Below are 53,925 nucleotides of genomic sequence, written 5' to 3'. Positions count from 1 at the left end.
TTCGGTCGTCGCGATCCAGGAAACCACCGGTTCGGGCCGGCCGCAGACTCTGCGCGTCACCGCCCGCAAGAGCGGGCCGGCCACGCGCGTCGACGCCGCTTTCGTCGTCCAGCAGGGCCAGATCGCGCCGGAAGGCTATGTCCGCGACGCGCTCTGCCGCGTCATCGCCGGCGGCCGCGGCTGAGATCGTCGCATAACCGCTGGGATTACGTTACGGTACAAGGTGGTACACCCGACAAACCGAAAGCCGACGATGGATCAGCATCTCTTCCGCGTGGCGACCCTCGCCATAACCCTGCTCGCCGCCGGCTGTGCCGGCGATCCGCGCAGCGCCACGCCTCTCGACGCCTCGGCCACCCAGCGCCTGGCCGCTGTCAAGCTCGACACGGCCGCCGCCACTCGCATCCTCAACGCCTATCGTGCCAGCCAAGGCCTCGGCCCGGTCAGGCTCGACTCGACGCTGACCGCCATGGCGCAGCGCCAGGCCAATGCGATGGCCGCGGCGAACACGCTCTCCCATGACGCTGGCGGCAGCTTCGTCTCCCGCGTCCATGGCGCCGGGCTGAAAGCGGGGCGTACGGCGGAGAATGTCGGCGGCGGCTACTATTCGACCGAAGAGGCCTTCGCGGGCTGGAAGGCGTCCTCCGGACACGACGTCAATCTGCGCATGCCCGAGGCGACGCGCTTCGGCATCGCATTGGCCAAGGCCCCCCAGACGCAATACGGGGCGTGGTGGGCGCTGGTGATCGCCGGCGACCGTTGAAAAGCGCTGAGCTCGACGTGGGGGGGCTCGCGGGCTATTTCGGGGGGAGCCCGAAGACGCCGCGCTGAGCCCCCTTTACAACCCGCTTCGCTTGGGGATTGCTCCGCCCTCAATCACCGGAGCCGCCGTCATGACCTTCGAAGCCTGGGCAGCCTTTGCCGCCGCCACCGCCGCCCTGCTGGTGATTCCCGGCCCGACGATCCTGCTGGTGATCTCCTATGCGCTCGGCCAGGGCTGGCGCACGGCCTTCCCCATGGCAGTGGGCGTCGCGCTCGGCGATTTCACAGCGATGACGCTCTCCATGCTCGGCGTCGGCGCGCTGCTGGCGGCCTCGGCCACCATCTTCACCGCTCTGAAATGGGTCGGCGCGGCCTATCTCATCTATCTCGGAATCAAGCTCTTCCGCGCTGGCGGCACGCTCGACGCCAAGCCGCGCCAGGACACCGTCTCACCCTGGAAGATGCTCGCCCATGCCTGGCTGGTGACGGCGCTGAACCCCAAGAGCATCACTTTCTTCGTCGCCTTCCTGCCGCAGTTCCTCGATGCGAAAGGCGATTTCTGGACGCAGATGCTGATCTTCGAGGCGACCTTCATCACCCTCGCCTTCGCCAACGCCTTCGGATACGCGCTGGTCGCCTCGCGCGCCCGCTCGGTGATCGGCAACCCGCGCGCAATCGGACTGTTCAACAAGGCTGGCGGCACGCTGCTGGTCGGGGCCGGCATCGCGACGGTCGCGGTGCGCTCGGGCAGCAACTGAGGCGCAACCTATGCCGAGAGACGGATTCAGATTTCAGATGGCATCACGGAGTGATCCCATCTGAAATCTGAATCCGTCTCTCACCGGGAGTTAGAGCAGGATGCGAAAAACCGGTTCCCGCTTTCTCGCATCCTGCTCTAGCAAGGACACCGCCACGCTTGATTTCTACAGGGCCGAGGCCGGGACTTATGCCGGGCGGACGCGCAAGGTCAGATATGTCCGCCTCGATGCATTCGCCGCCGCGCTCCCGCCCGGCGGCAAGGTTCTCGAACTCGGCTGTGGTGGCGGGCAGGACAGCGAGGCCCTGCTGGCGCGTGGCTTCGCGGTGACGCCCACCGATGGCTCGCCGGAACTGGTCGGCCAGGCCGCGCAGCGGCTCGGGCGACCGGTCAAGATGCTGCTGTTCGAGGATCTAAACGAGAGCAATGCCTTCGACGGCATCTGGGCCAATGCCTGCCTGCTGCATGTGCCGCGCCAGGCCCTTCCGGCGATCATTGGCAAGGTACAAGCTGCCCTGAAACCGGGCGGCGTATTCTATGCCAGCTTCAAGGCCGGCACCGCTGAGGGCCGCGATCGCTTCGGGCGCTATTACAACTACCCGTCCCCGGACTGGCTGCGCGGCGCATACGATGCCGACCGCTGGCGCAAGCTCGACATCGACGAAGACATGGGCGGAGGCTATGATGGCGAGCCGACCCGGTGGCTGCATGTGGTCGCGTTCAAGAGGCCGTGACGACGGACGATCTCCCTCTAGGCGGCGGCATCGGCATGCATCAGGATCGCCGGACTTGATCCGGCGCACTCACGCCCCACTTCTGACACCATGAATCGTCGCAAGCTCCTTTCCTTCTTCGGCCTCGCTGGTCTGCTCGGCTCAACCGGTGCCGCCTGGGCGGCGCTCTCGCGCTCGCGCAATCCCTATTACCAGGGCCCCGTCACAGCTCATTTCGATGGCATGAGCTTCAGCGACGGACGCCCCGTCACCAAGGGGCTGCTCGACATCTGGAGATGGCAGACCTCCAAGCGCGAGCGCGAGGCCTTTCCCGAGCGTTACCCGGCCCCGCCGCAGGACAAGCCACCGGCGCGCGTCGAGGGCGTTCGCATCGTCCATCTCGGCCACGCCTCGTTCCTGTACCAGGTCGCGGGGCTGAACCTGCTGATCGACCCGGTCTATGCGCAGCGCGCCAGCCCGTTCTCCTTTGCCGGCCCCAAGCGCGTGAACGAGCCCGGCGTCGCCTTCGACGATTTGCCGAAGATCGACATCGTGCTGATCACGCATAATCATTACGACCACCTCGATCTCGCGACGCTGGCCCGCATCCATGCCCGCGACATGCCGCGCATGATCATGCCGCTCGGCAACGACACCATCGTCAAGGCGCGCATTCCCGACGCGCTGACGCAGGCCCATGACTGGGGCGACCGCGTCGCTCTGTCCGATACGGTCTCGGCGACACTGGTTCCGACCTATCACTGGTCGGCGCGCGGCGCGCTCGACCGGCGCATGGCGCTGTGGTGCTCCTTCGTCATCGAGACCGGCGGACCGAAGGTCTTCCATATCGGCGACACCGGCTATCATGACGGCTCGCTCTATGAGCGGCTCGGCCAGGAGCATGGTCCGTTCGATCTCGCCGTGCTGCCGATCGGCGCCTATGAGCCGCGCTGGTTCATGTCGGACAACCACATGAACCCGGAAGAGGCCGTGAAGGTGATGACCTCGCTTAGGGCGCGCCAGGCGATCGGCCATCACTGGGGCACGTTCCAACTCACCGACGAAGGCATCGAGCGCCCGCCCGAGGCGCTGAAGGCGGCCCTGGCGCAGGCCGGCCTGCCGGAGGAGCGCTTCAGGCCGATGCGGCCGGGGCTGAGCTGGACGGCTTAGAGTCCGGAACGCTTTTCCAGGAAACGCTCCGTCATTCCAGGCGGAGCGCAGCGAAGACCCGAAATCCATCAAAGAGCGCAAAGCCCTCCGATGGATCCCGGATTTGCGTCGCTACGCGACTTGTCCGGGATGACGTGGCGCGTGTGTAAGGCCTCTCAGCGCGGCTGGACGTAGACGTTGATCTCGAGGTTCGGATCGCCCGGATCGTTCAGATCGCTGACATACTCCTCGAGGAAGGCGTCCTTCACCACGATGCTCTTGGCCTCGAGATAGGCCGTGATCGTCTCATAGGTCGAGTCGATGTCGTCATAGGGCGCGACATGGACAAAGCGCAGCGAGGGGCCGGCCGGCGACAGGCCGACCTTGACGCCGCGCGCGAATTCCGAGGTCCGCGCACCCTCCGGCGCCTGCCCGACCGGCAGCATCGCCTCGAAGCGGAAACCGTTATCGTCGGTTTCGACGAACAGCGTCAGCGGCCGGCCGGCGATCGGCAGCCCGGCCTTGGCCGCCTCCTCGCGCAGGATCTTGAAACTCTCGCTCAGGCGCTGAAAGCCCTGATCCCAGCTCGACTGGCCGGCGAGCGACAGCACCGGCTTGGAGACGAGCAGGACGGCATCGACATCGCTCGTATCGCCCCGCTTGCCGGCCAGCGTCGCGTTCGGATCAGGCACGCCCGTCTGCTGCTGCGGCACGGGCGGTACCGGCAGTGCCGGACCGGGAGCCGGCAGGGTCGGAGGCGGCTGGACCGGCTGCGGCTCGGGCGGGAGCGGCGATGCCGGCGGGGGCTGGACAGGCTGCGGCGCGGCCGGCCCTTGCAGCACCGGGGGCGGTTGAACCGGCTGCGGCTCGGCCACTGGAGGGGCGGCCTGCGCCTGCGCAGGAGCGGCCGCACCCGGCGGCGGAGCGAGCGGCGCGGAATCGACAGCCGTCGGAGGCGCGACGCGCGTCTGCGCGAAGGCCGGCATGGAGGCACCAAGCAGCGCTGCGAGCGCCAGAACACCAATCCGGGAATGCCGCATCATCATGGTCCTGACCAAAAAGAACGATTCGCGCCCTTGCAGCGCAACATAGAATGTCCACCTTCACGCAGGAACGGGCGAAGGGTGGCTTTTTCGCGTCGGTTCCCTCATAGACGCCGTAGTTTGTGGACGTGTGACCGAATGAACGCTCTGGCAACCCGCCGGTTCCTGAAAATGAACGGTCTGGGCAACCAGATCACCGTGCTCGACCTGCGCGGATCGCAACTGCGCGTCAGCGAATCCGACGCCCGCGCCATCGCGGCGCAACCCGGCGCCCGCTTCGACCAGCTCATGGTGCTGCACGACGCCGTGACGCCCGGCACCGACGCCTATGTCCGAATCTACAACACCGACGGCTCGGAAGCCGGCGCCTGCGGCAACGGCACGCGCTGCGTCGCCTGGGCGATGATGGCCGACCCCGCAATGGGCGATCCGTCCAAGACCAGGCTGACGCTCCAGACCAAGGCCGGCCTCCTGCCGGCTGTGCGCGAGAGCGAGCTCGTCTTCACCATCGACATGGGTGCACCCCGCCTCGCCTGGGACGAAATCCCGCTCGCCGAGCCGTTCCACGACACCGCCCATTTCGAACTGCAGATCGGCCCGATCGACGATCCGATCCTGCACACGCCCTGCGCGGTCAACATGGGCAACCCGCATGCGGTCTTCTTCGTCGACGATCCCTATCGCTTCAATCTGGAGCAGATCGGGCCGCTGCTGGAGAACCATCCGATCTTCCCCGACCGCGCCAATATCGAGCTCGCGGCGGTGACCGCGCCCGATCATATCGTGCTGCGCGTCTGGGAGCGCGGCGCCGGCATCACCCAGGCCTGCGGCTCGGGCGCTTGCGCGGCCCTGGTCGCAGCGGTGCGGCGTGAATTATCCGCCCGCAAGGCGGTCGTCAGCCTGCCCGGCGGCGATCTCACCATCGAATGGCGCGAGCGCGACGGCCATGTGCTGATGACCGGCCCGGTCGCCTTCGAATGGGAGGGCGTGCTCGAGCCGGACTGGTTCGAGAGGGCGGCCTGATGGCGCTGGAGGTCGTCACCTTCGGCTGCCGCCTCAACATCGTCGAGAGCGAGGCGATCCGCGAGCGCGCACAGGCCGCGGGCCTCGACGACCTCGCCATCGTCAACAGCTGCGCCGTCACCAGTGAAGCGACGCGCCAGGCCAGGCAGGCGATCCGCCGGTTGAAGCGCGAGCAGCCCGGCCGGCCGGTGGTGGTCACGGGCTGCGCCGCGCAGATCGAGCCCGCCCGCTTCGCCGCCATGCCGGAAACCGCGCGAGTTCTCGGCAATGCCGAAAAGATGAAGCCCGGAACCTGGGCTGCGCTCGCCCGCTCCAACAGCCTGCTCGGCGACGCAGAGACCACAGCCGACGACAAGATCGCCGTCTCCGACATCATGGCGCAGACGACCCTGTCCGATGCCCGGACAGGCCGCTTTGCCGCCCATACACGCGGCTTCGTCCAGGTCCAGAACGGCTGCGACCATCGCTGCACCTTCTGCGTCATCCCGTTCGGCCGGGGCAATTCGCGTTCGCTCGCGCTGAGCGAGGCGGTCGCGCAATGCCGCAGGCTGAGCGAGGCCGGCGCGCGCGAGATCGTGCTCACGGGCGTCGACCTGACGAGCTATGGCCGCGACCTGCGGGATGCGCCGACATTGGGCCGGCTGGTGCAGGCGATCCTGCGCGCCTTGCCCGAATTGCCGCGCCTGCGCCTCTCCTCGATCGATGCGGTCGAGGTCGATGACAAACTCCGCGAGGCGATCGCGACCGAACCGCGCCTGATGCCGCATCTGCATCTTTCGCTGCAGGCCGGAGACGATCTGATCCTGAAGCGAATGAAGCGTCGGCACGGCCGCGAGGATGCGATCCGCTTCTGCGCGGAGATGCGGGGCTTACGGCCCGATATCGTCTTTGGCGCCGATTTGATCGCCGGCTTCCCGACCGAGGACGAGGCGATGTTCTCGCGCTCGCTCTCCTTGGTCGAGGAATGCGGCCTGAGCTTCGTCCACGTCTTCCCCTATTCGCCGCGCCCGGGCACGCCGGCCGCGCGCATGCCGCAATTGCCCGGCGGTATCGTCTCGGAACGGGCCGGCCGCCTGCGCGAAGCCGCTCGCGACGCGCACAGGCGGCACCTCGACGCCCGTCTCGGCCGGCCGCTCTCGGTGCTGACCGAACGCGGCAACACCGGCCGCGCCGAGGATTTCACGCTGGTGCGCTTCCAGCGCGATGTCGAGCCCGGTGAGATCGTGGCCGTCCTGACGCAAGAAGCGGATGAAAAGGCGCTGCTCGCCGCCTGACGCAGATCGCGGCCCCGGCCACCATTGGGAGGGCGCGCGGCCGGAGCGGCGAGAGCCTCCGATACGAAGGCCCGCCGATTGGTCGAGACGAGAGGCGATCTGGTTCAATCGCGCTCACACGCCGCTCAGTGCCCGCGCACATCCCCCCGTGTCTCAGACGCCGAAGGCCAGACCTGAAACACGCTGCATCTGATTGTTGCAGTAGCCGCGCGGATTCCATGGCGTCTCGAAAGGCTGGACATTCCCCTCGACGTCGCGCGCCTGCGTCACGATCGAAAGCGGTCCCGCCCGCTCGATGGTGAAACCCAAGCGGAAGCGCCGCCAGGCGAACGGCCCCTCGCTATCCCTGAGCTCGGCCTCGAGCCAGCTTGCCCCGCCATCGCAGGAGGCGCGCAGGCCCGCCAGCGGGATCGCTCCGCTCCAGGCGAAGCCGTCGACGACGAGGACCGATCCCACCGCGATGTCGAACCCATGCGCCGGCGCTGTGATCAGCGATTTCACCGGCATGTCGGTGATGACCGAAAACCGGGCCGGATCGATCGCCTCGCCCGGCTTCACCGGCGTCTGGGGCATCCGATAATCCGTGCCGCGCATTTTCTCGCCGTCATGTTCGACATCGAGCAGCGAAATCCGGTCGAGCCATTTCTGCCAGGCCGAGCCGGGAAAACCGGGCGCGACGATGCGCAGCGGTCCGCCATGCAACGGCGGTAGAGGCTCGTCGTTCATCGCGAAGGCGATCAGCGTCTCCGCCGCCAGCGCCTTGGCAATCGGCAAGCCGCGCGACAAGGCCGGCCGCGATGGATCCGACAAGTTCCGGTCGGGCGCGTAATGCGCGGTATAGACGGCGCTCGCCTTCACGCCGGACGCCTCCAGCACATCCTTCAGCCTGACGCCGGTCCAGCGCGCGCAGCCGACGGCGCCCAGCCGCCAGGGCAAGCCGTCGGTCGCAGGTGAGAATTGCGAGCGGCCATTGCCGGCGCATTCGAGCACGGCGGTGACGGTGACGGTTTCGAAGCGCGCGCGCAGTTCGGCGATCGACCAGACCAGCGGCCGCTCGACCTCGCCATCGATCGTCAGCCGCCAGGCCTCGGCCGGCCCGGTCTCGGGTAGGTCGCCATTGTTGCGGATGAAGAAGGCGTCGATCGGTGTGATCGGCTCAGCCAGCAAATCGAGCGCCGGCTCCGCGTTCAGCGCCTCCTCGTCATGAACATAGAGCCCGGGCTTCAGCCGGCGCAGCAGCGGGAGTTCGAGAAGGCGACGGGGCAATCAGCAACCTTTTCGTCGGCGCGCGGATGCGTGCGGCGGATGGCGCATGCCTTCGGCCTCGGCGAGGCAAACTAGCCATCGCCCTCCGCGCGATCAAGCCGCCGGGCATCTCATTTGTGGGAGGCGACCTCCTCGCGCAGCGCACGGCGCAGCACCTTGCCGACATTGGTCTTGGGCAGGCTGTCGCGGAAGACGATCTGCTTGGGCACCTTGTAGCCGGTCAGGCTCTCCTTGCAGAAAGCGCGCAAGACCTCGGCCGTCAGCGCTTCGTCCTTCTTGACCACGAAGGCGGTGACGGCCTCGCCGGAATGCTCGTCGGGCAGGCCGATCACCGCTGCCTCCAGCACGCCGGGATGGCTGGCGAGCACGTCCTCGACCTCGTTGGGATAGACGTTGAAGCCCGAGACCAGGACCATGTCCTTCATCCGGTCGACGATCTTGAACTGGCCGTCGGGCAGCAGCACGCCGACATCACCTGAGCGGAAGAAGCCGTCGGCTGTCATCACCTTGGCGGTCTCGTCGGGCCGGTTCCAGTAGCCGGCCATCACCTGCGGGCCGCGGATGCAGATTTCGCCCGGCTCGCCCGCGGCCATGTCGTGCCCTTCGGCATCGCGGATAGCGAAGTCTGTCGAGGGCAAGGGATAGCCGATCGTACCGGAAAACTCGGTGATGTCGGGTCGGTTGATCGAGGCGACCGGCGAGGTCTCCGAGAGTCCGTAGCCCTCGACGATCGGTCGGCCGGTGACGTCCTTCCAGCGCTTGGCGACGGCGGCCTGCGTCGCCATGCCGCCGGCGACCGCGAAGCGCAGCTCGGAAAAGTCGACATCCTTCATCTCGGGATGCAAGGCGAGCGCGTTGTAGAGCGTGTTCACCCCGGAGAAGAGCGTGATCCGGCTGGATTTCAGCGTCTTGATGAAGCCGGCGATGTCGCGCGGATTGGCGATCAGCAACCCCTTGGCGCCAATGCGCAGCATGAACATGCAGCAGCAGGTCAGCGCGAAGATGTGGTAGAGCGGCAGCGCCGTGACCATGACGTGCTGGTAGTCGGACCGGCCCAGCGGCGGCTCCAGCGCCCAGCCGAGCCAGAGCACGCATTGCTCGACATTCGACGAGACATTGCGATGCGTCAGTGTCGCGCCCTTGGCGACGCCGGTCGTGCCGCCGGTATATTGCAGGAAGGCGACGTCATCGGGCGTGACCGTCACCGGCGCCATCACGCTCGGCCCCGCCAGGATGTCCTTGAGCGCGACCGAGCCCGGCAGATTGAAGGATTTGACCACCTTCTTGATCTTGCGGGCGACGAAATTGACGATCGTGCCCTTGAAGCCCATCAGGTCGCCGGCGGTGGCGATGACGATGGCCTCGAGCTTGAGATTGGGCTTCGCCTCCTCGACGACATGGGCGAAGTTCTCGATCACCACCAGCACGCGCGCGCCGGAATCGTTGAGCTGGTGTGTCAGCTCGCGCGCCGTGTAGAGCGGGTTGATGTTGACGACGGTGAAGCCGCCGATGAGCGCCCCGAAGATCGTCGCCGGATAGGCCAGGATATTGGGCATCATCAGCGCGATGCGGTCGCCCTTCTTGAAGCCCTGCGCCTGCAACCAGGCGGCGAAGGCCTGTGCGGCGCGGCCGGTCTCGGCGAAGCTGATCGTCTTGCCGAAGCTCTCGAAGGCCGGGCGGGCGGCATAGGTCGTGCATGCGGTGTGGACGAGATCGGCCAAGGTGCCGACCTTGTTCGCATCGAGCTCTGGCGGCACGGCGGCAGGATATTGCGCCAGCCAGGGACGCGGGTCAGGCTTCGCCGCGGCGGCGCTCATCGCATTCATGGTCATCCTCCCATCTCGCCGGCTTTGCGACCGCAGGAACGGCCGTGCCAGTGTTTTTTCATGACCATACAGTGCGGAACCGAATGGGCGGGCGCAAGCGCCCGCCCCCAAGAATACACAAAAAGGTTTAGATATAAACCTTTCAGATCACAGGCGCTTCATCGCGCCTGCGCCAGGGCATGCGAGGCAACGATGGCCTCGGCCGGCTTGCCGGCGAGTTCGGCGAGATGGTCGAAGCGGGCGCTGAACGAACCGACCCCTGCTGTTGCCGAGCGCAGCTCGACGATCAGCCCCGGCATCTCCGCCTCCGGGATCAGCGCATTGATCTGGTCCCAGCCGCGCCAGCCCGGCCGCGAATCATAGCCGAGGATCTGCCCGCGCCGGCTCGAGACGATGGCCGAGGCCCGCGACATCGCCTCGGAGGGGATCACCACCTCGACCGCCAGAATCGGCTCCAGCAGCACGGGTTTCGCCTGCGGCACGGCCTCGCCCATGGCGATGCGCGCTGCCTGTCTGAACGCCATGTCGGAGGAATCGACCGTGTGATAGGAGCCGTCGGTCAGCGTCACCTCGATATCGACCAGCGGAAAGCCAAGCGGCCCGTTCTGGCAGAAATCGCGCATGCCGGCCTCGACAGAGGCGATATATTGCCGGGGCACCACGCCGCCGGTGATGCGATCGACGAAGCGAATGCCCTCGCCGCGCGGCAGCGGTGCAACCTCCAGCACCACGTCGCCATATTGCCCATGCCCGCCGCTCTGCTTGCGGTGCCGCCCGCGCGCGCCGGCCTTGCTCCGGATGGTCTCGCGATGGCCGATCTGCGGCGGCCCGCTCTCGACGGACACGCCATAGCGCCCGGCGAGCCGCTCCAGCGTGACACGCAGATGCATCTCGCCCTGGCCGGACAGGCGCATCTCGCCGAACTCCGGCAGATGCGTGATCGAAAGCGCGGTATCCTCCTCTGCCAATCGCGCCAGCGCCGCCGCCAGCCTGACATCGTCTTTGCGGTCCTTCACCGAGACGGCCAGCGCATGCACGGATTCGGGCGGCGCGACCGAGCTCACCACGCTCGCGCGCAGCTTGCCGAGCGTCAGCGCATCCCCGGTCACCACGCCTTCGAGCCGCGCGAAGGCGGCGATCTCGCCCTCCTCCGCCGCCGGCTTGCGCGTCTGCTCCATGCCCTTGACCGCTAGCACGCCGGCGATCCGCGCCTCGACGCCGCCCGAGGAGGTCACGACATCGCCCTCCGCCAGCCTGCCGCGCAGCATGCGGGCAAGCGAGACCTTGCCGCCCTGGCCGGAATGCCAGGTCTTCATCACCTGCGCGAGCGGCGCGCCCTCGGCCACGACGCCGATGCGTCCGCGCGTCTCGCCAAGGCCGGGAGCCTCGTGCCGCAGCGCCTTGAGCAGGCGCGTCACGCCATTGCCGCGCTCGGCCGAGCCGATCAGCACCGGCACGACATGACGGTGCTGCAATTCCCGCGCGAGATCGTCGAAGATGCGGTCGCGCGGCGGCTCCATGTCGCCGAGCAGATCCTCCATCAATGCGTCGTCGTAATCGGCGAGCTTCTCCAGCATCGAGAAGCGTGCTTCCTTCTCGCGCCCCGTCTCCTCGGAGCCAAGCGGCACGATCTCGCTGGGCGCATGCTCGCGGTAGATGAAGGCACGCTCCAGCGCGAGGTCGATGAAGCCGACCGCGATGCCCTTCTGCCAGATCGGGATCTGGCGCAGCAGCAGCGGCGTGCGCGAGGCACGCTGCAGGATGCCGAGCGTCTCGCGCACCCGGCGCGAGGCGGTGTCGATTTTGTTCAGGAACAGGAAGCGCGGAATATCCGCTTCCTCGAGCTCGCGCAGCACGAGTTCGAGCGCCGGCGCCTTGCGGTCATCCGCCTCGCAGACCACCACCGCGGCGTCGACCACCGGCAGGACATGGCGCATCTCGTGCAGGAACTCGACGGAGCCGGGACAATCGACGAACTGGAAGCGCTCACCGAGAAATTCGACGGAGGCAACGTTGAGCTCCGTGCTCATCTGATGCGAGCGGGCCTCCGCACTCGCATCGCCGACACTGTTGCCGGTCTTGACCGAGCCCGCGCGGGAGACGCCGCCGCAGCGCTCCAGGATGCTTTCGAGCAGGGTCGTCTTGCCGCTCTGAAAGGGGCCGACGATGGCGATGCATCGCGGGCCCCCGCCTCTGACTCCGTTTGCGTTTCCTTCGTTCCGGGATGTCGCAGCCATGGCTTCCTCCTTCGGTCATTGGCCGCGAAGGGACGAGAAGCCGTTGGGCTCAGGGCTCCGACGCGGCAGGAACCGGCGAGGGAAGACAAGTGAAGCGCCCACGCCGGAAAGGCGGCGGTCGCTCAGGCCCGACAGGGGTCGGGCGGCCGTCGAAGAGGGATTTCGAAGGGCAGGTTCGCGCCGTTCGAGGCCGGACGCAAGAGCTTTGTCGGCGGGATGCGGACAGGCTTGCACGGTGCGCCTGTTCCCAGCCGTGCCCTCAACGCCTCGCCGAAACGTAGCGCTCGATGACGGCGACCTCCTCCGTCAGCCGCGCGGCCCGTTCAGCCTGGCCGAGCTCGCGCAGCTCCCGGGCTACCGCCGTCCTGTCGCTGATCTCTCGGTCGATCAGCCCGTCCAGTTCCGCATCCGACAGAAGCATTCGCGGCACCTCCACGGCATCGTCGCCGAATTGGCGAACGACATATCTCTGGTGAAGCGCGCCAAGCGGAACGGCCTGCGCATTGTCGATCGCGGCAATGAGCGAACGCAGGCAGGAGATCTCGCTGGCGCGCCGCTCGCGCATCGCGACCTTCAGGTCAGCCCTCAAGCGCAGCTGAAGGGTGCTGGCGGGATCCGTATTCACGACCACCCTCTACCGATTCCGCCGCTGCCCCCGCAGCGTCGTCAGCCCGATGCCAACAGCATCGAACCCCCCATCGACCGCGAGAACCTGGCCGGTGATGTAGCTCGACCTGTCGCTGCACAGGAAGAAGATCGCTTCGGCCAGTTCCTCCTCCAGCCCGTAGCGGTTGAGCGGGATGACGTCGTGATAGTCGGCGCGGATCTCGGGGCTGTGCACCGCCTTGGCCATGGCGGTGTCGACCGGGCCGGGCGCGACCGCGTTGACGCGGATGCCCAAGCCCGCGAGCTCCGCCGCCTGCTGCTTGGTGAGATGGGCGAGTCCGGCCTTGCTGGTGCCGTAGGCGACCCGCAGCGTCGAGGCGCGCAGGCCCGAGATCGAGGTGATGTTGACGATCGCGCCGCCGCCGGTATCGGCCATCAGCGGGGCGGCGAGCTGCGTCGTCAGGAACGGCCCGGTGAGGTTGACCGCCAGGACCCGCTGCCACTCCTCATAGCTGGTCTCCAGCAGCGGCTTGAACACAGCCGTGCCGGCATTGTTGACCAGCGCATCGAGCCGGCCAAAGCGCGTGACCAGAGCCGCGAAGGCAGCTGCGACAGCGGCAGGATCGGAGACATCGCAGGCCAGCGCCAGCGTCGCCTCCGGCTGCGCCAGTTCGGCCACCGCCTTGTCCAGGGTCTCAGTGTCGATATCGAGCAGTGCGACCCGCCAGCCCTCTGAGAGAAAGCGTCTGGCGGTGGCAAGCCCGATGCCGCGCGCGGCGCCGGTGACGAGGGCGATCTTGTGGAGGCTTTCAGGCATGTTTTCCGACCCTGGATACTGTCATTGTTGTTGCGTACCGCTATGCACCTCGGCAAGGGCCTCGCCAAGTCTCGCCAGGCCTCGCTTCGCCGGCCAAGCCGCTCTGCGAAAGGCGAGAGCTGGATGCGAAAAAGTGGGCACCGGTTTTTCGCATTGATCCTGCTCTCACTTTTAGATGAGAGACGGATTCAGATTTCAGATGGGATCACCTTGTGATTCCATCTGAAATCATCCGGCTCTAGCTCGACAAGCGCCCGACTCTGCTGTATGGCCCCGCTCACAACTGAAAACAGCGTGCCGAACGCCCGCGCAGCTCAAGCGCGACAACGGCTATTGGAGAGACCCGTGAACATCATCGAACAGCTCGACAAAGAGCAGATCGCCAAGCTCAGCGCAGGCCGCGAGATCCCGCACTTCCAGCCCGGCGACACCGTGCAGGTCAACGTCAAGGTCAAGGAAGGCGAGCGTAGCCGCGTCCAGGCCTATGAAGGCGTCTGCATCGCGCGCAATGGCGGCGGCCTGAACGAGGCCTTCACCGTCCGCAAGATTTCCTATGGCGAGGGCGTCGAGCGCGTCTTCCCGCTCTACTCGCCGAACATCGACTCCATCAAGGTCGTCCGCAAGGGCAAGGTGCGCCGCGCCAAGCTGTATTACCTGCGCGATCGCCGCGGCAAGTCGGCCCGTATCGCCGAGCGCGTCGAGCCCCGCGCGCCGAAGGCCGACAAGGCCGCCGCGAAGTAAGCTTCGGCTTCAATCGCAAGAGATTTGGAAAACGCGGTCCTTCGGGGCCGCGTTTTTTCGTTTCCCGCAGCCTTCGGCATAACGCGCGCCTTCATCCCGGACGCAGCGAAGCGGAGATCCGGGATGAAGGCGGAGGGAGGCGCGACTGCGGTATCCAGCTCCGCGAAGGCGCGCCTACTCCTGCGCTCCGAAGGTCATGTCGCGCCGGGCCGTCAGGATGCTGATCGAATAGCCGGCAATGACATCGACCAGGCACATCAGCGTGATGATCAGGAACGTACCTGTGCCGAAGGCCGGCAACAGCAGGAAGGCAATGAAGCTGGCGAGGAAGACCAGCATGGACAAGCCGTGATTGAGGATCGAGTTCGTCTTGGCGCTGGCCGCGTTCATGACCTCGAAGAACAATACGATCGTCGCGACGAAGAGCAGGAGCTCGCTCACCGTCAGCGAAAAACGTACGCCCGACGGCAGGCCGAAGCCGAGGACTTCGCGCCCCAGCGGCTGCCCCATGACGGCGATGACGACGGCGTAGACCAGCACCGCCAGCACCATGAAGGGAAAGGACCTGAGCATAACCACACCTCGCTTCGTCGCCTGAGCCCCGGCTCGGGCGCACCGATCCCTGCTTATCAGCATGGCGGTCGCGAGGCATCTATCCCATCGCGGCATGCGCGCCACGCGCGGCTGTATCTCGCGGGCTCGCATCTCGATTGTCGCGCCACCTTAGAACTGCTAGACACTCCCTCATGTCACTGCGTTCCGATCGATCGATGCTGCGCGTCTGCGCCGTCCAGGGTGAAGGCCATCTGCCTGCCCTGCCGACGACGCAGGACTTTGTCGCGCTCGACGATCACGCCCGCCTGCCCTGGCGCTTCTTCGGACGTTTCACGGCGTCGATCGCCGCAGGCCTTACGCGCGCCTGAGACCGGCCGTTTCAGGCCGGCGACAGGCCGTTGCGCTGCGCCCTCCGGCATGAGCCGGACCGTTCGAGACATCCCGATATCCGCAAGACATCCCGATACCCGTAAGACATTCTCGGTATCCGACAGAGGCCACCACGTCATGACGTCCAACGCCACCCCACGCACGCTCTACGACAAGATCTTCGACGACCACATCGTCGACCAGCAGGAGGACGGAACCTGCCTGCTCTATATCGACCGCCACCTCGTCCATGAGGTCACGAGCCCGCAGGCTTTCGAGGGGCTGCGCCTGACCGGCCGCAAGGTCCGCTCGCCTGAGAAGACGCTGGCCGTCGTCGACCACAACATCCCGACGACCGACCGCAGCAAGGGCATCACCGAAGAGGAAAGCCGCATCCAGGTCGAGGCGCTGGCCAGGAACGCCAAGGATTTCGGCGTCGAGTATTTCAACGAGCTCGATATCCGCCAGGGCATCGTCCACATCGTCGGCCCCGAGCAGGGCTTCACCCTGCCCGGCACCACCATCGTCTGCGGCGACAGCCACACCTCGACGCATGGCGCCTTCGGGGCGCTGGCGCATGGCATCGGCACCTCGGAGGTCGAGCATGTGCTCGCCACCCAGACGCTGATCCAGAAGAAAGCCAAGAACATGCTCGTCCAGGTGGACGGCACGCTCGCCAAAGGCGTCACCGCCAAGGACATCACGCTGGCCATCATCGGCGAGACCGGCACGGCCGGCGGCACCGGCTCGGTCATCGAATATGCCGGCGATGCCATCCGCGCCCTCTCGATGGAGGGCCGCATGACGCTGTGCAACATGTCGATCGAGGGCGGCGCGCGCGCCGGCATGGTCGCGCCCGACGAGAAGGCCTTCGCCTATCTGAACGGCCGTCCCAAGGCGCCCAAGGGCGCGGCCTGGGAGGCGGCGCTGCGCTATTGGGAGACGCTCTACAGCGACGAGGGCGCGCATTTCGACCGCATCGTCCGGCTCGACGCCAACAACCTGCCGCCGATCGTCTCCTGGGGCACGAGCCCGGAAGACGTCATCTCGGTCGCGGGCGCTGTGCCCGATCCCGCCCTGATCGAGGACGAGACCAAGCGCACATCCAAGCAGCGCGCGCTCGACTATATGGGCCTGACCGCCGGCACCAAGATCACCGACATCCCGCTCGACGTGATCTGGATCGGCTCCTGCACCAATGGCCGCATCGAGGACCTGCGCGCCGTCGCCAAGATCGTCGAGGGCAAGAAGATCGCGGGCTCGCTCGACTACGCCATGATCGTGCCGGGCTCGGGTCTCGTGAAGCAGCAGGCAGAGCAGGAAGGTCTGGACAAGATCTTCCTCGCGGCGGGCTTTGAATGGCGCGAGCCGGGCTGTTCGATGTGCCTGGCGATGAACCCCGACCAGCTCAAGCCGGGCCAGCGCGCCGCCTCGACCTCGAACCGCAATTTCGAGGGCCGCCAGGGCTACAAGGGCAGGACGCATCTGGTCTCGCCGCAGATGGCGGCAGCCGCGGCGCTTGCCGGCCACTTCGTCGATGTCAGGCAGTTGGGGTGAGGCCCGGTAAGCGGGGGTAACGAGCATGTCGAACGACCCCCGCGAAACCGCCCGCGCCGCCGAGGCCCAGGCCGCGCTCGATCGCGTCAAGCGCGACAGCGAGAGCCTGCTCGGTTCCTCCATGGGCCGCGCCGCCGAGCATTTTTCCGGCGGCGATGCACCTGACGGCGACAAGATCGAGCTCTGGGGCCGGCGCATCGGCCGGTCCCTGTCGCTGCTTGGCGTGATCGCGCTGGCCTATTGGCTCGGCCACCAATTGAAGATCTGGTGATGGGAAGCGTGCCTTCAGTCTCGGCCACGGCCAGTGCGAGCGCTCACGCGCAAGCAACCACGAATCTCGTCTGGGATGGTGCGAAAGCGCCTTCCATCGCCGAGTTCGAGGTCTTGGCACAGGCGGCGTTCGACCATTTGCCGGATGCATTCCGCGCGCTCTGCAGCGATGTCGTTTTCAATGTCACAGAGTTCCCCGAGGACGAGGTGCTGAAGGAGCTCGAGGCCGAAAGCCCCTTCGACATCCTCGGCCTGTTCAGCGGCATCGGCCTGCCGCAGCAGGGCTATGCCCCGCAGACCGGCCAGATGCCCAACACCATCCATCTCTACCGCCGTCCGATCCTCGACTACTGGGCCGAGAACGACGAGAGCCTGGGTGCGATCGTCACCCATGTGCTGGTCCACGAGATCGGCCATCATTTCGGCTTTTCCGATGAAGACATGGAAGCCATCGAAGCCGAGGCGGAGCGCTAGACGATGCAGCGGAGCACTGGACGATGATCGACGATCTGATCCGTCACCTGCCTGATCTGGCGCTGGTCTATTCGGCCTTCTTCCTGGCCGTCGCCAGCCCCGGCCCGAGCAACCTCGTCGTCATGGCGACCTCGATGGAACGTGGCCGGGACGCTGGCGCCATACTGGCGCTCGGCGTCACCGCCGGCTCGCTGACCTGGGGAATCCTGGCCGCGATCGGTGTCAGCGGCCTGGTCGTGGCCCATCCAGGAGCGCTTTACACCATCAAGATCGTCGGCGGGGTCTATCTGCTGTTCCTGGCCTGGCGTTCGGCGCGCTCGGCCATGCGGGTCGAGATGCCGCCGCCGAAAGCCGCCATCTCGGGACGCCGCAGCTTCCTGCGTGGCTACCTCATGCACCTGACCAACCCCAAGGCGATCCTGAGCTGGACGGCGATCATCGCGCTGGGATTGCGCCCCGATACGCCGCCGGTCGTGCTCTACGCCATCATTATCGGCTGCATGCTGATCTCACTGGGGATCAACCAGTTCTACGCGGTGCTGTTCTCGACCGCCTCGATGATCTCCGGCTATCGCCGGATCCGCCGCCGCGCGGAAGCCTGTCTCGCCGCCTTCTTCACCTTCGCCAGCTTCAAGCTGCTGACCTCGCAGCTTTAATCACTGCCAGAAAGACCCATCGGAGTTCCCGCCATGCAGCCCTTCACCACGCTGACCTCCACGCCCGCCCCGTTGAAGGTGATCAATGTCGACACCGACATGATCATCCCCAAGCAGTACCTCAAGACGATCAAGCGCACCGGGCTCGGCACCGCCCTGTTCGCCGAGATGCGCTACAAGGAGGACGGCTCGGAGAACCCCGATTTCGTGCTGAACCAGCCGGCTTATCGCAAGTCGGAGATCCTGGTCGCCGGCGACAATTTCGGCTGCGGCTCGTCGCGCGAGCATGCGCCCTGGGCCCTGCTCGATTTCGGCATCCGCTGCGTGATTTCGACGTCCTTCGCCGACATTTTCTACAATAACTGCTTCAAGAACGGCATCTTGCCGATCGTGGTCAGCCCGGAGGATCTGGAAAAGCTGTTCGACGACGCCGATCGCGGCTCGAACGCGACACTGACGGTCGATCTCGAAAAGCAGGAGATCAAGGGCCCCGACGGCGGCACGGTGAAGTTCGACCTCGACCCGTTCCGTAAGCACTGCCTGATCAACGGCCTCGACGATATCGGCCTGACCATGGAGAAGGCCACGAAGATCCAGGCTTTCGAGGAAAAGCTCGCCAAGCGCGAATGGGCTTGAGCGACAGCGTCATTCTCGGGCGCCGCGAAGAGGCGACCCGAGAATCTCCTGAACGAGATGCTCGGGTCTGCGCTTCGCTTGCCCGAGCATGACGATCCGCCCTACCCCACCAGCCCCCGCATCGGCGCAAGCTCGCCGGTGCCCGGGAACACCCTCTCCGCCAGCACCGGCCCCGAGAGCCCGAACAGCTCCGACACCACGCCCTTGGCCACGCCCCGGATGTCCGTCGTCGGCTTGAGATCGCGCTTCTCGTAGAGCTGCTCGGGCTTCAGGCCCGGCCAGTCCACGACCATCCGCCCACCCTTGACCGCGCCACCGACAAGGAAGGCGATCGTGCCGGTGCCGTGGTCGGTGCCGACCGTGCCGTTGACCTTCGCGGTGCGGCCGAACTCGGTGACGACCATCACCACCGTATCCTTCCAGACCGGCTTGAGACCCTGCTCGAAGGCAGCTAGCGCGCCGTCGAGCCCGCCGAGCAGTTGCGCGAGACGCCCCTTGGCGCCGCCCTCATTGGCATGCGTATCCCAGCCCTCGAAGGCGAGCGCGGCGATGCGCGGCCCGTCATCGGCGCCGACCAGCCCCGCCGCGCCCTCGGCGATGCGCTTCATGCCCTCAGTGCTGTCGGGCCCGCCGCCGCCGCGCATGTCGCCATTCATGCTGCTGCGCAGCGCAATGCCCTCGGTCTCGATCGCCTGCGAGAGCGCGCGCGCCAGTCCGGGATCGCGCTGGCCGTAGAGATCGGACAGGCGCTGCATCAGGTCGGGCCCCGCGCGCGCCATGCGCGGCGGTGACCAGCCCAGGATCGGCGCCGAGCCGCGCACCACCAAAGGCGGCACCACGCCGACGCCGAGCACGCCATGGCGCGACACCGTCTCGCCAGGCGGCAGGCTCGCGATCAAGCGATTGAGCCAGCCGCTGTCGGTGTGGCCGGGACCGGCCTGCCCGCTTTCGAGCACGTCCTGCCCGTCGAAATGCGAGCGCTCGCGATAGCCCGTCGCCGCCGCATGCACGATCGAAGCCTGGCCGGCCCCATAGAGCCGCGCCAGGTTCGGCATGGCGGGATGCAGGTAGAAGAAGCCGTCGAGCGGCAAGGCGGCGTCGGGACCGTCCTTGGTCAGAGCGATGCCCTCGCGCAAACCGGCATAGTCGGGATCGCCGATCGGCGGCACGGCCGAGAGGCCGTCAAGCGCGCCGCGCAGCACCACGAGCAGGAAGCGCGGATCACGGCTGCCCGCCGCCGCATAGGCGAATTTCGGCACGAAGGACCAGGCGAAGAGCGCCCCCGCCGCGCCCAGAACCGCCCGCCGCGAGGGCGTCATCGCTTCGCAATCGTCGTCGAGATCCGCCTTGGAGTGATCAGTCATGGGGCTCACCTCCGCTGGAACTCGGGCGACATCAACAGCAGCGCCAGCGCCTGCGGCTTGCTTTCCGCCCGCGCCACGGTCTGGCGGGTCTCGGGCGAGGCGAGCGGGCCAAGAATATCCTCGGTCAGCGCGCGGGGATCGGGCACGCTGCCGGCCGCCTGCCGGCCCCAGCCGGCGGCGACGTCGATGCGGGTCTTGATGCCTTCGGCCGAAGCCCAGGCGGCGTTGGTGTCGGGATAGCCATTGGGTCCCGACGGCTGCCAGAAAGGCTGCCCCATCACGCCGAGAGGTCCGAGAATCTGGCCGGGATCGGCCTTGCGGCCAAGCGCGCGATAGCTTGCGATCAAGAACTCCTGCGGCGAGCGGATCTTGCTCGGCTCGGCATTCCAGGCCGCGTTCGATTCGAGCAGCGCGCGCGAGACGGCGGCGAGATCGCCTTGTGTCCGACGAAATACCTCCGACAGCGAAGCGACCAAAGCGGGCGGCGGCTCGTCGGCCACGAAATGCCGTGCCAGCTTCAGAGCGATGAAATCGGCGGTGGCGGGGTGGTGCGCGAGGTCGGTCAAGGCCGCCTGCCCCTGGGCCTTGCCGGGTTGGGCATAGTCCTTACCCAGCAAGGGCTGCACCCCGGGCTCGTGCAATCCGATATTGAAGGCGAAGGAGCCGGGAAAACCCAGCACCGCCTCGCGCCCGACCATCGTCCAGCCCGTGATGATGCGCGCGAGATTGGTGACGTCGGCCTGGGAATAGCCGCCATGGACGCCGAGCGTGTGCAGTTCGAGGATTTCGCGCGCCTGGTTCTCGTTCAGGCCCCGCCCGCGTCGTTTGCCGGCCGGCGAGCCCGGCCCGATCGAGAGCCGGTTATCCAGGAAATCGAGCATGGCCGGATGGCTCTCGGCCGCGACCAGCATCTCCTCGAAACGGCCGAAGACATGGGGCCTGATGGCCTCGCGCTCATAGGCGCCCGCCATGCTGCGCCCGATATTGCTCTTGGTCGCAGCGATGCAGAAATGGTTCGACCAGAACTGCACCAAGCGCTCGGTAAAGCCGCTCTCGGCATCGAGCGCGAGCTGGACCCGGGCGACAACCTCGTCGCGATAGGTCTTGAACGGCAGCGGCGGCTCGTTGGCAGGCTTGGCCGGCTGCGCCATCTGGTTTTGCGGAGCAGCCGGTGCCTGCGGGGCAACTGGGGCTTGCGGGTTCGGCGCGGCTTGCGGATTTGGCGGCGCGGCGGCAACCTGCATCGCCTGCGCCTGCCCGGCGATGCGCTTCGCCTCGCGCTCCATGCGCTCCCTGTCCTCGAAGGCGAAAAGCGCGTTGCCAATCTCGGCTGCGCCCGAGAAAGGTGGGTTCAACGGCTGTGCGACGACGCCGCGCGCGACCTCGGCCAGCATGCTCTCGCGCGCCGCGTCACGCTGATCGCGCGGCTGCCCCGGCCTTGCGCCGAGGCCGAAACGCTGGAGCCCGATGCCACTGGTGCGGCTGTCGTCCGGGGTCGCCATGCATGCATCTCCGATCGGGATTCGACCGAAACATCACAATACAGGGTCGATGCAAATAATGGCGAAAAACCGAAAGACATCGCGCCATTTGATGGCGATAGCGACAGCTGGCTTCTCATCCGCCAGTTGGTGAAGCGAAACATGAAAAGGGCCGCCATCCCCTACGAGGCGGCGGCCCTCTGGAATGGCCAGGTCAGGTCGTCCCGGACTTACGACGCCGGAAGCGCCGCGACATCACGCACAGGCGCGTTCAGCCCGGTAACCTGTCCAACCATCGCGGCCTTGCCAGTGGCGAGATCGACCTTGTGCAGGGCGCCATCTGCCAGCAACCAGCCGATATTGCTTCCATCCGCCGCCGTCTCGATGTCGAAGGCGATGGATTTCGGCATCACACCGAGCTTGCCGACCGCTCCGAGCACGCCATCATTCGGCGGCGCCTGCTTGATCAGGCCGCCGATCTTGGCGTCGATGTCGTAGAGCGTCGTCTCCTTGGCGCCCTTCACCGCGTTGATGTAGGCGCCGGCGACGATCATCGGCGCCTCGCCCTTATGCATGTCGGCATCGGCGAATTTCAGCTTGCCATCGACCGTGGTCTTGCCGTCATCGACATTGACGCGGAGATTGGTGCCGTCCGAGCCGATGACGCGCATGCGGTCGGCGACCGGGTTGAAATCGACGGTGGCCATGGCGCCCGCCGAAAGCACGGTGTCCATCTTGGATTTCATCGTCGCCTTGCCGGCAGCATCGACCGTGTAGATCGTGCCGTCGATCGTCAGCGCATAGAGCATGCCGTCCGCGGGACGCACGTCGATGCCGGCGATCTTGCCGGTGATGCCACTGACCTTCATCGATTTGCCGGCCTTCAGGGTCGCAGTGTCGATCATCGTCAGGGTGTCGTCGCCGCTGAGCGCGGCCAGCATGCCGGCCTGGGCAGCCAGCGGCGCGACAAGGGATGCACCAAGAATCGTCGAAGCAATCAGCGCAAGGCGGGTGTTGCGGTCCATGCCGTTATCCTCCGGTTGTCTGTTTCGGTGCCGCCGGCCTCTGTCGAGCCGCAGCACTCGGATGCGGCAACGCTGCGTTCCCGCTTGCGGATGCGGCAGGAAAAATAAAGAATCCCGCTGCATCCGCGGCAGCCCGAGACGTGTAACAACAGGCTGGCCGGCAGGGCGTTGCGCCAGCAGGGGAGACCGGGATGGCGAGCGACGCCACGCTGACGGCAAAGGCTACAGAGATCGAATCCGCGCTGCGCGCCTGCGCTTCCGGCGATAAATCGGCGCTCCGGCGCATCTACGACGCCGAGTCCGCGCGTATGCTGGGTGTGGCGCTGCGTTTGCTGAAGCGTCGCGCATTGGCCGAGGAGGCGGTGCAGGACGCCTTTGTCCTGATCTGGCGGCATGCGGCGCGGTTCGATCCCGAGCGCGGCGGCGGCCTGACCTGGATCTACGCGATCCTGCGCAACCGCTCGCTCTCGATCCTGCGTGACGAGAAGCGCACCGAAACGCGTGAAGAACCTGTCGCCGAGGAGATGGCGAGCGAAGAGGACGATCCCGAGACCGTCATGTCGAAGCTGTCGGACGCCAAAGCGCTGCGCACCTGCCTCGAGACGCTGCCGCCGCAGCGGCGCGGCATCGTGCTGCTCGCCTTCGTCCAGGGCCTGACCCATGGCGAGATCGCCGGCAGGTTGAACATGCCGATCGGCACGGTGAAATCCTGGATCAGGCGCTCGCTGATCTCGCTGAAGGAGTGTCTCGGATGAGCCTCTCCACCGACATCAACCTGACACCCAATGAGCGCGCGGCCCAGGCCGGCGAATATGTCCTCGGCTTGCTCGAAGGGGCCGATCGCGTCGCCTTCGAACAGCAGCTCGAAGGCGATGCCGAGCTCGCCGCTGCCGTTGAAAGCTGGCGCCGCCATTTCGCCGGCATCGACGCAACAGCAACCCCGCTTGCCCCCTCGCCTGCCCTATGGGGCCGGATCGAAGCCGAACTGGCGACACTGACTGAGAACGCAGCCCCGGCACGAGCCGCGACGACAGCCCAACGCAAGGCCGCCCCCTCCGCCGGCAGCCGCCTGTCGGCCTGGTGGAACAGCCTCTTCATCTGGCGCGGCGCGGCCTTTGCCGGTGCGCTGGCGGCCATCCTGCTCGCCATCGGCCTCAACGGGGCGCTCGACCGGGCCAGGCGCCAGCCGGTCATGGTGGCCGTGCTGCTGACCGAGGCCAGCGTCGCTGCGGCCGTGGTCAACACCTTCGCCGATGGCCGCGTCGAGATGGTGCCGCTGCAGGCGATCCATGTACCGGAGGGCAAGGCGCTCGAAATCTGGACGCTCTGGGACCGTGCGGTTGGGCCGCGCTCGGTCGGGCTGATCGAGCGCGCCCGCGCAACGAGCCTGAGGCTCGACCAGCTCCCGCTCGGCAAGGATCAGCTCTTCGAGATCACGCTGGAGCCGGCGACAGGCTCGCCGACCGGCCGCCCGACCGGGCCGATCGTGGCGAAGGGGACGACGGCGCAGGCGTTGTGAGACACGAAGCTACCTTCAGAATAACTCTGACCGCTGCGAAGGTCAGATTTCGCCCCTTAGCGGTCATCCACCGTGAGGGCGCAACCGCTGGCCGATCGAGCCGACGAACATCAATGCAACTTTTTCGTCTTCGCTCAAAAGCGCGTTTCCTCCTGCCCTCAAGCGGTTGTCCAGGGAACGGAGCGTCAGATCAATGGCTGGTGGCAGTTCGGGAATGATGACAGGAACATCCTTCATCTCACTGTCGCCAAGCGTCCAACTAAGAAGGCTACTTTTCCGGTCTAGTGACCATCTTCCGCCAGTCAACATCCGGCGACCGCTCGCCTCATAGCCAGAGACTTGCTCGACAAGGCAGACCAGAACGGCGGACGCGGCGACCCCAACGATGATGTCGCCCGGCTCAACTGTGATGTCATATCTCATCCCGCACACAGCCCTCTTCCTGTCGGCACGTGTCCGCTTCCCACCCAAAGCAGACCTCGCCTGTTACCTTCCAGCTGCTCTACATCACCACCGTGATCGTCTCCGCCGCCCGGGTCAGCCCGGTATAGAGCCACCGCGCCCGGTGCTCGCGGAAGGCGAAGCTTTCGTCGAACAGGACGATGTCGTCCCATTGCGAGCCTTGCGCCTTATGGACGGTCAGCGCGTAGCCGAAGGTGAATTCGTCGGTGTGCTTGCGCAACTCCCAGGGCACCTCGTCCTCGGTGCCGTCGAAGAAATTCGGCAAAACCGAAACCTTGACGGGCTTGCCGCCGGTGTCGTCCTCGGGCGTCACCCGCATGGTGACGAGCCCTTTCTTCGAGGTCTTCAGCTCCTGCACGATCCATGAGCCGCCATTGAGCAGGCCCTTGCTCTTGTCGTTACGCAGGCAGACCAGCTTCTCGCCGGCGACGGGAACCGTTTCGGTGCGCCCCATCAGCTGGCGCATGCGGGCATTGTAGTTGCGCCGCGTCTTGTTCATGCCGACCAGCACCTGGTCGGCGCCGAGCACGATCTCGGGCGTCACCTCATCGCGCCGGATGACGCGGCTCTGGCCGTAATCGCCGACATCGAGCCGGCCGCCCTCGCGGATGATCATCGACATCCGCACGATCGGATTATCGGCCGCCTGCCGATGCACCTCGGTCAGCATCACATCGGGCTCGACCTCGGTGAAGAAGCCGCCGCCCTTGACCGGGGGGAGCTGCGCCGGATCGCCCAGCACCAGCACCGGCGTGCCGAAGGAGAGCAGGTCCTTGCCGAGATCCTCGTCCACCATCGAGCACTCGTCGATGATGATCAGCTTGGCCTTGGCTGCAACGCTCTCCCGGTTGAGCACGAAGGTCGGGCTCTCCTCCTCGACGCCACGCGAGCGGTAGATCAATGAATGGATCGTCTGCGCGCCGACGCAACCCTTGTTGCGCAGGACGAGCGCGGCCTTGCCGGTGAAGGCGGCGAAGACGACATCGCCGTCGACGGCCTCGGCGATATGGCGCGCCAAGGTGGTCTTGCCCGTGCCGGCATAGCCGAACATCCGGAAAAGCTGCGGCTCGCCGGCCTGGAGCCAGCGCGCGACCGCGGTAAGCGCGGCATCCTGTTGCGGCGACCAGTTCATCGGCGGGAAAATGGATGGGTCCGGATCATGCCGCACAACGCCGCGAGTCGCGCCGGAATGGCAAGCGCGACCTCCATCGTCCCTGACAACCTCTAAGCCGCGCGCAGGCGGCGGACGAACTCCTCGGCCTCGCCTTGCAGCGCCGCGATGCGGGCGTCGAGGTCGCGGGCGCCGGCCGCGCCCATATCGGCCTGGGCGACCGATTGCGCGTTGGCCATGGCGATCTCGGCCATGGCGCCGGCGGCCGCACCGGTGACGGAGGAGATCCGCGCGACCGTGTCGCCGAGCGAGCCGAGAAGTTCGGCATGCGAACCGACCATGGTCGATATCTCGGTGCTGGTCTGCTCGACCGCGCCGACGCTGGCGACGATGCCCGAGACCGCCTGGGCCGCGTCCGACAAGGCGCTGTTGACCATGCCGATGCGACGCACGATCCGCGCGGTCGCGTCGGCGGTCTGGCCGGCGAGCGCCTTGACCTCGCTGGCGACCACGGCAAAGCCGCGCCCATGCACGCCGGCGCGCGCCGCCTCGATCGTCGCGTTCAGCGCCAGCAGATTGGTCTGCCGCGCGATCGCCTCGATGAGGCCGACGACATCGCGGATCTGGGCCGCGTTCTCGGTCAGGCGGCCGACTAGATGGACGGCGCCTGCCGCGTCCCGGTTCGCCACTGAGGCCGTCTGCGAAACCCGGCCGACCTCGCTGTTGATCTGCCCGACGACATGTTCGAGCCGCAAGGCCGCCTCGGTGATGCCGCGCGCATCGGCGCCCGCCCCCTCGACCGCGGTCGCCGCTGTGCCCGAGGCCGCCGAGACCTGCTGGGCACGCACGGCCGCATCCTGCAACGCGCTGTGCAGCACCTCGCTGAGCCCCACGATATCGGCCAGCAGGACGCCGATCCTGTCCTCGAAGGCCTCGGCGATCCGGCCGAGTTCCTGCGTGCGTGCGCCCGCATGCGAATGTGCGAGATCGGCCTCGGCCTCGCGCGTCACCAGCGTGGTGCGGACCTCGCTCAATGTCCGCACCGTGCGGGCAAGCTGGCCGATCTCGTCGCGTCGCTGCACATGCGGCACCGCGATGACCTGCGATGAGGAGGTCGCGACGCCGATCGCCGCCATCAGTTCACGCAAGGGCCGCGTCAGATGGGTGCGCAGCAGATAGATCGCCAGCAAGGCCCCGCCGAGCGGCAGGCACAGCGCGATCACGATCGTGCGCAGGCGCAGCGCCTGGGCCAGCGCGCCCGCTTGCGCCGCGCTGATCTGCGCACGCTTGTCGAGGTCGTCGGTGAGCTTCGAGGTGACGGAGATGATCTGGCGGACGTTCTCGCGGGCCGCATCGGCGCTCGCTTCGAGCAAGGCTGCCTTGGGCGAGATACGCCGGCCAATATCGACGATGTCCTTCTTGAAGGCGATGAAGGTGTGGATGTTCGGGTCGAGTGTCGCGTTGGCCTGGCGGATCGCGTCCGGCAAGGCCGAGAGCAGGCTCGCCCGCGCGGCATCGACAAGTTCGACGGCGCCGTCCAGCGTATCGAGCGCCGCCTCGACGGAGCGCGGGCTTGCCGTCTCGTCGAACTGGCTGAGCAAGGAGGCATTCGCCACCCGGTTCGAGAGCAAGGCGGCCTTGTTTGCCAGCGCCAGGCTGGTGAAAGCCTGCCGGTCGATCTCGCGCACCTCGTCGAGGCCCTTCACCGCGCTGAACAGGCCAAGCCCAGCAGCGACGCCGAGCAGCGCGAACAGCAGCGTGATCTTCGCCGTCAAACCCACTCGCCGCATCGCCAAAGCCACTCTCGCCAGATTGGCGCGAGGTTTCGCAGAGGCGGACGAACGAGCGGTTAACAGAGCGCAGCTAAATCAAATAATATCAATTATTTAGCCAGTTATCGACCTTTGCGCGGAGCGGCCTCCTCGCAGCAGCTTCGTCAGCCCATCAGGCTGTCGAGCCCGCGCCTCAGGCCGGTCTGATCGGAGACGCGACGCGCCGCCAGCAAGGTCCCGCCGACATAAGGCGCAGCCGAGGTGCCGGCATCGTGGCGGATCACCAGGCGCTCATCGGGCAGCCCGAACACCGCCTCGCAGGAGAGCACGAAACCCGGCATCCGCACCGAATGGACCTGCACCGGATGGGGCGCGCCGATCGCGCCGCCACGCGTCTCGCGGACGCCGCCGAGCTCGGATACCGGCTTGGAGGTCGCGGCCATGCGCTCGGCCCCGAGCGTCTCGGCCAGTTCGCGCCCGGTGCCGGACGGCGTGTCGGGCTTGGAGGGCGAGGCGTAATCGATGATCTCGACATCAGGGACATATTTGACCGCCTCGCGGGCGAAGCGGCGCAGCAATGTCGCGGTGATCGAGAAATTGCCGGCGGCGAGCACGCCGACGCCCGCCGCCTTCGCGGCCGCATCGATCACGGCATAATCCTCGCCCGTCATGCCGGATGCACCGACGACGACATGGCGTCCGGCCGCGACCGCAGCGAGCACATTGCCCTTCACGCTGTCGGGCTTGGTGTAGTCGATCACCACATCGCAGGGCACACGCAGCGCTTCAGTCATGCTGGCGAACACCGGCAGTCCATTGGCTGGGAGCCCCGCCGCCTCGCCGAGATCGCGTCCCGCCGCCTTGCGCGAGACGCCAGCGACCAATTCGAGATCGGGCGCGGCCATGATCGCCGCGACGAGCGCCTTGCCGACCCAGCCGGTGCAGCCGGCGAGCGTGATGCGGATCATGGATAGCTCCTTATGAGGGGGAACCGCAGGCTTGAGCGAATCCAGGGCGTGACTATCGTCGCTCCATCGCCCGAGGCAAGGGAGCGCGGCCATGTTCGTTAGGGTCAATGGCATCAGGCTCTATGTCGACGTCGAGGGGGCGGGTCTGGTGCCCGACGGCCCGCGCATGCGGCCAAAGCCGACGCTGATCCTGCTGCATGGCGGCCCCGGCGCGGATCACAGCCTCTATAAGCCCGCCTTCTCCGCGCTGAGCGACATCGCGCAGATCGTCTATTACGACCATCGCGGCTGCGGACGCAGCGAGGACGGTCCGCGCGAAAGCTGGACGCTCGCGCAATGGGGCGATGACGTGAAAGGCCTCTGCGATGCGCTCGGCATCGAAAAGCCCATCGTGCTCGGCACCTCGTTCGGCGGCTTCGTGGCCCAGTCCTACGCCACGCGGCATCTGGAGCACCCCGCCAAGCTGATCCTGATCTCGACAGCCGCGAAAGTCGATTTTTCGGCTATCTACGCAGCTTTCGAGCGGATCGGCGGTCCCAGAGCCAGCCGAGCCGCGCAGGACTATTGGTCGGCTCCGTCGCCAGAAACCCGCGCGCCCTATACCGAGATCTGCCTGCCGCTCTACACCCCCCGGGCGCGTGGGCCCGCCGAGTGGGTGCCACGGCTCATCTCCCGAAACGAAACGGGTATCTGGTTCAACGGCGCGAACAACGAACAGGGGCGCTTTGATTTTCGCGCGGCGCTGGCCGATCTGAATTCCCCGGTCCTGGTCATGGGCGGAGAAGACGATCCGATCATGCCGATCGCCTTCAGCGAAACGATCGCGGCCAGCCTTCCACCCGAACATCTCCGTTTCGAGCGTTTCGCGGGCTGCGGCCATGGCATCGTCCCAGACGATCCCGAACGGGCCCTCGCCGTGCTGCGGAACTTCATTCTCGCCGGCGCCTGAGAAGGCGTCATAGGACCAGGCGCATCAGCGGCCGGCCTTCCTTCTGCCGCGCGACCTCGCTGAAGCCCGCCCGCAGGAAGACGCGTTCGGCTCCGACATAAAGCCCTTCGCTGCTGCGCTTGAATTCGTGATCCATTGGTGCGGCCTCGAGCAGCCGCGCGCCGCTGTCACGCGCGAAGCTGATCGCTCCGTCGAGCAGGTCGGCGGTCACGCCCTTGCCGCGAAAGCCCTTGCGCACGAAAAAGCAGGAGGCTGCCCAGTTGCGCTCATCCTCGGCTGGCGCGTCCGCCAGCGGCGTCGAGGCCCGGCGCGGGTTGTTCCATTCGGGAATATGGGCGCGCGGGCCGACCTGCAGCCAGCCGACAGCCATGTCGCCCTCGAAAGCGAGGACGCCAGGCGGCGGCCCCTTTCGCACCCGCTCCTCGAACAGCAGCCGCGCGCCCTCGCCGAGCAGGGGCATGCGCTGCTTCTGCGGCATGCGGAAATGATTGCACCAGCAGCCATAGCAGGGCCCCTTGGGACCGAAGAGATCTTCGAGATCGGGCCAGCGCTCCGGCGTCAACGGAACGACTTTGAAACCGGGCTCACCCATTCCAACCTCCCTTCCCTCCTGCACATCGCAAAGCTAGACTCGCATGACGGGGCGGCAGAGCAAGAGCCGGTCCCATCGGAGACCGCCCGCCATGTCGCTCGAACTCTACGCCGCCTATCTCGTTGCCTGTCTCGTCATCATCATCGTGCCCGGCCCGACCGTCACGCTGATCATCGCCAACAGCCTCAAGCACGGTACCCGCGCCGGGCTCCAGAATGTGGCGGGAACGCAAGCCGGCCTCGCGATCATGATCGGCATCGTCGGCATCGGCCTGAGCTCGGTCATCGCGGCGATGGGCCATTGGTTCGATTGGCTGCGCCTTGCCGGCGCGGCCTATCTGATCTGGCTCGGTTGGAAGATGTTCCGCGCGGCCGGCGGCAGTGAGGACGGCACAGAGCCGGCACGCGCCCCTCGCGGCGGCTTTTTCCTGCAGGGCGTGCTGGTCGCGCTCAGCAACCCGAAGACGCTGCTTTTCTTCGGCGCCTTCTTCCCGCAGTTCCTCGACCCGGCTCGCGACCATCTCACCCAGATCGCGATCATGGGCGCAACCGCCATGCTCTTCGCCGCGATCAGCGACAGCGCCTACGCCCTGCTCTCCAGCCGGGCCGGACGCCTGCTCTCGCAGAAGCGCATCCGGCTGCTGTCCAAGGTCAGCGGCGGTTTCCTGATCGGTGGCGGCCTCTGGCTCGCCTCGTCGCGCGCGAGCTGAGCGGCGGCGAGCGGCACCCTCACCAGGGAATCGCCTCGCCCGTCCAGTTCCGGAAGCTGTTGGTCTCGGCCATGCCCGAGGCATCGATCGTGCGGATCAGGCTGGAGGCGCTTTCAGCCGGCGTGATGTCGGCCGCGCCGCCGCCCATATCGGTCTGGACCCAGCCCGGGTGGAACAGGAGCACGCTGACATCGCGCTCGCGGATGGCGTTGCCGAACACGACCATGGCCATGTTCACCGCCGTCTTTGAGGAGCGATAGATCAGCGAGCCCGACGGATTGCTGCCGATCGAGCCCATGCGGCTCGAAATGGTCGCGATCTTGCGGCCGGCCCCGGCTTCGACATTGGGCAGGAAGGCCTGCGCCACCCGCAAGGGCGCATAGACATTGACCTCGAAGACCTCGCGCCAGGCGTCGAAATCGACGCTCAGCCCGGTCTGCTTGTCACGCGGACCATAGAGGCCGGCATTGTTCACCAGCACATCGAGTGGCTGGTCGCCGAGCGCGGCCTTCGCCGCTGCAACGCTCTCGTTGGAGGTGACGTCGAGCTCGAGCGGGATCAGCGTCGATGTGTGCTCGGCCGCGAGTTCCGCCAGCGCCCCGCCCCAGGGATTGCGCGCCGCCGCCACGACATGGTCGCCACGGCGCAGCAATTCCATCGTGATGGCAAGGCCGATGCCGCGATTGGCGCCAGTGATCATCCAAGTCTGCGGCATCGGGTGTCTCCGTGGTGGTCTCTGCAGTTAGAGGCTGTCAGGGACTGTAGCCTTGCTGCCGCTTCTTTCCAGTCTGATGGTTCGCTGCCCATCGCAGGTGAGAGGATGACCCAATGACCCAACAGCAGATTCGCTTCGATGACGGAGCTGCCTACGAGCAGATGATGGGCAAATGGAGCCGGCTCGCCGGCGACGTCTTCCTCGATTGGCTCGGCCCGGCCCAGGGCCTGCGCTGGGTCGATGTGGGTTGCGGTAACGGCGCTTCGACCCAGCTGATCTTCGATCGCTGCGCGCCCGCCGTGCTGAAAGGCATCGATCCATCGCCCGGGCAGCTGGCTTTCGCGCATACGCGGCCCGTCGCCGCTCTGGCGGAGTTTACGCTTGGCGACGCCATGGCGCTGCCGTTTCCGACCGGGGATTTCGATGCCGCCATCATGGCGCTGGTGATCTTCTTCGTTCCCGACCCGGCCAAAGGCGTCGCGGAAATGGTCCGGGTCGTAAGCCCCGGCGGGCTGGTCGCGGCTTATGCCTGGGACATTCCCGGCGGCGGCTTCCCGCTCGAGCCGATCCAGGCGGAGATGAGGGCCTTCGGGATCGAGCCGCTGCGTCCGCCGCAAGCCGACATCGCGCGGATCGACGCCCTGGCGCAGCTCTGGATGGAAGCCGGCCTGATCAATGTCGAGACGCGCGAGATCGTAGTGCAACGCGACTTTGCCGATTTCAACGAGTTCTGGAGGATCTGCCTGCTCAGCTCGGCGATCAGTGGCGCGATCGCCGCAATGGCGCCCGACGATGTCGCGCTCCTGAAGGAGCGGGTCAAGGCGCGCCTGACCGCCGGGCACGACGGTCAGGTCTCCTATGTCGCGCGGGCCAATGCCGTGAAAGGCACGACTCCAGCCCACCCATGAGCAGGCGCAACGCATCGTCCCCCGGCACGGCAAGACGCGGGCAATGCCTCACCCCTTCGGCGTGCCATATCCCCCGGCGGTCGGCGTGATCACCGTCACCGCCTCGCCGGCCTGCAGCAGCGTCTGGTCGGAGGGCTTCAGCTCCTCGACCGCGCCCGACAGCCTGCGCACCGTCGTCTTGCCCAATTGCCCGGCCTCACCACCTTTCACGCCGAAGGGGCGGACCTTGCGATGCGAGGCGAGGATGGCGCAGTCCATGGTCTTGCGGAAGCGGATGGTGCGGCTGGTGCCGTCGCCGGCGCTCCACTGCCCCTTGCCGCCGGAGCCGGCGCGGATGTGGAAATCCTCCAGCACGACCGGGAAGCGCGTCTCCAGGATTTCCGGATCGGTCAGGCGCGAGTTCGTCATATGGACATGCACGCCCGAGGTGCCGTTGAAACCTGGGCCAGCAGGCGAGCCCGAGCAGATCGTCTCGTAATACTGGTACTCGTCATTGCCGAAAGTGAGGTTGTTCATCGTGCCCTGCGAGGCCGACATCGCCTCCAGCGCCCCGAACAATGTGTTCGTCACCGCCTGGCTGACCTCGACATTGCCCGCCACCACGGCGGCCGGATAACGCGGCGAGAGCATCGACCCCTCCGGGATGATGATCCTGATCGGCCTGAGGCAGCCGGCATTCATCGGGATCGCGTCGTCGACCATGACGCGGAAGACATAGAGCACGGCAGCGCGCGTCACCGGCGCCGGCGCGTTGAAATTGTCGCCGCGCTGCTCCGAGGTGCCGGTGAAGTCGACCGTCGCCTCGCGCTTTTCGCGATCGATCGTGACCTTGACCTTGATCGCGCAGCCCTGGTCCATCGGATAGGTGAACTCGGCGTCGTGGAGCTTGGTCAAAAGCCGCGCCACGCTCTCGGCCGCATTGTCCTGGACATGGCCCATATAGGCCTGGACCACGTCGAGCCCGAAGGAAGCGATCATCTTCCTGAGCTCCGCCACGCCCTTCTCATTGGCCGCGATCTGGGCCTTCAGATCGTTGACGTTCTGGACGACGTTGCGGACGGGGTAGCGCGCGCCGGTCAGGAGCTTGACGAGATCATCCTCGCAGAAGCGGCCCTGATCGACGATCTTGAAATTGTCGATATAGACGCCCTCCTCCTCGATATGCGTCGCCAGCGGCGACATCGAACCAGGCGCCACGCCGCCGACATCGGCATGATGGCCGCGGCTCGCCACCCAGAACAGGATCTCCTGCTCCGCCTCGTCGAAGACCGGCGTGCAGACGGTGATGTCGGGCAGATGCGTTCCGCCGTTGTAAGGCGCGTTCAGGCAATAGACGTCGCCCGGCTTGATCACCGGGTTGTTCTTGATGACGGTCTCGACCGACTTGTCCATCGAACCGAGATGCACCGGCATGTGAGGCGCATTGGCGACGAGAGAGGCGGTGGTGTCGAAGACGGCGCAGGAGAAGTCGAGCCGTTCCTTGATGTTCACGGAATAGGCCGTGTTCTGCAGCGTCACGCCCATCTGCTCGGCGATCGACATGAACAGGTTGTTGAAGATCTCCAGCATCACCGGGTCGGCCCTGGTGCCGATCGCGGCGTTCTGGACCAGCGCCTTCGAGCGCACCAGCACGAGATGGTCCTTGGCCGTGAGCTTGGCCGACCAGCCCGCCTCGACCACGACGGTCTGGTTCGGCTCGATGATGATGGCCGGCCCCGCAATCTGCTGACCGGGCGACATCGCCTCACGGCGCACGATCGCCGCCTCATGCCACTGCCCCTTCGAGAAGAGGCGAGTGCACTCGGCTGCCGCCGGCTCGCCGGCGCTCTCGGGCGACGACGCCTCCTCGAACTTCGCCCCGCCGCCGACGGCCTCGACCTCGACCGCCTCGACGACCAGCGCCTTGCTCTCGTCCATGAAGCCGAAGCGCGCCTTATGCGCGAGCTGGAAAGCTTGCCTCATCTCGGCGCGGGTGTCGGCCGCAACGGCGATCGCCGTGTCGGTGCCGGCATAGCGGATATGGGCTCTGGTGTGGATGGCGATTGCCTCAGTGGGCACGCCCTGCCCCGTCAGCTCGGAGCGGGTCTCGGCCGCGAGCTTGTCGGCAACCCCTGCGATGGCGGCCTTCGCCCCATCGTCGAGCGGCACATCGAGCGCCGCCGTACGCGTCGAGCGGATTTCGGCGAGCCCCATGCCATAGGCGGAGAGCAGGCCGGAGAACGGATGCAGCAGCACGGTCTTGATGCCCAGCGCATCGGCCACCAGGCAGGCATGCTGCCCGCCGGCGCCACCGAAGGAGTTCAGCGCATAGCGGGTGATGTCGTAGCCGCGCTGGACGGAGATCTTCTTGATCGCCTCGGCCATGTTGGCGACCGCGATCTGGATGAAGCCGTCGGCGACCTCCTCAGGCGAGCGGCCATCGCCGACCTCGGCCGCGAGCGCCGCGAACTTCGCCTTGACGGTTTCGACATCGAGCGGCTGATCGCGTTTCTCGCCGAAGATCGACGGGAAATAGGCCGGGATCAGCTTGCCGACCATGACATTCGCGTCGGTCACCGCGAGCGGCCCGCCGCGGTGATAGGCGGCCGGCCCCGGATTGGCGCCAGCGGAATCGGGCCCGACGCGGAAACGCGCGCCGTCATAATGCAGGATCGAGCCGCCGCCGGCCGCAACCGTATGGATCAGCATCATCGGCGCGCGCATGCGCACGCCGGCAACCTCGGTCTCGAAGGCGCGCTCATATTCGCCGTCGAAATGGGCGACATCGGTCGAGGTGCCGCCCATGTCGAAGCCGATGACCTTGTCGAAGCCGGCCGAGCGGCCGGTCTCGGCAAGGCCGACGACGCCACCGGCCGGGCCGGAGAGGATTGCGTCCTTGCCCTGGAACAGCTCCGCGGCAGTGAGGCCGCCCGAGGACATCATGAACATCAACCGCGCGCCGGTGCGGGCGATGTCGAGTTCCTCCGAGACCTGCGCGACATAGCGGCCCAGGATCGGCGAGAGATAGGCATCGACCACCGCCGTATCGCCGCGCCCGACCAGCTTGATCAGGGGGGAGACCTCATGGCTCACCGAAACCTGCGGGAAGCCGATCTCGCGGGCGATGCGGGCCGCGACCTGCTCATGGGCGGGATAGCGATAGGCATGCATGAAGACGATCGCGACGGCGCGGAAGCCGGCATCGAACTGCGCCTGAAGCGCGGCACGGATCGCGGCCTCGTCGGGCGCGCGCTCGACCTCGCCATCGGCCAGCACGCGCTCGTCGATCTCGGCCACGGCGTCATAGAGCTGCTCGGGCTTGATGATCTCCTTGGCGAAGATGTCGGGCCGCGCCTGGTAGCCAATCCGCAGCGCATCGCGGAAACCCTTGGTGATGACCAGCAGCGTGCGGTCGCCCTTGCGCTCGAGCAGCGCGTTGGTGGCGACCGTGGTGCCCATCCGCACCTCGTCGATCAGCCCGGCAGGGATCGGCTCCCCCGTCTTCAGCCCAAGATGGTCGCGGATGCCCTGCACGGCCGCATCGCGATAGGCGCCCGGATTCTCCGAGAGCAGCTTCCTGGCGTGAAGCTTGCCTGAGGGATCGCGGCCGATCACATCGGTGAAGGTGCCGCCACGGTCGATCCAGAAGTCCCAGCGACCCGTCGTCATGTGAAGCCTCCCTCGGCGCGAACAAGCGGGCGAGAGGCCCGATGACGTTTCATCGATAAATTGTCGATGAAACGTTGACAAGCAGGATTCGGCGGCTACGATCCCAATTGTGACCGGAACATGGCTGAGGGGCCAGGCGGTCGCCTTAAGAGTGGAGGATGCGATGACAGGCTCAATCCTGGCAATGGGCCGCGCTTGGCGCGCGCCTGCGACGGGGTCTCGTTCATGATCCGCCGTGCGCTCGATGCCCTCTATCTTGCCGCCGGCTATGCCGCGGGCTTCTTCCTCGTCTCGATCTTCGTCTTGATGATGCTTTTGTCGGTCGGCCGCGAGATCAACTTCAACGTGCCCTCGGGCGACGATTTCGCCGGCTGGTCTCTGGTGGCTATGGCCTTCCTCGGCCTGGCGCACACTTTCAAGCGCGGCGAGATGATCCGGGTCGGGCTGCTGCTCGAGCGGCTGCATGGCCCTGCAAAGCGCGCCGCCGAGCTGTTCTCGCTGACGATCGCCACGCTCTTCATTGGTTACTTCACCTTCCAGGCAGGCAAACTCGCTCATGATTCCTGGCAGTATTTCGACATGTCGACCGGCGTGGTCTCCGTCCCGCTCTGGATTCCACAGATGGGCCTGGTCGCGGGCCTCGCTATCCTGCTCGTCGCAATCGTCGACGAGCTGGTGATTGTTCTGCGTCGAGGCAAACCGACCTATGAGGCCGAACCGCCCCAAACGACCGAGGAATTGATCGAGCGCATCGCGCAGGGCGGGGGCGTCTGAAACATGACTTTGCCCGTTCTTTCGATCGTCCTGCTCGGCTTCCTCGTCGCCATTCTGGCGAGCGGCGTCTGGATCGCCGTCGGCCTCGGTCTCGTCGGATTGCTGTCGATGGTCCTCGTCACCGATGTGCCGATCGGCCAGGTGCTTGCGACCACCGTCTGGAGTGCCTCCAGCTCATGGACGCTTGCGGCGCTGCCGCTCTTCATCTGGATGGGTGAGATCCTGTTCCGGACGCGCCTGTCGGAGCAGATGTTCCAGGGTCTCTCGCCTTGGCTGCAATGGCTCCCCGGCCGTCTGATCCACACCAACATCATCGGTTGCGGCATCTTCGCCGCCGTCTCCGGCTCCTCTGCCGCGACCTGCGCGACCATCGGCAAGATCGCCCTGCCCGAACTCAAGAAACGCGGCTACGACGAGAGCATCAGCATCGGCACGCTGGCGGGCTCCGGCACGCTCGGCCTGCTGATTCCGCCGTCGATCCCGATGGTGGTCTATGCGGTCACCGCCAACGTCTCCGTGCTGCAGGTCTTCCTTGGCGGCTTCCTGCCCGGACTGCTCGTGATGGCGCTCTATATGGGCTACGTCATGATCTGGTCCTGGCTGAACCCGGACAAGGTTCCTCCGCGCGATCCTCCGATGACTTTCGTCGCCAAGCTGCGCCAATCGGCCAAGCTCGCGCCCTGCCTGCTGCTGATCGCGGCGGTGTTCCTGTCGCTCGTCCTCGGCTTCGCGACCGCAACCGAATGTGCGGCATGGGGCGTGACTGGCGCGCTCTTCCTGGCCTGGTGGAGCGGCACGCTGACCCGGGAGACACTGTTCGAAAGCATCATGAGCGCAACGCGGCTCACCTGCATGATCATGCTGATCCTTGCAGGCGCGGCCTTCTGCACGGCGGCAATGGCCTATACCGGTATCCCGGCGGCGCTCGCCGACTGGGTCAAGGGCCAGTCGCTCTCGCCCCACATGCTCGTGCTGGCGCTGACCTGCATGTACATCATCCTGGGCTGCCTGATCGACGGCATCTCGATGATCGTGCTTACCGCCGTGATCGTCCTGCCGATGGTCAAGGAAGCCGGCTTCGACCTGGTCTGGTTCGGCGTCTATCTCGTCATCCATGTTGAAATGGCGCAGATCACCCCACCAGTCGGCTTCAACCTGTTCGTGCTGCAGAACATGAGCGGCAAGGACACCATGACGATTGCGAAAGCGGCCTTTCCGTTCTTCCTTCTGCTCAACGTCGCCGTCATCATCATCACGACCTTCCCGCAGATCGTGCTCTATCTGCCGAAACTCGCCTTCCCGGACTGACAGGCCATCACAAACAAACAACAGAGAGGGAATGACATCATGATCAACCGCAGAACCCTGACCACCGCAGCTTTCGCCTTCGGCGTCAGCGCACTTGCCTTCGCGGCCCCCGCCGCAGCTCAGACCAAGTGGAACCTGCCGGGCGCCTACCCGTCCGACAATCCCCATAGCGAGAACCTCTCGCTGTTCGCCAAGGAGGTCGAGGCGGCAACGTCAGGCAAGCTCGTCATCACCGTCCACCCCAACGCCTCGCTGTTCAAGGCGCCCGAGATCAAGCGCGCCGTCGCCAGCGGCCAGACCCAGATGGGCGAGGTGCTGATGTCGATCCATGAGAACGAGGACCCGATCTTCGGTATCGACGTCGTACCGTTCCTGGCGACGAGCTTTGCCGACTCGCTGAAGCTCTACAAAGCCTCGAAGGCTGCGGTCGAGAAGAAGCTCGACGCCCAGGGCATCAAGCTCCTGTTCATGGTCCCCTGGGCGCCGCAGGGCGTCTACACCAAGAAAGACATCAACACGGTCGAGGACATGAAGGGGCTGAAATGGCGCTCCTACAATGTCGGCACAGCCCGCCTCGGCGAGCTGCTCGGCATGCAGTCCGTCACGATCCAGGCGGCAGAGCTGCCCCAGGCGCTGGCGACGGGCGTCGTCAATTCCTTCATGTCCTCGGGCGGCACCGGCTATGATTCCAAGGCCTGGGAGTCGCTGACGCATTTCTATGACGTCCAGGCCTGGATCCCGAAGGACGCCACCTTCGTCAACAAGGCCGCCTTCGCCGCCTTGGACAAGGCGACCCAGGATGCGATCCTCAAGGCCGCCGCCACCGCCGAAGCCCGCGGCTGGAAGATGTGGGAAGAGAAGGCCGGCTGGTATCTCGACCAGCTCAAGGCCAAGGGCATGAAGGTGCAACAACCCTCGCCGGAACTCGCCGCCGGCTTCAAGAAGGCTGGCGACACGCTAACCGCCGACTGGCTGAAGAAGGCCGGCACCGATGGCCAGGCGATCGTCGACGCTTACAAGAAGATGTGAGGCCGTCATCCGGCCATGTAGGCGAACCGCAACGGAGAACCCCTCTCCTGTAAGGAGAGGGGCAGGGGTGAGGTGTAGGCCCCTGGACCAGTCAAACGCCCGCCCACAATGGCAGCGATTTGGTCACAGTAAGCGCATCCAACGGCCGCCCCCTCACCCTGCCCTCTCACTGAACTCGGGCTGCCCGAGTTCAGCACTCAAAGTGTCGAAGTCGGATAGACCCGACTTCGATGCGGGAGAGGGTTCCCCGCACCTCATTCGGGTTGCGATATGTCGACTTCACCACCCTCCCCCGACGACCTCGGACCCATCGTCTCCTCCGGTCACCTCGCCTCGGGCGCGCTGCCGGCGCTGTCGGAGTTCGAGTTCGCCATGAACATGACGGCGCACGCCTTCCAGCGCTGGATGGTGCGCGCTATGGCGGCGACCGGCCTGGCTGATCTGTCGCCGCTTGACGTGCTGGTGCTGCATAACGTCAACCATCGCGCCAAGCCCAAGCGCCTCGCCGATATCTGCCTCGTCCTCAATATCGAGGACACGCATCTGGTGAATTACTCGCTCAAGAAGCTCGAGCGCCTCAAGCTCCTGAAGAGCGGCCGCAAGGGCAAGGAAAAGACCGTCCAGGTCACCCAGGCCGGCGAGGACGCCTGCAAGCGCTACGCCCAGATCCGCGAGCAGCTCCTGGTCAAGTCGGTACTCGGCACCGGCCTGGATCCGGCGCGCCTCTCCGAGATCGCCGCCGCGATGCGCTCGCTCTCGGGCCATTACGACCAGGCGGCGCGGGCAGCGGCAAGCCTGTAGAGCGCCTTTCCCTTCTCCCCTGGCGGGAGAAGGTGGCGCGCAGCGCCGGATGAGGGGGCGCCGTGCCCCGTCCGGTTGGCGTCGTGTTCGGCTAGATGGAAAGCTCACAGCGCCCCCTCATCCGTCAGCGCTTCGCGCTGCCACCTTCCCCCGCCTGGGGGGAAGGAACAGGCGCACACCGAAAACCTCGGCCGGCAGCTCGCCGCAAGGGTTTCGGATCAGCCTTTGTTCGTATCCAAGGAGATGCGCGGGGCCGCGTGGCGTCACAGGCGCTGCTGCATGCCGATACGCCCGTTCAGACAACGATTTCAGACAGACGCCTCGGCCGGCTCTGACATCGTCACCCGGTTCTTTACACTGGGGCGCTCCTGCATCCTTGCGTACCAGGCTTGAAGCGCCTCGCACTCCGCAGGCACTGGAAGCTCCACGAGCCCCGCGAAGATCAAGCCGCCGGTGAGCGTGATGTCGGCCATCGAAAAAACCTCCCCGGCGACAAACGGCTGTGTTTTCAGAATGCCATCGAAATAGCGCATGCCCTTCAGGGCTTTGTCACGCTGACGGAATCCCCACTCGGCGTTCTGATAAACCTCGACATCGGGTCCAAGCCCCGGTGTGGCGTGGTGGAAGTAAACACTGATGGCGTCGAGCAACTCCAGCTCGGCGCGCTTGCTCATCATATGGATCAAGCCCTTTTCGCGCGGTGTTCTGCCGGTGAGCGTGGGAGCGCCATCAAGCGCGTCAAGGTATTCGGTGATGGCGGTGCACTCGGCAATGAAGGTCCCGTCCTCGAGTTCGAGCACCGGCAACGTGCCTGAGTAGTTCTTGGCGAGGAACCCGAGCGTCTTGTGCTTGCCTTTCCAGAGATCGACCGACACGAACCGGACGCGCGATTGCAGGGCTTTCTCGGCCAAAGCGATACGGACGCGGGCGGGATAAGGCCCGGTGGGCCAATCGTAAATCTTCATCGCCACTTCCTTTTGTCTACCTGCCACTTGGTAGACAAAACCTAGAGCTTCACACTTCCCCGGTCAACGCCTATCTGTCACTTGGTAGGTTGGTGCCCCCCAAGCGGTGAGGTAGCGGAATGAGTTCGAGCTCTCGGGAGGCCATCCTGGCGGCCGCCAGAAGGACTGCACAGGCGCATGGCTACGGCGGCTTGAATTTCCGTGAACTCGCGGAAGATGTGGGCATCAAAGCCGCAAGCATCCATTATCATTTCCCGAGCAAGGCCGATCTCGGCGCGGCGGTAGCGCGGCGCTATTGGGAGGACACAGCGGCTGGTCTGGAGGCCATGCTGGCCGAAACTTCGGATCCGCTCCGCTGCCTGCGTCAATATCCCGATATTTTTCGCAAGGCGCTCGAGAATGATAACCGCATCTGCCTCTGCAGCTTCATGGCCGCCGAATATGACGGTCTTCCGGAAGCCGTGAAAAACGAGGTCCGGACCTTTGCCGACGTCAATGTGGCATGGTTGAGCAGGGCCCTGTCGGCTGCTGCCATCGTCGGATCCGAGGAGAGCGAAGGGAGGGCCCGCGCCATCTTCGCCGCAATCGTCGGCGCTCAGCTGATTGCGAGAAGCCGCTCGGATCTTTCGCTCTATGACGCGCTGATCGACAGCTATCGCGTGGCAGGGCTTCTGCCGGCGTAGATGGCACGATCTTCCATAGCTAGAGCGTTTTCGAGCGAAGTGGACACCGGTTCGCGAGAAGCGGCTTCGCGAGTGGGAAGCGTGGGTTCCCACTCGCGACTACACTCGGCGAATCGGATCGCCGCCGCGTCCGTAGGAAACGACGATGGTGAATGACGCGCACACCAAGAGGATTTTCAGAAAGACGCCAGACTCAGCCGCTATGGCGGCAGAGGTCCAGCGCGCGATGACGATTACCTCTGTCCTCAACCGCCTGCCATATGGCGACGCCGATCAGGTCAGGGCCTTGTTCAGCGATCTCGTCGGAACGCCGATGGACGACAGCTTCGTTCTCATACCGCCCTTCTATGCGACGGGCGGGACGAATACCCGCATCGGGCGGAACGTCTTCGTCAATCAGAACTGCACCTTCTACGATCTCGGCGGGATAGAGATCGCCGACGATGTGATGATCGGGCCCAACGTCAGCATCATCACATCCAGCCATCCCATCGAACCCGCCCAACGCCGGAATGGCGTGACCGCAAGTCCTGTCGTGATCGAGAAGAACGTCTGGATCGCGGCCGGGGCGACCATCATCGGCGGTGTTACTGTGGGCGAGAACTCGGTCGTTGCGGCGGGCTCAGTCGTCACCGCAGACGTTCCGCCAAATACCCTCGTCGCTGGCAATCCGGCGCGGGTCATCCGTTCGATCGCCGACTGAGGCCAGAATCCGCAAGGGGCCGCAAGAAGGGGTCGTAAGCCGTCTCTCGCGAGCCCCAAAAAGAAACGAGCCCGGCAATTCGCCGGCCTCGTCTCTTGTGAACTTGGCGGCAGCCTACGCCTCCGCCCCCTTCTGCCGCTCCGCATACTCTGCCTCCAGCGCCTGATGCACCGACCAGAATCCGCCTGGCGGCCGCCCCGTGAGCTGGTCCTCGAGCAGGCCGAGATGCAGGTGCCAGCCGCTGGAGACCATCGCCATCCGGCTCTTGGTGGCGAGTCTGCGGTGGGTCAGGACGAGGCGGACCTTGTCGCCGGCCTGGGACAGCACGAACTCGACGTCGGAGTCGGGATCGCCCATGCCGACCCAGTTGAAGGCGAAGCGGTGCGGCGGCTCCCAGGCTGTGATCGTGCCACCCATCAGCGAACCCTCGTCGTGCATCTTGCGGGCGCCTTCGGGCGGCGTCTCCTTGGTGATCTGCGAATGCTTGAAGAACAGTGCGACATGGCCGCCATCGCGCGGTTCGGCCTCGCCGCCGCAGAACCAGGTCGCGCGCTTGTCGCTCTCGGTCAGATAGGCCCAGACCCGCTCGATCGGGCCCGGCAGCAGCCGCTCGAAGCGCACCGCCCCGCTTTCCAGAACCACGCCATATTCATGTGCCGCTATTTGCATCGCTCTCTCCCTTGGTTGTCTCGGCTTTCGCCAGTTCTTGCTCCAGATCGTCGAGCTTTGGTCCCCAGAAGCCGCGGACCTTGCGCACCCAGGCGTCGAACTCGTCGAGGCCTGCGGGATCGAGCCGGTAGATGCGGCGCTGGCCGCTGACCTCGACCCGAACCAGCCCGGCCTCCTTCAGCACCTTGAGATGCTGCGAGATCGCCGGTGCGCTGACCTTGAACCGCGCCCCGATCTCGCCTGCAGACAGCGCACCTTGCCCCAGCATCTCGACGATGCTGCGGCGTGTCGGCTCGGCGAGGGCGGCGAAACGATCCATGGCCCAATAATTCGTTATTCACTTAATTAAGTCAATAACAAAATATCGCCATCGAATGCGCATGCGCCATGCTGCACCGCAGGATTGCGCTGAGCCCGTCTCTGCGCCAAAGCAGCGGCCCGCTCCGGAGCCGCCTGTCGTCCGTCATGCCTTCACGAAACGCGACCCTGAACGGCATCGTTATGATGCTCATCGGCATCCTGATGTTCTCGCTCAACGACGCGATGGGGAAATGGCTGGTCGCCACCTATTCGGTCGGCCAGGTGCTGCTGTTGCGCAGCGCTGCGGGCCTCGCATTGTTGCTGCCCTTCGTCTTCAAGCAGGGCGTGATGCGCACGCTCAGGCCCGAGCGGCCGGGCCTTCAGATCCTGCGCGTGATCTTCGGCTCCGGCGAGGTCGCGCTGTTTTATCTTGCCGTCTCCTATCTGCCGCTGGCGGATACGATGACGATCTGGCTCGCGGCCCCGATCTGGGTCGTGGTGCTGGCGGCCGTCCTGCTCGGCGAGCGCGTCGACGCCGCGCGCTGGCTTGCCGCCACGGCCGGCTTCATCGGCGTCGTGATCGCGCTCAACCCGACTAGCGCGAGCCTCTCGATGCCGGCGCTGATCGCGCTCGCCGGCAGCCTCCTGTTCGCGGCGATGATGATCGCCGGGCGGCAATTGCGCGGCACGCCAGACGTCACCCTCGTCGCCTGGCAGACGCTGGGCGCACTCATCATGGGGCTTGTCCTGCTGCCCTTCGGTTGGGTCACGCCGACGCTGGCCGATGCCGCGCTTCTCGGCCTTCTCGGCATCGTCGCAATGGCGGCGCATCTTTGCGTCACGCGCTCGCTCAAGCTCGCCGAAGCCTCGGTCGTCGTGCCCTATCAGTACACGCTGATCGTCTGGGCGCTGCTCTTCGGCTGGCTCGTCTTCGGCGACTGGCCGACGCCGGCGATGCTGTTCGGCTCGGCCCTGATCGTCGCGGCCGGGCTTGCTTTGCTCCTGCTCGAACGCCGCGCGGCAACGCGGCTCGTCGCGAAGGACGTCGAAATCTCCTCCTCGCCTGACCTCAGCTCGCGATGAAGGGCACCTTCATCCGGTCCGACGACTGGACGATGTGGTGGCGCATCGCGATGGCGGCGGTCTCGCCATCGCGTCGGCTCAGGGCACGCAGGATGGCGCCGTGCTCGATGAAAGCCTCCTGCAGGCGGCTGGGCTCCAGGATTGGCGGCCGCTGGGTCCGGGTGATGATCGGCCGGTAGAGGCCGATGATGTCGCTGATGGAGCGGTTGCCCGCGATCTCCGCGATGGCCATGTGCAGCGCGAAATCACATTCCATCGCATCGAGGAAGCGGGCCTGCTCGATCGCTTCGCGCATCGCCTCGTTCAGTTGGGAGAGGCGAGCGATGTCGTCCTGCGAGGCGTGGCGCGCGGCGAGCTTCACCGTGAAGCCCTCCAGCGCGAAGCGAAGCTGGTAGATCTCGACCTCGGAGAAGCGCTGCTCGAAAGTCCAGCCCGTGAGGTCGGCCTCGGGCCGGTCGAAGCCCTCCGCGACGAAGGCGCCGCGGGCGGCCTCGATCCGGATCAGTCCCATGCCCTCCAATTGCAGGACCGCCTCGCGAACCGTCGGCCGACTCGCGCCCAGCCGCTGCGCCAATTCGCGTTGTGGCGGAAGGCGGTCGCCCGGCTTCAACCCGGTCTCGGCCATCAGGCGACGAATCTGCTGGACCAGCTGAGTGGTGACCGGCCGCCTGTCCTTCTCGACCCGCATGGTCCTCTCCCCTGCCATTCCATCATAGCCGTTGACGGCTCCGGCGACGCGTGTCAATTCGTGGCCATACCGGTAAGACCAGAGCCCGGCAGGGCAGCGTAGACCATGCGCATGGTCGCCGGCACCCTGGCGAGGACCATCATGGCTTTGATCACCTATCTCACCACCGTGAAATTCGGCTTCGGCGAAATCGCCGGCATCGAGGCCGACCTGGCCGGGCTCGGCGTCACCAGGCCGCTGATTGTCACCGACAAGGGAATCGTCGGCGCCGGATTGATTTCCGGCATCTGCGCGCACTCGCCCCTGCTCGCCACCGCCCCGGTTTTCGACGCCACGCCGACCAACCCCACCGAAAGCGCGACCCTCGCCGCTTTGGCCATCTACCGGCAGCATGGCTGCGATGGTCTCGTCGCGATCGGCGGCGGCTCACCGATCGATCTCGCCAAGGCCGTCGCCCTGCTTGCGACCCATGACGGCAAGCTCGAGACCTATGCGGCGATTCTCGGCGGCATCGGCAGGATCACGTCCGCCGTGGCTCCGGTCGTCGCGGTTCCGACGACCGCAGGCACCGGCAGCGAGGTCGGCCGCGCTGCGCTGGTGACGCTCGACGACGGGCGCAAGCTCGGCTTCATCTCGCCCCATCTGATTCCGCGGCTGGCGATCTGCGACCCCGAGTTGACGCTGGGCCTCCCCGCCTGGCTGACAGCCGCCACGGGCATGGATGCGATTACCCATTGCATCGAGACCTATCTCAGCCCGCGCGAAAATCCCCCCGCCGAGGCGATCGCGCTTGATGGCCTGAAGCGCGCGGTCGCCTTCATCGCGCGCGCGGTCAAGGACGGCTCCGACCGCGAAGCCCGCAAGGAAATGATGATGGCGGCTCTCCAGGGCGGCCTGACCTTCCAGAAGGGGCTGGGCGCGGTGCATGCGCTCTCCCACCCGCTCGGTGGCTTGAAAGAGGTCTCGCTGCACCACGGCACGCTGAACGCCGTGCTGCTGCCGGCGGTGCTGCGCTTCAACGAGCCGGATGCAAAGGCGAAATACGCCACGATCCGCGCCACGCTCGACCTGCCGGCCGAGACCGATCTTGCAGCCTGGATCGCCGATCTGGTCAGGCATCTCGGCATGCCCGGAAGCCTTTCGGAGATGGGGCTGCCGCATGGCGTGATTCCCGCCATCGCCGAGGCGGCGACCAAGGACCATTCGAGCGCGACCAACCCGCGTGCCGCCAGCGCCGCCGATTACGCCGCCATGCTGGAGGCCTCCTTCGGCTGAGAACCTCCGTCGCATACCGCACGGGCCATGTCGGCCCGTGCATCGTCGAGCACAAGGCCCGCCGACACCAAGATCAGAAGGGCCAAAAAGGGAGAAGACCGGGATGACCAACAGACGTGACATGCTGATGAGCGGGCTGGCCGGCGCAAGCGCGGCCCTCGCCACGGCGGCCGCTTCCGCCCAGACCCAGCAGCCCGCAGCAGCGGTCAGCTGGCGGATGACATCGAGCTACCCGAAGGCGCTCGACGCCGTCTTCGGAGCCGGCGAGATCTTCCTCAAGGCCGTCTCGGACATGTCGGGCGGCCGTATCCAGCTCCAGCATTTCGCCTCGGGCGAAATCGTCCCGGGCCTGCAGGCGCTCGACGCCGTGCAGAACGGCACGGTCGAGTGCTGCGACACCGCCTCCTTCTACTATGTCGGCAAGGATCCGTCCTTCGCCTTCGGCGCGGCGGTCCCCTTCGGCCTCAACACGCGCCAGCAAAACGCCTGGTTCTTTCAGGGCGGCGGGCTAGCGCTCTTCAATGAACTGCTGGCTCAGTACAATGTCATCGGCCTGCCGATCGGCAACACCAATGCCCAGATGGCCGGCTGGTTTCGCAAGGAGATCAAAACGGTCGACGATCTCAAGGGCCTCAAGATTCGGATCGGCGGCCTCGCCGGCCAGGTCATCGCAAAGCTCGGCGCCGTGCCCCAGCAGATCGCCGCCGGCGACATCTACCCGGCGCTGGAACGCGGCACCATCGATGCGGCGGAATGGGTCGGTCCCTATGACGACGAGAAGCTCGGCTTCAGCCGCGTCGCGCCCTATTATTATTACCCGGGCTGGTGGGAAGGCGCATCCGCCATCCTGTTGATGATCAACCGATCAAAGTGGAATGAACTCAGCGCCACCGACAAGGCGATCTTCGTCGCCGCCGCGCATCAGGCCAATTCGCTGACGATCACCAAATATGACGACGTCAATCCCGCTGCGATCAAGCGTCTGATCGCGTCGGGAACCCAGTTGCGGGCCTTCTCGCCCGAGATCATGGATGCCTGCGCCAAGGCGGCGAATGAACTCTACGGCGAAATCGGCGCCAAGAACCCGATGTTCAAGAAGCTGCACGACCACATGATGGCGTATCGCAACGAGCAATTGCTCTGGCAGCAGGTCGCCGAGTTCAACTACGACGCCTACCAGATCCGTTCGCGCAGCCGCCGCTGACGGGCAGCACAAAATCTCCGGGGCGCGCCGCACGCGGCCCGGAGACCGCGTTCTGCCGGCATCCCTCAATACAACCGGGTACGGTAACCCTCTTCCAGAGTCGCCTCCAACTCCGCGACTCCGATCACTTTCGTCTGCTCCGCGACGATGCGGCCAAGCGTTGGGAAGCTGCCGCGCTCGACCTGCGACGCTGGATCCCAGAGCTTCGAGCGGATCAGCGCCTTCCCGCAATGGAAGAACGCCTCCTCGACCGCGACCAGCAGGCCGATCGTCGGCGTCCGCTCCTGAACCGTCGAAGGCTCCAGCAGCGCCGGGTCGCGCGTCACCCGCGCCGGTCCGTTCACGCGCAGGGTTTCGCTGATGCCGGGAACCATGAAGATCAGGCCGACGCCGGCCGCGGAGAGGATGTTGCCGAGACTGTCGACCCGGTTGTTGCCGCGCCGGTCCGGGATGAGCAGGGTCTTGTCGTCCAGCACGCGGACGAAACCGGGCGCATCGCCGCGCGGGCTGGCATCGGCGCGTCCGGCCTCGTCCGCGCTCGCCAGCACGAGAAAGGGTGAGAGCGCGATGAAGTCGCGGCAGAACTGGTCGAGATGATTCAAGACCTTGCGTTCGGCGAGCGGAGCGACCGCTCCCATATGGCTCCGCAATTGCGCCGGATCCTCGATCCGGGTTGCGGGATCATCGAAGGTCGCGGTCATTCCATCCTCCTGCGGCACTTGACGAAGTTTCCACGAACCGGCCGGCCGCACCAGACCGGATCGAAATGCAACAGCGCATGCCCAGCAGCACTAGAGCCGGATGATTTGATATGGGATCACAGAGTGATCCCATATCAAATCTGAATCCGTCTCTCATCAAAGGGTTAGAGCAGGATCTATGCGAAAAACCGGTTCCCACTTTTTCGCATCCTGCTCTGACGCGCATGCGAGCGCCTTGACCCCGACTCCGCCGCCAGCCATCGTGCGCCATAATCTCGCCCACCTGCACGAGGCTTTGTTCCCATGCGCCGCACTATGCTGCGAACCGCCCTGCTCTCTCTCGCTTGCCTGACGGCAGTACTGCCTGCCGAGGCATCGAGCCGCCGCCATGTCGCGCCGCCCGACATCGCCGAGAACCGTGTCATCCCGATGTACGGCAACCTGCCGGCTTGCGAGGACCCTGCCGTGCTGGGCCAGCTCAGCAGCTGGTTCAACTCGCGCGAGGCCAAGTTCTGGGGGCCGCTCCAGGTCGTGACCTATGACCGCGTCAGGCCTGTCGCCTTCAGGCCCTGGGGCGACGACTTCATCCCGCGCCGCTTCTGTACCGGCCGCGTCGCGCTGAACGATGGCAGCCTGCACCGCGTCGACTATTCCGTGCGCGAGAGCCTCGGCCTGTTCGGCTACACCTGGAACGTCAACTGGTGCGTCAGCGGGCTCGACCGGCACCGCTCCTATGCGCCGGACTGCAAGATGGCGCGGCCCTGAACGGCCGACCGCGCGCCATGGCCATGCTGCGCCTCGCCGCCACACTCCTCGCCGGCCTGATTCTCTCAGGCCTGCCGGCACTGGCGCAGGGCCGCAACAACCGCGGCGCCGAGCCCGGCGATTTCGATTTCTATGTGCTGGCGCTGTCCTGGTCGCCGGGCTTCTGCGAACTCGACGGCGGCAGCGACCGCAATCGCGAGCAATGCGCCAGCGGCGCCAATCTGCGCTTCGTCGTGCACGGGCTGTGGCCGCAATATGAGCGCGGTTACCCCAGCGATTGCGGCCCGTCCGGCCGCACCCCGTCGCGAATCGCGCTCGACCAGGCGCAAGGCCTGTTCCCGAGCGAAAGCCTCGCCCGCTATGAATGGCGCAAGCACGGCACCTGCTCGGGATCGAGCCCGAGCGACTATTTCGCCGACATCCGCCGCGCCCGCGACAAGATCGCGATCCCGCCCTCCCTGGCAAAAGCCGACAGCGACCAGAGCTGGACGGCGATCGACATCGAGCGCGCCTTTGTGGCCGCCAATCCGGGCTTGCGCACCGATATGATGTCGGTCGGCTGCAAGCGCGGCGTGCTGCAGGAGGTGCGCGTCTGCTTCAGCAAGGATCTGCGCAATTTCCAGACCTGCCAGGAGGTCGACCGCTCCGGCTGCCGCACCCGCGACATCACTGTCGTCGCGCCACGCTAACTTTCTGTAGGATGAACACGTCGGCGGTTTGCTCGCCATCTATCAGCGAGCCATACGAGACCTCTTGCTGCCAGATACACTGGCATCACATAGGCAGAAAAAAGCATAATCAGAAACCACCACCCTCCAGTTTGAAAGCGGTAGAATTCGGTCGTTTGATACCGATAAAAATTCGCCAAAACTTCAGCATAGAATAAAATTAAAAGAATGATCTTGAAGACGATATGATGCCTGAGCAAAAAATAAATCACCATCGGCACCACCGCAGGCAGAAAATTCAAGAAATTCACTTGGCGAAGGCGCCCATAAAACATGTATAGGCAGTTGCCTTGGCATGAATTGCCCTGAGCAGCGAATCCATCAACGAACCATTCTGAGAGAAACCATAGCAGGTATAAGATGGCCAAAAATATTCTGATCCGGGGCGAATCCCAACGTTGTTTTGCCATCACCATCAAGACGTCCTGATACAAGCATGAACTATCGTCACGGCTTCCACGCCGGAAATTTCGCCGACGTCCTCAAGCATGTCGTGCTGACCCGCATCCTGACGCATCTGAACGCCAAGGACACGCCCTATCGCGTCGTCGACACCCATGCCGGCGCCGGCCGCTACGATCTCGGCTCGGAAGAAGCGCTGCGCACCCATGAATGGAAGGACGGCGTCGCCCGGATCGACCGTTCGCCGCTGTCGCCCGCCGTCGAAGCGCTGCTGAAGCCCTGGCGTGATGCGCTGGCGGGTGCGCGCGCGCTTTATGGCGCCGACGCCTATCCCGGGTCGCCCTGGCTTTGCCGCCACGCCATGCGCGCCGACGACCGGCTGATCGCAGCCGAACTGCACGAGCACACGCATAAGAAGCTCGCCGCCGTGCTCGGGCGCGATTCGCGCTGCAAGGCGCTGGCGATCGACGGCTGGAACGTCCTGCGCGCCAATGTGCCGCCGAAGGAACGGCGCGGCCTCGTACTGATCGACCCGCCCTTCGAGGAGAAGGACGAATTCGCGACGCTGGAGGCGGAGCTGATCGCCGCTCACCGCAAATGGCCCAATGGGATCTATGCGCTCTGGTATCCGGTCAAGGACCGCGTCGCCGTCGCCAATCTCACCAGCGCCATCCTCGCTGCGGGGATCGGGCGGCTGCTGCGCCTCGAGATCGACGTCGATCGCCCCGAAGCCGCCGGTGGCTTGAGCGCGACGGGCCTGCTCATCGTCAATCCGCCCTGGAAGCTGGCGGAGGAGGCCGCAATTTTGCTGCCTGCCTTGACCGAACGTCTCGCGCAGGGGCCGAGCCCGCGCTACCTTTGCGAGCCGATCCGTCCGGACGGCTGACCATCCCCTTCGCCTGCCTTTCTCCCACGACCAGGATACGACCGATGCTGACCTTGCGCTCCTCGCCCGCCTCTCCCTTCGGCCGCAAGGTCAAGATCGCAGCGCTCGAACTCGGCCTGATGGACACAATCGAGATCGTCGCCGCCGACACCAACGACCCGGCCGACCCGCTGCGCCAGCAGAACCCGCTCGGCAAGATCCCGACGCTCGTGCTGGAGGACGGCACCACGCTGTTCGATTCGCGCGTCATCGTCGACTATCTCGACCATCTCGCGGGCGGCGGCAAAATCATCCCGGCCGGCGAGGCTCGATTCCCGCAGCTGCGCCTGCAGGCGCTGGCCGACGGCATCTGCGATGCCGCGCTGCTGCAGGTCTATGAGACCCGCTTCCGTCCCGAGGAAGGCCGCAATGCGGCCTGGGTCGCCAATCAGGCGGGCAAGGTCTCGCGGGCGCTGATCGCCTTGGAAGTCGCGCCTCCCGCCTATCCCGACCGGCCGCGCATCGGCGAGATCGCGCTCGCCTGCGCGCTCGGCTATCTCGATCTGCGCTTCGCCGGGTCCTGGCGCCCGGACTACCCGACGCTCGTCGCCTGGCTCGACGCCTTCGCGGCAAAGGTGCCGGCCTTCGAGGCGACTCGCTTCAAGGGCTGAACGACCGTAACTCGGCGTCGCGAACGCGGCCTGTCTTCTGCTGGAAACGCGCTGTCATCCGGGATGACGGCGCGTTTTCCGTTTTAAGTCGTTTTGCACGCAGCTTGATCGTCATTGCGAGGAGCGTGAGCGACGAAGCAATCCAGGAGGGCTCGCTCTACGCCCTCTGGATTGCTTCGCTGCGCTCGCAATGACGGGGCAAGAGGTGAATGGAAAACACTCTAAATCCTCGCGCTCCAACGCGGCTTGTTGGAGCGACGCAAGCCCGAACACGACGCGCTTCAGACAACAAAAAAACCCGGTGGCCGAAGCCACCGGGTTCATCAAGCCCTGTGAGGGGATTGAGACTAGAACTTGTAGTTCAGGCCGGCGCGGACGACCGAGAAGTCGTTGCCGATCTTGGTGCCGACGCCAGCGGCGCTGAAGTAGCGCTTCTCGCCGAGGTCCGTGTAGAGATACTCGACCTTGGCGGTCAGGTTGTTGGTGAAGGCGTATTCGAGACCAGCACCGACGGTATAGCCGAAATGCGTGTTGTCGTCGGAGGTGGAGATGCCGAGACCGCTGACCGTGACCTTGTTCTGGCCATAGGCGAAACCGCCGGTGATGTACGGCAGGAAGCGGTCATAAGCGACGCCGAAGCGGGCGCGGACGGTGCCGAAGTACTCGAGCTCGCCCTTGTTGGTGCCGCCGATCAGGTTCGCGCGGCTGGACTTCATGTCCGAGTACTGCAGGTCGGTCTCGAGACCGGCAACGAACTGACCGAACTGGTAGTTGTAGCCGACCTGAGCACCACCGATGAAGCCATCGGGATCGCCGATCGTGTTGGTGACGGCGCCCTTGACGTCGTAGTTGCCGAAGCCGTAGCCGGCGTTCACACCGACGTAGAAGCCGGTCCAGGTGAAGATCGGGGCGTACACTGGAGCGACGACCGGGCCCTTGCGGGACGGCAGGTCAGCGGCGGAGGCGGCGCCGGCGGCGACGAGGCCCAGAGCCGCGACGCTCGAAAGCAGATATTTCTTCATGGTATACTCCTTAGTCGTCGCTAGTGCCGGCTTGAGGCGCGGCGGGTGAATTCGATGAACCGTATATAAGACGATGCCGCGCCTTTGTCTGTTGCGTTAGAAGCACATCAGGCTTGCAGAGCGCGGCAGAAATGCGGCACGAATGGGGATGACTACGGCAAAAGCATTAATCCAGATTAATCACTGTTAAAGCACGCTGAATAGTAAATTGAATACTAATACAGTTTTGAAACGCCCCACCCTCCCAAACGCATAACGCCGGTCTTGTCGTAAGGTTCCACTGCTTCCCGCGCAGGGCTCTCATCGACCCGCTTGCCGTATCGGCGACGCGTGCTTAAGCCGGAAACGACCAATCACAGAATGAGATACCGCGGGTGCCGCCTCTTTCGATTTTCATCATCACGCGCGACGAGGCCGATCGCATCGCACGGACAATTGAGGCGGTCCGCGCGCTGAGCGATGACATCCTCGTGGTCGATTCCGGCTCGACGGACGGCACTCAGGCCATTGCGGAGAGCCTTGGCGCGCGCGTCGTCTTCAATCCCTGGCCGGGTTACGGCCCGCAGAAGCGCTTCGCCGAGGATCTCTGCCGCCATGATTGGCTGCTCAATATCGATGCCGACGAAGTCGTGCCGGCCGATCTCGCGACCGAGATCGCAGCGCTCTTCAGCCAGGGCCAGCCGGCCGCCGACGCCTATAAGCTGCGCATCGCGGAGATCTTCCCCGGCGAGCCCGCGCCACATCGCTTCGCTTACGCGCTTTCACCGGTGCGGCTCTACCGCAAGGCGAAGGGCCGCTATTCGCCCTCCCCGGTCCATGACCGCGTCGATCTTGCGCCCGATGCCCGCGTCGCGCGGCTGAAAGGCACGGTGCATCACTATTCCGTCCGGTCGCTCGGCGAGCAGATGGACAAGCTCAACGGCTATAGCGACGCACAAGCCGACGATCTCGACCGGCGCAACGCAACCTTGTCCGTGTTCCGGCTCGTCGCCGAATTCCCCGCCAACTTCATCAAGGCCTATATCGGCCGGCGCCATGCGCTGCGCGGCGTCTACGGCTTCATGACGGCGATGAACTACGCCTTCTATCGTTACCTCCGCGTCGCCAAACATTGGGAGCGGCGGCTGCAACGTCGCGCCTCGGCCAAACCCGCGGATGGCCGCGATGGCTGAGGTCGCACTGGTCACCGGAGGCGCGAAGCGGATCGGCCGCGCCATCGTCGAGCGCTTGGCGGAGGCTGGCTATGTCGTCGCGATCCATTGCAGCAGCGCACGCGAGGAGGCGGACGCGCTTGCCGCCAGCCTGGTGGCGCGAGGCGTCCAGGCCTGCGTGATT

At 65.8% G+C, this 53,925-nt stretch carries 58 protein-coding genes (2 of these 58 running past the window's edge); 34 read left to right on the top strand and 24 right to left on the bottom strand.

Going from position 1 to position 53,925, the window contains the following annotated elements:
- From ACSQ3P_RS21105 to ACSQ3P_RS21085, 5 genes are all read left to right on the top strand, one after another.
- A protein-coding gene (locus ACSQ3P_RS21105; protein ID WP_436167442.1) for a hypothetical protein crosses the window boundary here: on the top strand, positions 1-184 show its end. 248 nt of this gene lie to the left of the window's left edge; 184 of the gene's 432 nt are visible here — the last part of the coding sequence; its start codon lies beyond the left edge, outside the window; its stop codon occupies positions 182-184.
- Positions 185-253: 69 nt separating this feature from the next.
- Positions 254-763 (top strand): CAP domain-containing protein, encoded by a 510-nt coding sequence (locus ACSQ3P_RS21100; RefSeq protein ID WP_436167441.1) that lies wholly within the window; start codon positions 254-256, stop codon positions 761-763.
- A 130-nt stretch (positions 764-893) separates the two neighbouring features.
- Positions 894-1,520 (top strand): LysE family translocator, encoded by a 627-nt coding sequence (locus tag ACSQ3P_RS21095; RefSeq protein WP_436167440.1) that lies wholly within the window; start codon positions 894-896, stop codon positions 1,518-1,520.
- Between the two features lie 100 nt (positions 1,521-1,620).
- Positions 1,621-2,253 carry a class I SAM-dependent methyltransferase gene (locus tag ACSQ3P_RS21090; protein WP_436167439.1) on the top strand — a complete coding sequence of 211 codons (633 nt, stop codon included), beginning with the start codon at positions 1,621-1,623 and terminating at the stop codon, positions 2,251-2,253.
- A gap of 90 nt (positions 2,254-2,343) precedes the next feature.
- Entirely contained in the window at positions 2,344-3,402 is a 1,059-nt protein-coding gene (locus tag ACSQ3P_RS21085; protein WP_436167438.1) for an MBL fold metallo-hydrolase, read from the top strand.
- 155 nt (positions 3,403-3,557) lie between these two features.
- Here ACSQ3P_RS21085 and ACSQ3P_RS21080 read toward each other — a convergent pair whose 3' ends face one another.
- Entirely contained in the window at positions 3,558-4,421 is an 864-nt protein-coding gene (locus ACSQ3P_RS21080) for a GyrI-like domain-containing protein (RefSeq protein WP_436167437.1), read from the bottom strand.
- Positions 4,422-4,562: 141 nt separating this feature from the next.
- On the opposite strand from ACSQ3P_RS21080, the gene dapF reads away from it, so the two are divergent.
- On the top strand, positions 4,563-5,447 hold the full coding sequence (gene dapF, locus ACSQ3P_RS21075; RefSeq protein ID WP_436167436.1) for a diaminopimelate epimerase: 885 nt from the start codon (positions 4,563-4,565) through the stop codon (positions 5,445-5,447).
- Positions 5,447-6,721: a tRNA (N(6)-L-threonylcarbamoyladenosine(37)-C(2))-methylthiotransferase MtaB gene (gene mtaB, locus ACSQ3P_RS21070; RefSeq protein WP_436167435.1), complete on the top strand. Its 1,275-nt coding sequence runs from the start codon at positions 5,447-5,449 to the stop codon at positions 6,719-6,721. Before dapF ends, mtaB begins: the two co-directional genes overlap by 1 nt.
- A gap of 153 nt (positions 6,722-6,874) precedes the next feature.
- On the opposite strand, the gene ACSQ3P_RS21065 is transcribed toward mtaB, so the two are convergent.
- The 5 genes from ACSQ3P_RS21065 to ACSQ3P_RS21045 form a co-directional block, all read right to left on the bottom strand.
- The gene (locus ACSQ3P_RS21065; RefSeq protein ID WP_436167434.1) at positions 6,875-7,987 is read right to left on the bottom strand and encodes a sulfite oxidase; all 1,113 of its coding nucleotides are present in this window, start codon (positions 7,985-7,987) and stop codon (positions 6,875-6,877) included.
- A gap of 110 nt (positions 7,988-8,097) precedes the next feature.
- The gene (locus ACSQ3P_RS21060) at positions 8,098-9,804 is read right to left on the bottom strand and encodes an AMP-binding protein (RefSeq protein WP_436167522.1); all 1,707 of its coding nucleotides are present in this window, start codon (positions 9,802-9,804) and stop codon (positions 8,098-8,100) included.
- Positions 9,805-9,971: 167 nt separating this feature from the next.
- Positions 9,972-12,050, bottom strand: coding sequence for an elongation factor G (locus tag ACSQ3P_RS21055; protein WP_436167433.1), 2,079 nt, complete (start codon positions 12,048-12,050; stop codon positions 9,972-9,974).
- A 259-nt stretch (positions 12,051-12,309) separates the two neighbouring features.
- The gene (locus ACSQ3P_RS21050) at positions 12,310-12,615 is read right to left on the bottom strand and encodes a hypothetical protein (protein ID WP_436167432.1); all 306 of its coding nucleotides are present in this window, start codon (positions 12,613-12,615) and stop codon (positions 12,310-12,312) included.
- 69 nt (positions 12,616-12,684) lie between these two features.
- On the bottom strand, positions 12,685-13,473 hold the full coding sequence (locus ACSQ3P_RS21045; RefSeq protein ID WP_436167431.1) for an SDR family NAD(P)-dependent oxidoreductase: 789 nt from the start codon (positions 13,471-13,473) through the stop codon (positions 12,685-12,687).
- A gap of 345 nt (positions 13,474-13,818) precedes the next feature.
- On the opposite strand from ACSQ3P_RS21045, the gene rplS reads away from it, so the two are divergent.
- The gene (rplS, locus tag ACSQ3P_RS21040) at positions 13,819-14,214 is read left to right on the top strand and encodes a 50S ribosomal protein L19 (RefSeq protein ID WP_244546293.1); all 396 of its coding nucleotides are present in this window, start codon (positions 13,819-13,821) and stop codon (positions 14,212-14,214) included.
- Between the two features lie 174 nt (positions 14,215-14,388).
- Here the strand turns inward: rplS and ACSQ3P_RS21035 are convergent, their stop codons facing one another.
- On the bottom strand, positions 14,389-14,787 hold the full coding sequence (locus tag ACSQ3P_RS21035; protein ID WP_436167430.1) for a hypothetical protein: 399 nt from the start codon (positions 14,785-14,787) through the stop codon (positions 14,389-14,391).
- Between the two features lie 173 nt (positions 14,788-14,960).
- On the opposite strand from ACSQ3P_RS21035, the gene ACSQ3P_RS21030 reads away from it, so the two are divergent.
- The 6 genes from ACSQ3P_RS21030 (at position 14,961) to leuD (ending at position 18,731) form a co-directional block, all read left to right on the top strand.
- A complete protein-coding gene (locus tag ACSQ3P_RS21030; RefSeq protein WP_158516284.1) occupies positions 14,961-15,137 on the top strand; it encodes a hypothetical protein in 177 nt (58 codons plus the stop codon).
- 139 nt (positions 15,138-15,276) lie between these two features.
- A complete protein-coding gene (gene leuC / locus ACSQ3P_RS21025; protein WP_436167429.1) occupies positions 15,277-16,695 on the top strand; it encodes a 3-isopropylmalate dehydratase large subunit in 1,419 nt (472 codons plus the stop codon).
- Positions 16,696-16,720: 25 nt separating this feature from the next.
- Positions 16,721-16,966, top strand: a complete 246-nt coding sequence (locus ACSQ3P_RS21020; protein ID WP_310148310.1) for a hypothetical protein — start codon at positions 16,721-16,723, stop codon at positions 16,964-16,966.
- 95 nt (positions 16,967-17,061) lie between these two features.
- Entirely contained in the window at positions 17,062-17,439 is a 378-nt protein-coding gene (locus tag ACSQ3P_RS21015) for a metallopeptidase family protein (RefSeq protein ID WP_436167521.1), read from the top strand.
- 23 nt (positions 17,440-17,462) lie between these two features.
- Positions 17,463-18,095, top strand: coding sequence for a LysE family translocator (locus ACSQ3P_RS21010; protein ID WP_436167428.1), 633 nt, complete (start codon positions 17,463-17,465; stop codon positions 18,093-18,095).
- A gap of 33 nt (positions 18,096-18,128) precedes the next feature.
- Positions 18,129-18,731 (top strand): 3-isopropylmalate dehydratase small subunit, encoded by a 603-nt coding sequence (leuD, locus tag ACSQ3P_RS21005; protein WP_069692725.1) that lies wholly within the window; start codon positions 18,129-18,131, stop codon positions 18,729-18,731.
- 101 nt (positions 18,732-18,832) lie between these two features.
- On the opposite strand, the gene ACSQ3P_RS21000 is transcribed toward leuD, so the two are convergent.
- From ACSQ3P_RS21000 to ACSQ3P_RS20990, 3 genes are all read right to left on the bottom strand, one after another.
- Positions 18,833-20,095 (bottom strand): DUF1501 domain-containing protein, encoded by a 1,263-nt coding sequence (locus ACSQ3P_RS21000; protein ID WP_436167427.1) that lies wholly within the window; start codon positions 20,093-20,095, stop codon positions 18,833-18,835.
- A 5-nt stretch (positions 20,096-20,100) separates the two neighbouring features.
- Positions 20,101-21,597 carry a DUF1800 domain-containing protein gene (locus ACSQ3P_RS20995; RefSeq protein ID WP_436167426.1) on the bottom strand — a complete coding sequence of 499 codons (1,497 nt, stop codon included), beginning with the start codon at positions 21,595-21,597 and terminating at the stop codon, positions 20,101-20,103.
- A gap of 209 nt (positions 21,598-21,806) precedes the next feature.
- Positions 21,807-22,601 carry a DUF4394 domain-containing protein gene (locus ACSQ3P_RS20990; RefSeq protein ID WP_436167425.1) on the bottom strand — a complete coding sequence of 265 codons (795 nt, stop codon included), beginning with the start codon at positions 22,599-22,601 and terminating at the stop codon, positions 21,807-21,809.
- A 191-nt stretch (positions 22,602-22,792) separates the two neighbouring features.
- Between ACSQ3P_RS20990 and ACSQ3P_RS20985 the strand changes: the two genes are divergently transcribed.
- Positions 22,793-23,356: a sigma-70 family RNA polymerase sigma factor gene (locus ACSQ3P_RS20985; protein ID WP_436167424.1), complete on the top strand. Its 564-nt coding sequence runs from the start codon at positions 22,793-22,795 to the stop codon at positions 23,354-23,356.
- Positions 23,353-24,120: an anti-sigma factor gene (locus tag ACSQ3P_RS20980; RefSeq protein ID WP_436167423.1), complete on the top strand. Its 768-nt coding sequence runs from the start codon at positions 23,353-23,355 to the stop codon at positions 24,118-24,120. The genes ACSQ3P_RS20985 and ACSQ3P_RS20980 overlap by 4 nt, the downstream gene beginning before the upstream one ends.
- A gap of 63 nt (positions 24,121-24,183) precedes the next feature.
- Here the strand turns inward: ACSQ3P_RS20980 and ACSQ3P_RS20975 are convergent, their stop codons facing one another.
- From ACSQ3P_RS20975 to dapB, 4 genes are all read right to left on the bottom strand, one after another.
- Positions 24,184-24,543, bottom strand: coding sequence for a hypothetical protein (locus ACSQ3P_RS20975; RefSeq protein ID WP_436167422.1), 360 nt, complete (start codon positions 24,541-24,543; stop codon positions 24,184-24,186).
- 79 nt (positions 24,544-24,622) lie between these two features.
- Positions 24,623-25,714 (bottom strand): ATP-dependent DNA helicase, encoded by a 1,092-nt coding sequence (locus ACSQ3P_RS20970; protein ID WP_436167421.1) that lies wholly within the window; start codon positions 25,712-25,714, stop codon positions 24,623-24,625.
- A gap of 92 nt (positions 25,715-25,806) precedes the next feature.
- Positions 25,807-27,474, bottom strand: coding sequence for a methyl-accepting chemotaxis protein (locus ACSQ3P_RS20965; RefSeq protein WP_436167420.1), 1,668 nt, complete (start codon positions 27,472-27,474; stop codon positions 25,807-25,809).
- Positions 27,475-27,629: 155 nt separating this feature from the next.
- On the bottom strand, positions 27,630-28,433 hold the full coding sequence (gene dapB, locus ACSQ3P_RS20960; protein ID WP_436167419.1) for a 4-hydroxy-tetrahydrodipicolinate reductase: 804 nt from the start codon (positions 28,431-28,433) through the stop codon (positions 27,630-27,632).
- A gap of 91 nt (positions 28,434-28,524) precedes the next feature.
- Between dapB and ACSQ3P_RS20955 the strand changes: the two genes are divergently transcribed.
- A complete protein-coding gene (locus tag ACSQ3P_RS20955; RefSeq protein WP_436167418.1) occupies positions 28,525-29,382 on the top strand; it encodes an alpha/beta fold hydrolase in 858 nt (285 codons plus the stop codon).
- Between the two features lie 7 nt (positions 29,383-29,389).
- On the opposite strand, the gene ACSQ3P_RS20950 is transcribed toward ACSQ3P_RS20955, so the two are convergent.
- Positions 29,390-29,974, bottom strand: coding sequence for a GNAT family N-acetyltransferase (locus ACSQ3P_RS20950; RefSeq protein WP_436167417.1), 585 nt, complete (start codon positions 29,972-29,974; stop codon positions 29,390-29,392).
- Positions 29,975-30,065: 91 nt separating this feature from the next.
- On the opposite strand from ACSQ3P_RS20950, the gene ACSQ3P_RS20945 reads away from it, so the two are divergent.
- Complete coding sequence (locus ACSQ3P_RS20945; protein WP_436167416.1) at positions 30,066-30,683, top strand: LysE family translocator; 618 nt, start codon at positions 30,066-30,068, stop codon at positions 30,681-30,683.
- A 19-nt stretch (positions 30,684-30,702) separates the two neighbouring features.
- On the opposite strand, the gene ACSQ3P_RS20940 is transcribed toward ACSQ3P_RS20945, so the two are convergent.
- Positions 30,703-31,398: an SDR family oxidoreductase gene (locus tag ACSQ3P_RS20940; protein WP_436167415.1), complete on the bottom strand. Its 696-nt coding sequence runs from the start codon at positions 31,396-31,398 to the stop codon at positions 30,703-30,705.
- A 113-nt stretch (positions 31,399-31,511) separates the two neighbouring features.
- On the opposite strand from ACSQ3P_RS20940, the gene ACSQ3P_RS20935 reads away from it, so the two are divergent.
- A complete protein-coding gene (locus tag ACSQ3P_RS20935; RefSeq protein ID WP_436167414.1) occupies positions 31,512-32,306 on the top strand; it encodes a class I SAM-dependent methyltransferase in 795 nt (264 codons plus the stop codon).
- Between the two features lie 48 nt (positions 32,307-32,354).
- On the opposite strand, the gene ACSQ3P_RS20930 is transcribed toward ACSQ3P_RS20935, so the two are convergent.
- Entirely contained in the window at positions 32,355-35,954 is a 3,600-nt protein-coding gene (locus ACSQ3P_RS20930; protein ID WP_436167413.1) for a hydantoinase B/oxoprolinase family protein, read from the bottom strand.
- 225 nt (positions 35,955-36,179) lie between these two features.
- Between ACSQ3P_RS20930 and ACSQ3P_RS20925 the strand changes: the two genes are divergently transcribed.
- The 4 genes from ACSQ3P_RS20925 to ACSQ3P_RS20910 all read left to right on the top strand — a co-directional run bounded on the left by ACSQ3P_RS20925 (position 36,180) and on the right by ACSQ3P_RS20910 (position 39,866).
- On the top strand, positions 36,180-36,728 hold the full coding sequence (locus ACSQ3P_RS20925; RefSeq protein ID WP_436167412.1) for a TRAP transporter small permease: 549 nt from the start codon (positions 36,180-36,182) through the stop codon (positions 36,726-36,728).
- 3 nt (positions 36,729-36,731) lie between these two features.
- Positions 36,732-38,036, top strand: a complete 1,305-nt coding sequence (locus ACSQ3P_RS20920) for a TRAP transporter large permease (RefSeq protein WP_436167411.1) — start codon at positions 36,732-36,734, stop codon at positions 38,034-38,036.
- A 39-nt stretch (positions 38,037-38,075) separates the two neighbouring features.
- Positions 38,076-39,065 (top strand): TRAP transporter substrate-binding protein, encoded by a 990-nt coding sequence (locus tag ACSQ3P_RS20915; RefSeq protein ID WP_436167410.1) that lies wholly within the window; start codon positions 38,076-38,078, stop codon positions 39,063-39,065.
- Positions 39,066-39,335: 270 nt separating this feature from the next.
- Complete coding sequence (locus tag ACSQ3P_RS20910; RefSeq protein ID WP_436167409.1) at positions 39,336-39,866, top strand: winged helix DNA-binding protein; 531 nt, start codon at positions 39,336-39,338, stop codon at positions 39,864-39,866.
- A gap of 308 nt (positions 39,867-40,174) precedes the next feature.
- Here ACSQ3P_RS20910 and ACSQ3P_RS20905 read toward each other — a convergent pair whose 3' ends face one another.
- Positions 40,175-40,831 (bottom strand): glutathione S-transferase, encoded by a 657-nt coding sequence (locus tag ACSQ3P_RS20905; RefSeq protein ID WP_436167408.1) that lies wholly within the window; start codon positions 40,829-40,831, stop codon positions 40,175-40,177.
- 119 nt (positions 40,832-40,950) lie between these two features.
- Here ACSQ3P_RS20905 and ACSQ3P_RS20900 point away from each other — a divergent pair, with 119 nt between their 5' ends.
- Both ACSQ3P_RS20900 and ACSQ3P_RS20895 read left to right on the top strand, forming a co-directional pair.
- Positions 40,951-41,514, top strand: a complete 564-nt coding sequence (locus ACSQ3P_RS20900; RefSeq protein ID WP_436167407.1) for a TetR/AcrR family transcriptional regulator — start codon at positions 40,951-40,953, stop codon at positions 41,512-41,514.
- A gap of 145 nt (positions 41,515-41,659) precedes the next feature.
- A complete protein-coding gene (locus ACSQ3P_RS20895; protein ID WP_436167406.1) occupies positions 41,660-42,217 on the top strand; it encodes a sugar O-acetyltransferase in 558 nt (185 codons plus the stop codon).
- 114 nt (positions 42,218-42,331) lie between these two features.
- On the opposite strand, the gene ACSQ3P_RS20890 is transcribed toward ACSQ3P_RS20895, so the two are convergent.
- Together ACSQ3P_RS20890 and ACSQ3P_RS20885 are read right to left on the bottom strand one after the other, a co-directional pair.
- Positions 42,332-42,886, bottom strand: a complete 555-nt coding sequence (locus ACSQ3P_RS20890; RefSeq protein ID WP_436167405.1) for an SRPBCC family protein — start codon at positions 42,884-42,886, stop codon at positions 42,332-42,334.
- Positions 42,867-43,205: an ArsR/SmtB family transcription factor gene (locus tag ACSQ3P_RS20885; RefSeq protein WP_436167404.1), complete on the bottom strand. Its 339-nt coding sequence runs from the start codon at positions 43,203-43,205 to the stop codon at positions 42,867-42,869. The genes ACSQ3P_RS20890 and ACSQ3P_RS20885 overlap by 20 nt, the downstream gene beginning before the upstream one ends.
- Before the next feature lie 146 nt (positions 43,206-43,351).
- Between ACSQ3P_RS20885 and ACSQ3P_RS20880 the strand changes: the two genes are divergently transcribed.
- On the top strand, positions 43,352-44,269 hold the full coding sequence (locus tag ACSQ3P_RS20880; RefSeq protein ID WP_436167403.1) for a DMT family transporter: 918 nt from the start codon (positions 43,352-43,354) through the stop codon (positions 44,267-44,269).
- On the opposite strand, the gene ACSQ3P_RS20875 is transcribed toward ACSQ3P_RS20880, so the two are convergent.
- Positions 44,256-44,957, bottom strand: coding sequence for a FadR/GntR family transcriptional regulator (locus ACSQ3P_RS20875; protein ID WP_436167402.1), 702 nt, complete (start codon positions 44,955-44,957; stop codon positions 44,256-44,258). The genes ACSQ3P_RS20880 and ACSQ3P_RS20875 overlap by 14 nt on opposite strands.
- Before the next feature lie 141 nt (positions 44,958-45,098).
- Here ACSQ3P_RS20875 and ACSQ3P_RS20870 point away from each other — a divergent pair, with 141 nt between their 5' ends.
- Both ACSQ3P_RS20870 and ACSQ3P_RS20865 read left to right on the top strand, forming a co-directional pair.
- On the top strand, positions 45,099-46,232 hold the full coding sequence (locus ACSQ3P_RS20870; RefSeq protein WP_436167401.1) for an iron-containing alcohol dehydrogenase: 1,134 nt from the start codon (positions 45,099-45,101) through the stop codon (positions 46,230-46,232).
- Between the two features lie 103 nt (positions 46,233-46,335).
- Positions 46,336-47,436 carry a TRAP transporter substrate-binding protein gene (locus tag ACSQ3P_RS20865; RefSeq protein ID WP_436167400.1) on the top strand — a complete coding sequence of 367 codons (1,101 nt, stop codon included), beginning with the start codon at positions 46,336-46,338 and terminating at the stop codon, positions 47,434-47,436.
- Positions 47,437-47,501: 65 nt separating this feature from the next.
- Here the strand turns inward: ACSQ3P_RS20865 and ACSQ3P_RS20860 are convergent, their stop codons facing one another.
- Entirely contained in the window at positions 47,502-48,137 is a 636-nt protein-coding gene (locus ACSQ3P_RS20860; RefSeq protein ID WP_436167399.1) for a pyridoxamine 5'-phosphate oxidase family protein, read from the bottom strand.
- Positions 48,138-48,440: 303 nt separating this feature from the next.
- Here ACSQ3P_RS20860 and ACSQ3P_RS20855 point away from each other — a divergent pair, with 303 nt between their 5' ends.
- Both ACSQ3P_RS20855 and ACSQ3P_RS20850 read left to right on the top strand, forming a co-directional pair.
- Positions 48,441-48,902: a hypothetical protein gene (locus ACSQ3P_RS20855; protein ID WP_436167398.1), complete on the top strand. Its 462-nt coding sequence runs from the start codon at positions 48,441-48,443 to the stop codon at positions 48,900-48,902.
- Positions 48,903-48,919: 17 nt separating this feature from the next.
- A complete protein-coding gene (locus ACSQ3P_RS20850; RefSeq protein ID WP_436167397.1) occupies positions 48,920-49,591 on the top strand; it encodes a ribonuclease T2 family protein in 672 nt (223 codons plus the stop codon).
- Here the strand turns inward: ACSQ3P_RS20850 and ACSQ3P_RS20845 are convergent.
- Positions 49,588-50,064: a hypothetical protein gene (locus ACSQ3P_RS20845; protein WP_436167396.1), complete on the bottom strand. Its 477-nt coding sequence runs from the start codon at positions 50,062-50,064 to the stop codon at positions 49,588-49,590. The two genes, ACSQ3P_RS20850 and ACSQ3P_RS20845, sit on opposite strands and share 4 nt — an antisense overlap.
- A gap of 2 nt (positions 50,065-50,066) precedes the next feature.
- Between ACSQ3P_RS20845 and ACSQ3P_RS20840 the strand changes: the two genes are divergently transcribed.
- Both ACSQ3P_RS20840 and ACSQ3P_RS20835 read left to right on the top strand, forming a co-directional pair.
- Positions 50,067-50,918 (top strand): 23S rRNA (adenine(2030)-N(6))-methyltransferase RlmJ, encoded by an 852-nt coding sequence (locus tag ACSQ3P_RS20840; protein ID WP_436167395.1) that lies wholly within the window; start codon positions 50,067-50,069, stop codon positions 50,916-50,918.
- A 44-nt stretch (positions 50,919-50,962) separates the two neighbouring features.
- A complete protein-coding gene (locus ACSQ3P_RS20835; protein ID WP_436167394.1) occupies positions 50,963-51,568 on the top strand; it encodes a glutathione S-transferase family protein in 606 nt (201 codons plus the stop codon).
- A gap of 347 nt (positions 51,569-51,915) precedes the next feature.
- Here ACSQ3P_RS20835 and ACSQ3P_RS20830 read toward each other — a convergent pair whose 3' ends face one another.
- Positions 51,916-52,590, bottom strand: a complete 675-nt coding sequence (locus ACSQ3P_RS20830) for an outer membrane protein (RefSeq protein ID WP_436167393.1) — start codon at positions 52,588-52,590, stop codon at positions 51,916-51,918.
- Between the two features lie 374 nt (positions 52,591-52,964).
- Between ACSQ3P_RS20830 and ACSQ3P_RS20825 the strand changes: the two genes are divergently transcribed.
- Positions 52,965-53,762, top strand: coding sequence for a glycosyltransferase family 2 protein (locus tag ACSQ3P_RS20825; protein WP_436167392.1), 798 nt, complete (start codon positions 52,965-52,967; stop codon positions 53,760-53,762).
- A protein-coding gene (locus ACSQ3P_RS20820) for an SDR family oxidoreductase (RefSeq protein WP_436167391.1) crosses the window boundary here: on the top strand, positions 53,755-53,925 show its 5' portion. It continues 576 nt past the right edge of the window; the window shows 171 of its 747 coding nt (coding positions 1-171); its start codon is at positions 53,755-53,757; its stop codon lies beyond the right edge, outside the window. Before ACSQ3P_RS20825 ends, ACSQ3P_RS20820 begins: the two co-directional genes overlap by 8 nt.

The sequence above is a fragment of the Allobosea sp. LjRoot9 genome (genome assembly GCF_964252745.1).
GTDB lineage: Bacteria > Pseudomonadota > Alphaproteobacteria > Rhizobiales > Beijerinckiaceae > Allobosea.
Note: the sequence above shows the minus strand (reverse complement) of the source record. Positions and strands in the feature narration are given on the sequence as shown.

Excerpts from the sequence above, each read along its gene's own strand:
- ACSQ3P_RS20840 (WP_436167395.1), top strand. The coding sequence starts at position 50,067 with ATGAACTATCGTCACGGCTTCCACGCCGGAAATTTCGCCGACGTCCTC.
- ACSQ3P_RS21080 (WP_436167437.1), bottom strand. The coding sequence starts at position 4,421 with ATGCGGCATTCCCGGATTGGTGTTCTGGCGCTCGCAGCGCTGCTTGGT.
- ACSQ3P_RS20935 (WP_436167414.1), top strand. The coding sequence starts at position 31,512 with ATGACCCAACAGCAGATTCGCTTCGATGACGGAGCTGCCTACGAGCAG.
- ACSQ3P_RS21010 (WP_436167428.1), top strand. The coding sequence starts at position 17,463 with ATGATCGACGATCTGATCCGTCACCTGCCTGATCTGGCGCTGGTCTAT.
- ACSQ3P_RS20830 (WP_436167393.1), bottom strand. The coding sequence starts at position 52,590 with ATGAAGAAATATCTGCTTTCGAGCGTCGCGGCTCTGGGCCTCGTCGCC.
- ACSQ3P_RS20915 (WP_436167410.1), top strand. The coding sequence starts at position 38,076 with ATGATCAACCGCAGAACCCTGACCACCGCAGCTTTCGCCTTCGGCGTC.
- ACSQ3P_RS20870 (WP_436167401.1), top strand. The coding sequence starts at position 45,099 with ATGGCTTTGATCACCTATCTCACCACCGTGAAATTCGGCTTCGGCGAA.
- ACSQ3P_RS20945 (WP_436167416.1), top strand. The coding sequence starts at position 30,066 with ATGTCGCTCGAACTCTACGCCGCCTATCTCGTTGCCTGTCTCGTCATC.
- ACSQ3P_RS20865 (WP_436167400.1), top strand. The coding sequence starts at position 46,336 with ATGACCAACAGACGTGACATGCTGATGAGCGGGCTGGCCGGCGCAAGC.
- ACSQ3P_RS21060 (WP_436167522.1), bottom strand. The coding sequence starts at position 9,804 with ATGAGCGCCGCCGCGGCGAAGCCTGACCCGCGTCCCTGGCTGGCGCAA.
- ACSQ3P_RS20980 (WP_436167423.1), top strand. The coding sequence starts at position 23,353 with ATGAGCCTCTCCACCGACATCAACCTGACACCCAATGAGCGCGCGGCC.
- ACSQ3P_RS21100 (WP_436167441.1), top strand. The coding sequence starts at position 254 with ATGGATCAGCATCTCTTCCGCGTGGCGACCCTCGCCATAACCCTGCTC.
- ACSQ3P_RS20860 (WP_436167399.1), bottom strand. The coding sequence starts at position 48,137 with ATGACCGCGACCTTCGATGATCCCGCAACCCGGATCGAGGATCCGGCG.
- ACSQ3P_RS20850 (WP_436167397.1), top strand. The coding sequence starts at position 48,920 with ATGGCCATGCTGCGCCTCGCCGCCACACTCCTCGCCGGCCTGATTCTC.
- ACSQ3P_RS20995 (WP_436167426.1), bottom strand. The coding sequence starts at position 21,597 with ATGGCGACCCCGGACGACAGCCGCACCAGTGGCATCGGGCTCCAGCGT.
- leuC (WP_436167429.1), top strand. The coding sequence starts at position 15,277 with ATGACGTCCAACGCCACCCCACGCACGCTCTACGACAAGATCTTCGAC.
- ACSQ3P_RS20970 (WP_436167421.1), bottom strand. The coding sequence starts at position 25,714 with ATGAACTGGTCGCCGCAACAGGATGCCGCGCTTACCGCGGTCGCGCGC.
- ACSQ3P_RS21095 (WP_436167440.1), top strand. The coding sequence starts at position 894 with ATGACCTTCGAAGCCTGGGCAGCCTTTGCCGCCGCCACCGCCGCCCTG.
- ACSQ3P_RS20920 (WP_436167411.1), top strand. The coding sequence starts at position 36,732 with ATGACTTTGCCCGTTCTTTCGATCGTCCTGCTCGGCTTCCTCGTCGCC.
- ACSQ3P_RS21085 (WP_436167438.1), top strand. The coding sequence starts at position 2,344 with ATGAATCGTCGCAAGCTCCTTTCCTTCTTCGGCCTCGCTGGTCTGCTC.
- ACSQ3P_RS21020 (WP_310148310.1), top strand. The coding sequence starts at position 16,721 with ATGTCGAACGACCCCCGCGAAACCGCCCGCGCCGCCGAGGCCCAGGCC.
- dapB (WP_436167419.1), bottom strand. The coding sequence starts at position 28,433 with ATGATCCGCATCACGCTCGCCGGCTGCACCGGCTGGGTCGGCAAGGCG.
- ACSQ3P_RS20955 (WP_436167418.1), top strand. The coding sequence starts at position 28,525 with ATGTTCGTTAGGGTCAATGGCATCAGGCTCTATGTCGACGTCGAGGGG.
- ACSQ3P_RS20930 (WP_436167413.1), bottom strand. The coding sequence starts at position 35,954 with ATGACGACGGGTCGCTGGGACTTCTGGATCGACCGTGGCGGCACCTTC.
- ACSQ3P_RS20895 (WP_436167406.1), top strand. The coding sequence starts at position 41,660 with ATGGTGAATGACGCGCACACCAAGAGGATTTTCAGAAAGACGCCAGAC.
- leuD (WP_069692725.1), top strand. The coding sequence starts at position 18,129 with ATGCAGCCCTTCACCACGCTGACCTCCACGCCCGCCCCGTTGAAGGTG.
- ACSQ3P_RS20985 (WP_436167424.1), top strand. The coding sequence starts at position 22,793 with ATGGCGAGCGACGCCACGCTGACGGCAAAGGCTACAGAGATCGAATCC.
- ACSQ3P_RS20990 (WP_436167425.1), bottom strand. The coding sequence starts at position 22,601 with ATGGACCGCAACACCCGCCTTGCGCTGATTGCTTCGACGATTCTTGGT.
- ACSQ3P_RS21045 (WP_436167431.1), bottom strand. The coding sequence starts at position 13,473 with ATGCCTGAAAGCCTCCACAAGATCGCCCTCGTCACCGGCGCCGCGCGC.
- ACSQ3P_RS21035 (WP_436167430.1), bottom strand. The coding sequence starts at position 14,787 with ATGCTCAGGTCCTTTCCCTTCATGGTGCTGGCGGTGCTGGTCTACGCC.
- ACSQ3P_RS20875 (WP_436167402.1), bottom strand. The coding sequence starts at position 44,957 with ATGCGGGTCGAGAAGGACAGGCGGCCGGTCACCACTCAGCTGGTCCAG.
- ACSQ3P_RS21055 (WP_436167433.1), bottom strand. The coding sequence starts at position 12,050 with ATGGCTGCGACATCCCGGAACGAAGGAAACGCAAACGGAGTCAGAGGC.
- ACSQ3P_RS20890 (WP_436167405.1), bottom strand. The coding sequence starts at position 42,886 with ATGCAAATAGCGGCACATGAATATGGCGTGGTTCTGGAAAGCGGGGCG.
- ACSQ3P_RS20855 (WP_436167398.1), top strand. The coding sequence starts at position 48,441 with ATGCGCCGCACTATGCTGCGAACCGCCCTGCTCTCTCTCGCTTGCCTG.
- ACSQ3P_RS20905 (WP_436167408.1), bottom strand. The coding sequence starts at position 40,831 with ATGAAGATTTACGATTGGCCCACCGGGCCTTATCCCGCCCGCGTCCGT.
- ACSQ3P_RS21050 (WP_436167432.1), bottom strand. The coding sequence starts at position 12,615 with ATGCGCGAGCGGCGCGCCAGCGAGATCTCCTGCCTGCGTTCGCTCATT.
- ACSQ3P_RS20900 (WP_436167407.1), top strand. The coding sequence starts at position 40,951 with ATGAGTTCGAGCTCTCGGGAGGCCATCCTGGCGGCCGCCAGAAGGACT.
- mtaB (WP_436167435.1), top strand. The coding sequence starts at position 5,447 with ATGGCGCTGGAGGTCGTCACCTTCGGCTGCCGCCTCAACATCGTCGAG.
- ACSQ3P_RS21030 (WP_158516284.1), top strand. The coding sequence starts at position 14,961 with ATGTCACTGCGTTCCGATCGATCGATGCTGCGCGTCTGCGCCGTCCAG.
- ACSQ3P_RS20835 (WP_436167394.1), top strand. The coding sequence starts at position 50,963 with ATGCTGACCTTGCGCTCCTCGCCCGCCTCTCCCTTCGGCCGCAAGGTC.
- ACSQ3P_RS20925 (WP_436167412.1), top strand. The coding sequence starts at position 36,180 with ATGATCCGCCGTGCGCTCGATGCCCTCTATCTTGCCGCCGGCTATGCC.
- ACSQ3P_RS20975 (WP_436167422.1), bottom strand. The coding sequence starts at position 24,543 with ATGAGATATGACATCACAGTTGAGCCGGGCGACATCATCGTTGGGGTC.
- dapF (WP_436167436.1), top strand. The coding sequence starts at position 4,563 with ATGAACGCTCTGGCAACCCGCCGGTTCCTGAAAATGAACGGTCTGGGC.
- ACSQ3P_RS21000 (WP_436167427.1), bottom strand. The coding sequence starts at position 20,095 with ATGACTGATCACTCCAAGGCGGATCTCGACGACGATTGCGAAGCGATG.
- ACSQ3P_RS20880 (WP_436167403.1), top strand. The coding sequence starts at position 43,352 with ATGCCTTCACGAAACGCGACCCTGAACGGCATCGTTATGATGCTCATC.
- ACSQ3P_RS20885 (WP_436167404.1), bottom strand. The coding sequence starts at position 43,205 with ATGGATCGTTTCGCCGCCCTCGCCGAGCCGACACGCCGCAGCATCGTC.
- ACSQ3P_RS21090 (WP_436167439.1), top strand. The coding sequence starts at position 1,621 with ATGCGAAAAACCGGTTCCCGCTTTCTCGCATCCTGCTCTAGCAAGGAC.
- ACSQ3P_RS20950 (WP_436167417.1), bottom strand. The coding sequence starts at position 29,974 with ATGGGTGAGCCCGGTTTCAAAGTCGTTCCGTTGACGCCGGAGCGCTGG.
- ACSQ3P_RS20910 (WP_436167409.1), top strand. The coding sequence starts at position 39,336 with ATGTCGACTTCACCACCCTCCCCCGACGACCTCGGACCCATCGTCTCC.
- ACSQ3P_RS20940 (WP_436167415.1), bottom strand. The coding sequence starts at position 31,398 with ATGCCGCAGACTTGGATGATCACTGGCGCCAATCGCGGCATCGGCCTT.